Origin of the sequence: Actinoplanes sp. L3-i22 (assembly GCF_019704555.1) — a bacterium.
Lineage (GTDB): Bacteria > Actinomycetota > Actinomycetes > Mycobacteriales > Micromonosporaceae > Actinoplanes.
The window spans coordinates 5206510-5261773 of sequence record NZ_AP024745.1; the positions used below are offsets into that span (position 1 = coordinate 5206510).

Below are 55264 nucleotides of genomic sequence, written 5' to 3' on the forward strand. Positions count from 1 at the left end.
CGGGTGCGCCAGCAGGTCATTCAGCTGGTTGCCGGTTACACCGAGAAGGAGCCGCAGTCGGCCACCCCCGGTGCCGCGACGCCGACCAGCTCGACCGTGCTGGACCAGTTCGGGGTCAACCTGACGCAGTCCGCCCGCGAGGGCAAGCTCGACCCGGTCATCGGCCGGGAGAAGGAAATCGAGCGGGTCATGCAGGTGCTGTCCCGCCGCACCAAGAACAACCCGATCCTGATCGGTGAGCCCGGCGTCGGCAAGACCGCGGTCGTCGAGGGCCTGGCGCAGTCCATCGTCAAGGGCGAGGTGCCCGAGATGCTCAAGGACAAGCAGCTCTACACGCTGGACCTGGGCGCCCTGGTGGCCGGTTCGCGCTACCGCGGTGACTTCGAGGAGCGCCTGAAGAAGGTGCTCAAGGAGATCAACACCCGCGGCGACGTGATCCTGTTCATCGACGAGATCCACACCCTGGTCGGCGCCGGCGCCGCCGAGGGCGCGATCGACGCGGCGTCGCTGCTCAAGCCGATGCTGGCCCGCGGTGAGCTGCGGACCATCGGCGCGACCACGATCGACGAGTTCAAGAAGTTCTTCGAGAAGGACAAGGCTCTGGAGCGCCGCTTCCAGCCGGTGCAGGTGGGCGAGCCGTCGCTGTCGCACACCATCGAGATCCTCAAGGGCCTGCGCGACGCCTACGAGGCGCACCACCGGGTCTCCTACACCGACGCCGCCCTGGTCGCCGCGGCCACCCTGTCGGACCGCTACATCTCCGACCGGTTCCTGCCGGACAAGGCGATCGACCTGATCGACGAGGCCGGGGCCCGGATGCGCATCCGCCGGATGAGCGCGCCGCCGGACCTGCGCGAGCTGGACGAGCGCATCGCCCAGGTGCGCCGGGACAAGGAATCGGTCATCGATTCGCAGGACTTCGAGCGTGCCGCCCAGCTGCGCGACTCGGAGAAGACCCTGCTGGGTCAGAAGGCGCAGCGGGAGAAGGAGTGGAAGGCCGGCGACCTGGACGTGGTGTCCGAGGTCGACGACGAGCAGATCGCCGAGGTGCTGGGCAACTGGACCGGGATCCCGGTCTACAAGCTCACCGAGGAGGAGACCACGCGGCTCCTGCGCATGGAGGACGAGCTGCACCGGCGCGTCATCGGCCAGGAGGACGCGGTCGCCGCGGTGTCCAAGGCGATCCGGCGTACTCGTGCCGGTCTGAAGGACCCGAAGCGCCCCTCGGGCTCGTTCATCTTCGCCGGCCCGTCCGGTGTCGGTAAGACCGAGCTGTCCAAGGCCCTCGCCGAGTTCCTGTTCGGCTCCGAGGACGCGCTGATCCAGCTGGACATGTCGGAGTTCCACGACCGGTACACGGTGTCCCGGCTCGTCGGTGCCCCTCCCGGCTACGTCGGTTACGACGAGGGCGGGCAGCTGACCGAGAAGGTCCGTCGCAAGCCGTTCAGCGTGGTGCTGTTCGACGAGATCGAGAAGGCCCACCCGGACGTGTTCAACACGCTCCTGCAGATCCTGGAGGACGGTCGGCTGACCGACGGCCAGGGCCGGATCGTGGACTTCAAGAACACGGTGATCATCCTGACCACCAACCTCGGCACCCGGGACGTGGCCAAGGCGGTGTCGCTGGGCTTCCAGGCCTCCGAGGACACCGACAGCACCTATGACCGGATGAAGATCAAGGTCAACGACGAGCTCAAGCAGCACTTCCGGCCCGAGTTCCTGAACCGTATCGATGACACGATCGTCTTCCACCAGCTGCGTGAGCAGGAGATCCTGCAGATCGTGGACATCTTCGTGGCGCGGATCGAGGGCCAGCTCAAGAACAAGGACATGGGTCTGGAGCTGACCGACAACGCCAAGAAGTACCTGGCGAAGAAGGGCTTCGACCCGGTCCTGGGCGCCCGGCCGCTGCGCCGCACGATCCAGCGCGAGCTGGAGGACACGCTCTCCGAGCAGATCCTGTTCAACGAGCTGCGCCCCGGCCAGATCGTGGTCGTGGACTGCGAGGGCGACCCGGCCAACATCGAGAAGTCCAAGATCGTGTTCCGTGCCGCCGACCGCGGAGCCGAGGTGCCGGACACCGTTCCGGCCGGTCTCGAGTAGTAAAGTCTGGAGGTGTACGACCGCATCCGCAGTGTGCGGTCGTACACCTGACCGGCCCGCCGCCGCCCGCGAGCGGGCCGCGTTCACTGGTCCCTCCCGAGTCCACCGCCGGCCGTCGAGGGCAGCGGTGCCGGCCGGACGACGGGTTCGGGTGCCTCAGGCCCCGCCCAGGCAGCCAGCAGGTCCAAGCCGTGCCGGGCCGGCGACCCCGGCTTGGCCAGGTAGACCATCAGCGCCTGATCCGGATCCCCGGGCAGGGTGAGCGCCTCGGTTTCCAGGACCAGCTCGCCGACCAGCGGATGGTGCAGCGTCTTGGTGCCGTGGGTGAACTCGACCACCCTCTGCTCGGCCCACCAGCGCCGGAAGTCCTGACTCCGCATCGACAGTTCGCCGACCAGCGCGATCGTCTTCGGATCGTCGGGATGCCGGGCCGCGTCCATCCGCAGCGTCCCGACCATGTCGGCGGCGACCCGCTCCCAGTCCGCGGCGAACAGCGACCGTGCGCCCTCGTCGAGGATCAGCCAGCGGGTCGCGTTGCGCTCCCGGGCCGGCATCGCCCGGAAGTCGGCGAACAGCAGCCGCGCCATCCGGTTGGTGGCGAGCATGTCGGTGCGCCGGCCCAGCACGAACGCCGGGGTGTCGCCGAGCTGCTCGATCAGCGCGAGCAGACCGGGCCGCACGGACTGCGCCCGCGAGGTGTGCCGCCGGGGCGGCGCCGACTGCCGGGCAACGGTGTGCAGATAGTCCCGCTCGGCCGGGCTCAGCCGCAGGGCCGAGGCGATCGCGTCCAGCACCGCCTCGGACGGGGTGATCGGCCGGCCCTGCTCGAGCCGGGTGTAATAGTCGACGCTGACGCCCGCGAGGGACGCGAGCTCCTCACGGCGCAGCCCGGGCACCCGCCGGGCTGCCGGAGGCGACAGGCCGGCCGCTTCCGGGCTGAGCGCGGCCCGCCGCATACGCAGGAATTTCGCCAGTTCGCCGTTGTTCGTCATGCCCCCATGGTGCCGCCCGGAGGCGGCCTTGCCATCGGCCCGGGTGGCCCTGTCGTTCCTAGGTAGGAGAGGGCCATTTTCGCCCTTACCACCCGGCTCCGGCGCGTGGCCTGATTGACGCATCCCATCCGGGAGCACGATCTCGCACCAAGGAGCCATCCATGTCCGACACCTGGTTGATCACCGGCGCCACCTCCGGATTCGGGCGTCTCGTCGCCGCCCGGGCACTCACCCGCGGCGCCCACGTGATCGCCGTCGGCCGCCGCGGCGACCTGCTGGCCGACCTCGCCGAACAGGCACCGGACCGGGTCACGCCGATCGTCCTGGACATCACCACCCCGGCGGCGCAGGCCACGATCAGCGCCGCGATCGAAGCCGCCGGCGGCCTCGACGTGCTGGTCAACAATGCCGGCTACGGGCTGTTCGGCGCGATCGAGCAGATCAGCGACGCCGAGGCCCGCACCCTGTTCGACACGAACGTGCTGGGCAACCTGGCCGTGCTGCGCGCCGCGCTGCCCGCCCTGCGCGCGTCGAGAGGCCGCATCGTGCAGCTCTCGTCGATGAACGGGCAGCTCGCCTGGGCCTCCTCAGGCGTCTACTCGGCGTCCAAGGGCGCGGTCGAGCTGCTCAGCGAGGCCCTCGCCGAGGAGCTCGCACCGACCGGGGTGCGGGTCACGCTGGTCGAGCCGGGCATCTTCGCCACCGAGTTCGGCACCACCGCCCACGCCGTCCTGCCCGACGAGGTCTACGCGCCGACCGTCGGCAAGTTCCTGAGCGACTTCGCCCAGCTGCCGCCGTCCGCGTTCGGCGACGCCGGCCAGGTCGCCGACGCGATCCTGGCCCTGGTCGACCTGCCCGAGCCGCCGCTACGCCTCGCGATCGGCGCCGACGCGATCACCGCCATCCGCGCCTCGCTGCAGGCCCGGCTCGCCGAGCTCGACAAATGGGAGATCAAGATCTAAAACCCGATTTCGGCGTACGCCGTGAGCCCCGCCCCGAATCCGTGCGAGAAAAGTTCTGGCGTCGTGTCGAAACCCGCGTCCGCCGTTCGAGAGAGAGGGTGAAGGGCCGGACGGCGGCCCGTGAACCATGAGGAGATGTCATGAGGCGGCTGTCGAGCACTCTGCTGACCGCGGGCGTGGCGGCCGGTCCGCTCTACGTCGTGGTCTCGCTGACCGAGGTGGCGGTCCGGGACGGTTTCGACCCCACCCGGCACGCGTGGAGCATGCTGGCGAACGGGACCTACGGCTGGATCCACAGCCTGAATCTGTTCGTCAGCGGTGTCCTGGTCATCGCCGGGGCGATCGCGATCCACCAGGCGATCCGCCAGCGGCCCGCGCCGACGCTGCTCGCGTTGTACGGCCTGGGCATGGTCGGCGCCGCGTTCTTCACCGCCGACCCGGGTCGCGGTTTCCCGGTCGGCACGCCCGAGGTGGTGCCGGTCAGCGGGCACGGCATCGCCCACTTCGCGGTCGGCGGGGTGGGGTTCCTGGGCCTGGTCGCGGGGTGCCTGCTGCTTGCCCGTCGGCTCGGCGCGGACGGTCAGCGGGGCCTCGCGATGTTCTCCCGGGTCACCGGCGTCTTCTTCCTGGTGGCGTTCCTGGCACTGGCCGGCACCGGAGGCCCGGCCTGGGCGCTGCTGGCCTTCACCGCGGCCGTGATCCTGGCGTCCGCCTGGCTGTCCACGATCTTCACCCACTACCGTCGCGTCGCCGCCCGCCCGGGCCGGCGCTCGGACCGACACGATCCCGTCGCCGCCTGACCGGGCCGGCGTTCGTTCCGACATGATCCCGTCGCTGCCTCACCGGGGCGGCGTTCGTTCCGACCTGATCGCGTCGCCGCCTGACGGGTCGGCGCTCGCACCGATACCTCGCGTCGCCGCTCGACCGGGCCGGCGCTCGCACCGATACCGTCGCGTCGCTGCCTGACCGGGCCGGCGCTCGTACCGAATGAAGGAGCACGACATGCGTTACCTGACGTTGCTGCGCGGCCGGCACTCGACCACGCCGCCCCCGCCCGAGCTGATGGCGGCGATCATGGCGCTGGGCGAGGAGGCCACGAAATCCGGCGCGCTGCTGGACACCGCCGGCCTGGCGCCGAGCGCGAGCGGCGCCCGGGTGAGTCTGGCGGGCGGCGAGCTGGCCGCGGTCGACGGGCCGTTCGCCGAGTCGAAGGAGGTCATCAGCTACGCGATCTACGACGTGCGCTCGAAGGAGGAGGCGGTCGAATGGGCGTCCCGGTTCCTCCGGGTGCACCGTGACCTGTGGCCCGAGTGGGAAGGCGAGGTCGACGTGCTGAAGCTGTTCGGCCCGGAGGACTTCCCGGCCCCGGCCTGACCAGCGACCTGCGCTGCTGACAGCAGGTCCGGTGGCGACCGTGCGCGTCCGCGATGCGGGCGGATGATGCTGATGGCAGCGGGTCCGGCGGCGGCCGGGCGTGTCCCCGAGACGAGCGGATGATGCTGATGGCGGCGGGTGCCGTGGCGGGCCGGTGCGTTGTCGGGATCGGCGGTCCGCGCTGGTGGCGGCCGGTGCGGTGAGGGCGGGCGCGTTCACGCGGCCGGAGGGCGGTACCGGAGGGCGGTACCGGAGGGCGGTACCGGAGGGCGGTACCGGAGGGCAGTACCGGAGGGCGGTACCGGACGGCGGTGCTGATGGGCGGTGCTGATGGGCGGTACCTGAGGGCGGTGCTGATGGGCGGTGCTGATGGGCGGTACCTGAGGGCGGTGCTGGAGGGCGGTGCTGGAGGGCGGTGCTGGTGGGGGCGGATCGTGCGGCGGTCGAGCGGGTGCTCGACGCGGTGTGGCGGATCGAGTCGGCGCGGCTGGTCGCGGGGCTGGCCCGGCTCGTGCGCGACGTCGGCCTGGCCGAGGAACTGGCCCAGGACACCCTGGTCATCGCCCTCGAACAGTGGCCGCGCGACGGCGTGCCGGCCGAGCCCGGCCAGTGGCTGCGGGCGACCGCGAAGCACCGGGCGATCGACGTGTTGCGGCGGCGGCAGCGGTACACCGAGAAGCTGGCGTTGCTCGGCCGGGACGCGGAGAGGCGGGAGAGCGACGGTGAGGCGGAGCTCGTCGACGCGCTCGACGACCACTTCGGTGACGACCTGCTGCGGCTGATCTTCACCGCCGCGCATCCGGCCCTCGCCGTGGAGGGCCGGGTCGCGCTGACGCTGAAGCTGCTGGGTGGGCTGAGCACGGCGGAGATCGGGCGGGCGTTCCTGATCCCCGAGGCGACCGCCGCCCAGCGCATCGTCCGGGCCAAGCGGGCGCTCGCGGCGGCCGGCGCGGAGTTCTCGCTGCCGACCCCGGCGGAGACCGCGGAGCGCGTCGGCACGGTGCTCGGCGTCCTCTACCTGATCTTCAACGAGGGGTATGCCGCGAGCAGCGGCACGGACTGGACCCAGCCGCGGCTCTGCCACGAGGCGATGCGGCTGGGCCGGATCCTGGCCGGTCTCCTGCCGGACGAGCCCGAGGTGCACGGCCTGCTCGCGCTGATGGAGTTGCAGGCGTCCCGGCTGCCGGCCCGGGCCGATGCCGAGGGCCGCCCGGTGCTGCTCGGCGATCAGGACCGGCGCCGGTGGGACCGGCTGCTGATCCGGCGGGGCCTGGCCGCCCTGGAGCGGGCCGAGTCGCTGGGCGGCGGCAGCTACACGCTGCAGGCGGCCATCGCGGCATGTCACGCCCGGGCGTTCGCTTACGTCGACACGGACTGGACCCGGATCGCGGCGCTCTACGAGATCCTCGCCTACCTGCAGCCGTCCCCGGTCGTCCGGCTCAATCAGGCCGTCGCCGCCGGGTTGGCCGGCGACCCGGGCCGCGGCCTCGGCATCCTGGACGCGCTGGGCGCCGAGCGGGCGCTCCGCGACTATCCGCAGCTGCCGGCCGCGGAAGGCGAGCTCCTCGCCCTGCTCGGCCGGCCCGCGGACGCCGCCGGCCAGTTCCGCCGAGCCGCGGAGCTGACCCGCAACGACAGCGAGCGCACGCTCTACCTCGCCCGCGCGGACACGCTCGGCCGTCGGAGTGACACCGACCCACCTGGATGACGTCGGGCGTCGGAGTGACGTCGGCCCGGCTGGAGGGCGCTGGGCTGCCGGAGTGGCGCGAACCCGGCTGGAGGGTGCTGGGCTGCCGGAGTGGTGCCGGCTCGCTTGGAGGGCGCTGGGCTGCCGGAGTGGCGCGGGCCCGGCTGGATGAGGCGGGGCTGCCGGAGTGGTGCCGGGTCACCGGAGTGAGGTCAGGCCGCTGGAATGATGCCGATCGACACGTGCGCGACTCGGCGGCCGCTCAGCCGCTCGATTGACGATGGCCGATAGCGAAGCCCGCGCCCCATCCGGCCCGTAACGTCGCAAGTATGCGTGCCGCCGAGGGGCCAGGCTACGTACCGGGATGGCGGTCGGGTTTGATCGTTGCCCTGGTCGTCGTGCTGGGTGTGCTCGGCACCGCCCTGTCGGCGGTCGCCCTGCACGAGTCGGCGCACCGCTGGAGCAAGGTCGCGTTCGAGCAGAAACAGGACCTGATCACCAAGATGGTGATGGCCGAACTGGGCCAGTACGGGGTCACCCTCGCCGACCTGTCCGCCTCGATGGGCGCGCAGCCGGAGCTGGACGAGAGCGCGTTCGCGGCGATCACCGGCCCGATCAACAGCATCCGGCTGCCGGGGGCGGTCGCGGTCAGTTACGTCGTGGAGGCCCGGACCGGAGCGATCGGCGGTGTGCAGGCCGACTGGCGCCGCCGGGGGAGCACCGGCCTGACCCTGACGCCGGGCGCGGCCGGCACCGGTGAGCACTACTTCCCGGTGTTCGTCCGCACCCTGGACGGCAGCACCCCGCAGCCCGGCCGGGATCTGGCCTCGATCACCCCGGTGGGGCAGGTGTTGCGGAAGGTGCGTTCGGACAGCACGGTCGACGCGAGCTCCAGCTATCGCCCGGCCGACGGCGGCGACGTCGCGTTCACCGTGGCAGCGCCGGTGCGGGACCGCGGCGGCCGGTTCACCGGCTGGGTGACCATGACGTTCCGTGGCCGGGACTTCCTCGGCGAGGCGGTCGACATCCTCGGCGCGGACGAGGTGGCGGTGAAGTTCGTCGACGTCTCCGCCGATCCGCCGGTCACCCTGGTGTCCTGGCCGTCGCCGGCCCGGACCGAGTCCCGTCTGCGGGTCGCCCGGATCGGCGTCCCCACCCCGGGGGCCCCGCACTGGATGCTGGTCTTCCGCCCGACCGAGCGCCTGATCCCGGCCTCCCAGGAGTGGATGGCCCGCGGCGCGGTGGTCATCGGGGGCGTGCTGACGCTGCTGCTGGCGTGTCTCACGGTGATCGTGGTGACGTCCCGGGACCGGGCGCTGCGCCGGGTCGAGAGGGCGACCGCCGCCCTGCGTCATGACATCGAGCGCCGGGAGATGGTCGAGCAGCAGCTGCGGATCCGCGAGGAGGAGCTGGTCGGTTTCGCCGGGGTGATCGCCCACGACCTGCGCAATCCGCTGTCGAACGTGATCGGCTACTCGGAGCTGCTGTCCGTCGCGGATCAGGGCGGGATGACCGAGAAACAACAGAGCTACCTGACTAGGGTACGGGGTAGCGCCGCGCTCATGCAGCGGCTGATCGACGACCTGCTCGGCTACGCGACCGCCGACAACGCCACCCTGCGGATCACCGAGATCGACCTGGAGCAGCTGGTCGGCGACATCGTCACCGAGCGGCTCGACGAGAGCGGCGCCAACGCGACGGTCGAGCACATCGTGCTGCCCACCGTGTTCGGCGATCCGACGCTGATCCGCCAGGTGCTGGACAACCTGATCGGCAACGCGATCAAGTACACGCCGCCCGGCCGGCGGGCGCAGGTGACCGTCGAGGCGATCCGCCCGGAGCCGGGCGTGTGCCGGGTCGAGGTGGCCGACCGCGGCATCGGCATCCCGCCCGGGCAGCACGCCGAGGTGTTCAACGCGTTCACCCGCGCCGAGGGCAGCGAGCGCTATCCGGGTACCGGGCTGGGCCTGGCGATCGTGCAGCGCATCGTGCAGCGTCACGGCGGCACGGTCGGCGTGGAGGCCAACCCGGGCGGCGGCAGCCGCTTCTGGTTCACCCTGCCGGTGTCCCCGGCGCTCCCGGTGGAGCCGGCCATGCCCGCGGCATCGGAGGAGCCGGAGACCTCACCGCGCCGCGCGGCGTAGCGGCACGCCGAGACCGGGTCCGGGCCGGCCGGCGGCCGCGCCGCGTTCGTCACCACGCGCGCCGTGATCGCCGGGCGGCCCTGCCGGGTCGGGGCGGCGACTGATCAGGATCGGCCGAGCAGCGCCTCGTGCAGAGACGCCGGGTCGAGCGCACTGAGTGGCCGCGCCGCCAGCCACGCCGCGCCGGCCGCCGGATCGCGGCTGGTCGCCGGATGCTGCCCGCGCGAGCGCAGCGTCGCCAGCACCCCGTCGCGGACTGGGGTATCACCGGCCAGCAGCCCCCCGCCGAGCACCACCGGACCCTCCGCCCGCACCTCATCGAGGGTGCGGACCAGGTGGGTGACCGCCTCGGCCACGATCGCGGCGGCGTGCTCGTCCCCGGCCCGGGCCGCCGCGCAGACCAGCGGGGCGAGCGCCCCGATCTCCTCCCAGGGCAGCGCCTGCGCCCAGTAGACCATTTCGTCGGCGCTGCCCGCCCCGGTCCGCGCGGCGAGCTGCGTGGCCAGCGGCGCCGACCAGTTCCGGACCGCGACGCGCACCGCCTGCAGGCCCAGCCACCGGCCGGAGCCCTCGTCGCCGAGCAGCCAGCCCAGGCCGTCGATGGTGCGCACCACCGCGTCGGCGTGCACGGCCGCGGCGATCGCGCCGGTCCCGGCGATCAGCACCGCGCCCGAGGGGGCGGGGCTGCCGGCCGCGAACGCGGTCACCACGTCGCCGACCACGGCGACCGGCCCGCGCACCCCGGCCGCGGCCAGCGCCGGCGCGAACTGCGCCGCGGTCGCCGGCCCGGCGATGCCCAGGGTCGCGGCGCGGACCAGCGCGGGGGAGTGCCCACCGAGCGCGGCGCGGACCGCCGTGACGACTGCCGCCGCCGCGTTGCCGGCGCCCGCGGTCAGCGGGTTGCCGGGGCCGGCTCGCCCCCGCCCGAGGACCGTGCCGCCGGTCGTCGCGACCACGGCGGTCGACGCGGTGCCACCCGCGTCCACGCCCACCACCAGTTCCATGAACGAGATCGAAACATAGGAAAGACTTATTGACTAGACCGCCCGGCGGTCGTAATTTTCATCAACAACGGCGTGCGATGAAAAGGATGACCACAGTGACGGGTGAGAGCGGTGGGCTGCTCGGACGGCTCCGGATCGAGGGTCCGGCGATGCCGGAGGCCCTGGCGAGAATCGCCGAGACGATCCTGAACGATCCGGAGACGGCGGCCAACGCCAGCATCGTCGACCTGGCCGAGCGCTCCGGGACGTCGACCGCGACGGTCACCCGGTTCAGCCGCACGCTGGGCTTCAAGGGCTATGCGAACCTGCGCGTCGCGATCGCCACTGAGACCGGCCGGGCCGAGCAGGCCCGGTGGGAGACCGACATCAGCGGCGACATCGCCCCCGGCGACCCGCTCACCGACGTGCTCGGCGTGGTCACCGCCGCCGACACCCGGGCCATCCAGGACACCGCGGCCGGCCTGGACATGGCGTCCATCGAGCGGGTGTCGGCCGCGATCGCCGGCGCCGGCCGGGTGGAGATCTTCGGGCTGGGCAGCAGCGGCACGTCGGCGCGGGAGATGGCGTTCCGGCTCGAACGGATCCGGGTCCCGGTCTGGCACCGCGTCGACTCGCACACCGCGCTGACCAACGCCGCCCTGCTGCTGCCGGGGGACGTGGCCATCGGGTTGTCGCACTCCGGTCGTACCCGGGAAGTGATTGAAACGCTTGCCGAGGCAGCCGATCACGGGGCCCTGACCGTGGCGTTGACCAGCTACAGCCGTTCTCCGCTGGCGGAGGTGGCCGACGTCGTGTTCACCACCGCCGTGCAGGAGACCACGTTCCGCCTGGCCGCGCTCTCCGCATTGCACTCCCAGCTGCTGGTCCTCGACATGATCTACGTCGCGGTCGCCCAGCGCACCTACGAGCGGACCGCCGAGGCACTCGAGCTCACCGTGCGCGCGGTCGACGCCCATCGCCTTCCCGAGAAGAACCCGACCCGTAATCGGGGCCGGAACAAATAATGAAGGAGCACCATATGCGCCAACGCCGTTATATCGCCGCCGCCGCCCTGTGTACCGCGACCCTGTTGACCCTGACCGCCTGCGGGGGTGGCGGAACCTCGGCCGCCGGGGACGACGGCTCGCCGAAGACCGTGCCGAACACCCGCGGCGAGGGCAAGACGCTCACCGTCTGGGTGATGGACGGCGACTACACCGACGCCACCATCAAGGCGATCAACGACCAGTTCACCCAGGCCACCGGTGCGCAGGTGGACGTGCAGATCCAGCAGTGGGAGAGCATCACCACCAAGATCAGCACGGCGTTGTCGACCAGCGGCACGCCGGACGTGCTGGACCTGGGCAACACGCAGGTGCCCGGCTTCGCGGCCAACGGCGGGCTGCTCGACCTGACGCCGTACGCGGATGATCTGCGGCAGGGCCGCAAGTGGCTCGCGGGTCTGGAGGAACCGGCGACGGTCGACAAGGCGCTCTACGCGGTGCCCGGTTTCGCCGGCGCCCGCGCGGTCATCTACAACAAGAAGACCTGGGCCGCCGCCGGGGTCACCGCCGCGCCGACGACCTACGCCGAGCTCACCGCCGCGCTGGACAAGGTGAAGGCGGCCAACCCGGCCGCCGACTTCTCGCCGTTCTACCTGCCCGGGCAGTACTGGTACGCCGGCATGCAGTTCGTCTGGGACGCCGGCGGCGACATCGCCGCCAGCGACGGCGGTGCCTGGAAGGGCGGCTTCGCCAGCCCGGAGGCGCAGAAGGGACTGGCCGACTTCAAGACGTTCCAGAACACCTACTCCACCAAGGCGTCGCAGGCCATCGACACCATCACCCCGGACCAGAACCAGGTCTTCGCCGACGGCAAGACCGCGGCCATCCTGTCGACGGCCGGCTCCCTCGGTCTGATCCAGAAGGCCAACCCCAAGATCAAAAAAGACGATTTGGGTACGTTCCCGCTGCCCGGCGTGTCCGGAAAGGCGCAGCCCGTGATGCTCGGCGGCTCCGACTGGGGCATCGCCACCAAGAGCGACACCCCGGAGCTGGCCCTGCAGTGGACCAAGATCGCCGCCAGCCCGACCGTGCAGGACAAGAACGTGTTCGGCAACGACGGCTGGATCCCGAACAGCACGCAGGGCATCGAGGCCGCCCAGCCCAGCCTGAACGAGCAGCAGAAGGGCTTCTTCACCGCGGCGCTGACCTCGAAGGCGACCCCGGCCGCCGCGCAGTGGCCGACGCTCGAGGGCGACAAGAGCATCAACCAGGTGTTCTCCAACGTCGCCTCCGGCGCGAAGTCGCCCGCGGACGCCGCCAAGGAGTTCGACTCGCACCTCGACAGCACGCTCGCCGGCGGTAAGTGACCGTCGTGCCCGCGACCACCGTTCTCAAGGATGCGGCCGGCACCACGCCGGCCGCACCACCCCCGCCCGCGCGGCGGCCCGGCCGGCGCCGGCGTGACCTGGCGCCGTTGTGGCTGCTCAGCCCGGCCGGCCTGGTGCTGGCCGTGGTCACGCTCGCGCCGATCGGCTTCCTGCTGTTCACCGCGTTCACCGACTACAACCAGCGGACGCTGTTCACCGGCAGGTACTCCTACGTCGGCTTCGACCAGTTCGGCGAACTGCTCGCGGACCCCGCGTTCTGGGCGTCGCTGCTGCGCACGGTGCTGTTCACCGCGGCGATGGTGGCCGGCAGCGTGCTGATCGGGATGGGCGTCTCGCACCTGCTCACCCGGCTCGGGCTGTGGATGCGCTACACCGTCACGGTCGTGCTGATCGTGGCCTGGGCGATGCCGAACGTGGCGTCGTCGCTGGTCTGGAACTGGCTGTTCCAGCCCGGCTACGGGATCGTCAACTGGGCACTGGACCAGCTCGGGATCTTCGGGGACACCACGGATCTGAACTGGGCACAGGACCCGACCCGGGCGTACATCGCGATCTGGTTCCTGATCGTCTGGCAGGCGGTGCCGTTCATCGCACTGACGCTCAACGCCGCCGAGACGCAGGTGCCCGTCGAGTACAAGGAGGCGGCCCGGCTGGACGGCGCGACCGAGCGCGCGGTCTATCGGATCGTCGTGCTCAACCACCTGCGGCCCACCCTGCTGCTGGTCACCATCCTGTCGGTGATCTGGGACTACAACGTCTTCAACCAGATCTGGCTGATCTCGCGCGGCGGGCCCGGCGACTCGACGTCGACGCTGGGCGTGTTCACCTACAAGACCGCGTTCGTCGGCTTCCACATCGGCCAGGGCGCGGCCATCTCGGTGGTCACCACGCTGCTGCTGCTCGGGCTGACCGCGTTCTACATCCGGCGCCTGCTGAAATCGGGGGAGGACCTGTGAGGCCACGCGGCCGCTGGGCGGTCAACAGCATCGCGGCGATCTTCTGCCTGGTGTGGATCTTCCCGGTCTACTGGATGGTCAACACCGCGTTCAAGCCGCGGCCGGAGGTGATGACCGCCACCCCGCACTTCGTGCCCTACCACCCGACGGTCAGCAACTTCGTCAACGCGGTCACGCAGGAAAATTTCCTCGTCAACCTGCGCAACAGCGTGATCGTGGTGGTGTTGACCGTGGCGGCGTCGATCGTGTTGGGAATTTTCGCCGCCGCCGCGCTGTCCCGGTTCCGGTTCCGCGGCCGGCGCACCATCATGGTCGTCATCCTGGCCGTGCAGATGCTGCCCGGCACCGCCCTGCTGATCCCGATGTTCGTCATGTTCAACAGCCTCGACCTGCTCGGGACGTACGCGGCGCTGGTGCTGGCCTACGTCGCCACGGTCCTGCCGTTCTCGATCTGGGTGATGCGCGGCTTCTTCGTCGCCATCCCGGCCGAGGTCGAGGAGGCCGCCTACATGGACGGCGCCAGCACCTGGGGCGTGCTCACCAAGGTGCTGTTCCCGCTGGTCGCACCGGGAGTCATCTCGACCAGCATCTTCGCGTTCATCGCGGCGTGGAACGACTACCTGTTCGCCTACACGTTCATGCAGGACCAGAGCCGGTACACGCTGCCGGTGTGGCTGGCCTCGTTCACCAACCCGCACACCGGCACCGACTTCGGCGGGCAGATGGCCGCCTCGGTCCTGTTCTCCGTCCCGGTCGTCGTGTTCTTCCTGATCATTCAGCGCAACCTCGTCGCCGGAATGTCCGCCGGCGCTGTGAAGGGCTAGGTTCCACCTTGTTCGACTCCCGCCGGTCCACCCCTGCGGTCGACTCCAGCCGGCCCGCCTCTGTGGTCGAGTCCAGCCGGTCCACCCCTGCCGTCGACTCCAGCCGGACCACCCCTCGGCTGACCCCGCGCCCGCTCGCCCTCACCACCGATGAGGGCGAGCTCGTCCTGAGCTCCCGCAGCACCCTGTCGGCGCCCGACGAGCTCAGCGGCGTGCTCGCCTGGCTCCAGCAGGCGCTGCGGCCGGCCACCGGTCTGCCGTTCCGCGAGGCGGACGATGCCACGATCACTCTCGGTCTCGCCGACGATCTCGGCCCCGAGGCGTACCGGCTCACGGTCACCGCCGAGCGGGTGACGATCATCGGCGGCGGCGCGGCCGGAGTCTTCTACGGCTGCCAGGCGCTGCGGCAACTTTTGCCGGCGGAAATTTTCCGCCGGTCGCAGGTGGCGGGGTGGCGCTGGGCGATTCCGGCGGTGGAAATTTTCGACGAGCCGCGGTTCGTCTGGCGCGGGGCGATGCTCGACGTGGCCCGGCACTTCCTGCCCAAGCACGACGTGCTGCGCTTCATCGACCTGATGGCGCTGCACAAACTCAACACGCTGCACTGGCACCTGACCGACGACCAGGGCTGGCGGGTCGAGATCAAGAAGTACCCGCGGCTCACCGAGGTCGGCGCGTGGCGCCGGGAGAGCCAGGTCGGCGCGGTCCGCGAGTCACCGGCGGACGGTCGCCCGCACGGCGGTTTCTACACCCAGGACGACGTCCGGGAGATCGTCGCCTACGCCGCCGAGCGCTTCGTCACGATCGTCCCGGAGATCGAGTCCCCCGGTCACGTGCAGGCCGCGCTGGCCGCGTATCCGCAGCTCGGCGTCGCCGGGGTGCCGCTGGAGGTCTACACCCGCTGGGGGATCAACCGGAACATCCTCAACGTGGAGGAAAGCACCGTCGACTTCTTCCGCGACGTGCTCGACGAGGTCCTCGAGCTGTTCCCGTCCCGCTGGATCGGCGTCGGCGGCGACGAGTGCCCGCGCGACCAGTGGCGCGACGACCCGCGGACCCGGCAGCGGATGATCGAACTCGGTCTGACCCGGGAGGAGGAGCTGCAGGCCTGGTTCATCCGGCGCCTCGACGACCACCTGACCGCGGCCGGCCGGCGACTGTTCGGCTGGGACGAGATCCTCGAGGGCGACCTCGCGCCCGGCACCACCATCGCCAGCTGGCGCGGTATGACCGGCGCGGTCGCCGCCGCGCGCCGCGGCTACGACGTGGTGGCCTGCCCCGACGATCAGGTCTATCTCGACTACCGGCAGTCCGACTCGCCGGACGAGCCGATCCCGGTCTCCATCCCGCTGACCGTCGCCGACGTCTACGCCTTCGACCCGGTGCCGGCCGAGCTCACCCCGGACGAGGCGCGGCACGTCCTCGGTGGCCAGGCCAACCTCTGGACCGAGCACGCCGACTCCCCGCGCACCGTCGACTACCTGGCCTTTCCCCGCCTGTGCGCGGTCGCCGAAGCCCTCTGGAGCCCGGCCGGTGGCGACTACGCCGACTTCGCCGGCCGGCTCACCCACCATCTTCGCCGCCTCGACGCGCTCGGCGTCGAGTACCGCCGGCCCGACGGCCCGCTGCCCTGGCAGCGCCGCCCCGGCGTGCCCGGCCGCCCGGACACCCGCCAGCAGCGCGCCGCGCACATCGCGCGCCTGGTCGAGAACATCGCCCGCTGAGGGGACCACGCATGACGTTTCTGACCAGCCGCCGGGGCCTGCTGATCGTCGCTTCCAGCGCCTTCACCGGCCTGCTGACCGGCGCTTATCTTCCGACTCCGGCCAACGCGGCGCCGCGCTGGACCGCCGGGTGCAGCCCGGCCTCGGTACGCTCCGGCTTCGACTTCCTGAAGAACAAATTCGACGAGTACGGCAGTGGCGACGCCCTGCGCGTGCCCCGCAGCTACACCGGTGGTTTCTTCGAGACGCCGACCTGGACGTTCGTCAGTTCGTTCACCTACGACGACGCGCTGGTCATCCTGGCGTGGCTGGCGCGCGGGGACGTCGAGCGGGCCGTCCTGCTCGGTGACACGCTGCTCTACGCGCAGCAGCACGATCCGATCGGGGACGGGCGGACCCGGGCGTCCTATCAGCCGGACTCGTTCACGGTGCTGACCGGGACGCTCGACATCGGCTCACCGGCCGCCTACACCGGCAACCAGGCGTGGACCGGCATGGCGTTCGCGCACCTCTACGCGCGGACCGGGCAGCGGCGCTTCCTGGACGGGGCGCTGCGGCTGGGTGGTTGGATATTTTCCAACACGCTCGACGTGGCCCGGGCTCCCTACGGCTACACCGGCGGGCGCAGTGCCGACGACCAGCCGATCACGTACAAGGCGACCGAGCACAACATCGACGTCGGCGCGTTCTTCACGATGCTGGGGTCGCTGACCGGGAACCGGGTCTGGCGGGACCGGGCGAAGACGGCATTTTCCTTCGTGGCCGCGATGCAGGAATCCTCCACCGGGCACCTGTGGACCGGCACCGACCCGGACGGGGTCACCGTCAACCGTGCGCCGATCCCGGAGGACGTGCAGGTGTGGGCGTTCCTGGCGACGCTCGACGAGCGGTACCGGCGGTCGGTCACCTGGGTGCTGGACCACCTGTCCGCGTCCGACGCGGGGGTGCACGGGGTCAGCTTCAGCAACGCCGACACCAGCAAGGTGTGGCTGGAGGGGACCGGGCAGACGGCACTCGCGCTGGCGGTCCGCCGGGGCAAGGGCGACGCGTTGCTGAGCAAGCGGCTGCTGTGGAACATCTCGCAGGCCCAGGGGTCGAACGGTGGCATTCCGGCGGCGTCGAGCGACGGGTTGGACACCGGGTTCGGCGACCTCTACTACCGGAGTTTCCACACCGGGGCGACCGCGTGGTACCTGCTGGCGGCGCTGGGCAGCAACCCGTTCCGGCTCTAGTTCCGCGTTGGGGGTACGGCGCTCACGCCGTACCCCCAATTAGGTGTTGATTTTTTCTTTCAGCAGGAGAGGTTGGCGCCGGGGGTGACGCCGAGGATGCCGGTGAAGCGGTTGTAGGCGTCGACGCGGCTCTGGACCTGGGCGGGGTTGCCGCCGTTGCACTCCAGCGAGCCGTTGATGCTGCGGATGGTCTCGCCGAAGCCGCGGCTGTTGACCATGGCGTCGTGCGGGGTCATCGTGCCCGGGCCGCGCTGCGTCATCCAGTACCAGACGGCGGTCTGGTAGGCGACCGACGCCTCGTTCTTGACCCGGTCCGGGTTGTTCAGCAGGTCGATGCCGAGCGCGTCGCCGGCCGCCTTGTAGTTGAAGTTCCAGCTCAGCTGGATCGGGCCGCGGCCGTGGTAGGCGTTCTGCCCGGCCGGGCAACCGTAGGACTGGCTCCGGTCACAGTAGAGCGGCCAGTTCGCCTGGTTGATCTCCTCGACGTAGACCAGGCCGCCGGACTCGTGGTTGACGTTGGCCAGGAACGCCGCCGCCTCCTGCTTCTTCACCGTGTCACTGCCGGTGGTGGTGAACGCAGGAAACTTTTTCACAGCGTCGATCAGGCCGGCGTAGGAGTAGAAGCCGATCCGGTTCGGGAACATCTGGTTGAACTGCGCCTCGGTGACCGGGAAGCTCCCGGAGCCGGTGGGCGGCGGGGTGGTGGTGCCGCCGCCGGAGCAGCTGTAGGGCGACCAGTACCAGGTGCTGATGACCGGGTCGTAGCCCGGGTTCTCGTGCGAGGCCTGGTAGTAGAGGCCGTTGGTGTAGCGGACGATCGCGCCGGCCGCGTAGTACTGGCCCGCCACCCAGTTCGGGTAGCTGCAGGTCGCCGGGGGTGTGGTCGTGCCGCCGCCGCCACCGCAGGTGCCGTTGTCGGCCCAGACGCCGGAGCCGCCGGTGCTCGGGGTCTCGCCCTGGGTCCACCACTTGGCGGTCCAGTTGTGGCTGCTGTACGAGGCGGTCATGCCACCGGTGTACACCTGCGAGCTGCTGTACGCGGTGACACAGGCCGCGGCGGCGTTCGAGGCGGTCATCGGCAGCAGGGCAGCGGCGGCGCCGGCGATGGCGACACTCACCGCGGCCAGGATCGACACAAGCCGTCTTCTGGGCATAGTTCACCTTCCGTACGTCGGGGACGTACTGGCTGGAGAGGGGATGAGAGGTACATCGACTCAACTAGATGCCGGGGGATGCCGTCAAGCTATCTGTTAAGAAACTTCAAGAATTGTTGCGGGGCGTAGGGATCGGGAGTGCCTGCGAGCCTGACCGAGCACGCGCGGTGCCGCTGCGGTGACGAATATCGGCCGGGGGTGCCGCGGTGCGGCCGGGGTCCCCCGCGGCGCGCCGAAGAAGTTGGTTTCTTTCCTCCGTCCACCGGCTTGGGCAGCGCGTCGGTGAATCGAGCGGCGCTGCCGGTCCGGCAGGGTGGCGGTCAGCCGGCCTGGTCCGGCTGGTCCGGTGGCGGGGAGGGGAGGGCGGCGGTGAAGCGGGCGGCGACGGTGGCGACTGCGGCGTGTAGTTCTGGGCCGGCTTCGACGGTGAAGTCGACCGGGATGGTGGCCAGCCACTCCTGTGCGTACATCGCCGGATTGCGGGTGCTGCCGACCAGGACGCATCGGTCGCCGGCCGGCTCCAGCATGCCCATCGGTGCCCGGATCCAGGGTGCGACCTGCTCGAACGCCGCGTGGAACACGATTCGCACCGGGTACTGCCAGCCCTTGCCGAGATTTTCCTCCAGGACCGCTACCGGATCGAGCCCGTCCGGTGGCACGAACGGGTGCGGCGTCTGCCGGACTCCGCGAATCCGGTCGATCCGGTAGGTGCGGATCGCGTCGGCGCGGTGCGAGTGGCACAGCAGGTACCAGCGGCCGAACCGGACCACTACCGCCCACGGGTCCACCTCGGTCTCGAACTCCCCGCCACTCCCGGCGCGGTAGGCGACGATCACCCGCCGCCGTTCGGCGACGGCGGCCACCAGCGTGCTCGCGGTGGCCGGATCGGTCCGGGCCGCGGTCGGATCAGGAGCAATCGCGGCGTACGACCGGAGCGCCGCGGCCTGTCGGGCCACGCCCTCCGGCAGTGCCCGGATCACCTTCCCGAGCGCGGCACCCACCAGCTCGTCCGAGTTGCTCGCGTCCAGCACCGCCATGACCAGTGCCAACGCCTGCTCGGCGGTGAAAGTTACCGGCGGCAGCCGCATGCCGCGCCCGACCCGGTACCCGCCGTACGGCCCGCGTACCGACTCGACCGGGATCCCGGCCTCCCGAAGGATTTCGACATAGCGGCGCGCGGCCCGTTCGGTCATGCCGAGCGCGGTCGCCAGCTGGGCGGCGGTCGTGCCGGGCCGCGCCTGCAGGATCTCCAGGGTCTGCAGCGCCCGGGCGGTCGGACTCGATCCGTTCGGCATCCCGCGAACGGTACCGGAAGCCGATCGTCCGGAATGCGCTCTAGATTCGCTCCCCATGAGCGAAGAAAACATCCTTCTCGTCGGTGGCCTGTGGCTTCCGGCCCGTGCGTGGTCGGACGTCGTCACCGAGTTGGCCGGGCGCGGCCGCGTCGCGGTGCCGGTGACCCTGCCGGTCGGCCGGGACGACACCCTCGACGATCAGGTGAACGCGGTGCTGGCCGCCGTCGACGCCGCACCGGGCCGGACCGTCGTCGTCGGCCACTCGGCCGCCGGCACGCTTGCCTGGGCCGCGGCCGACGCGCGCCCGGACCGGGTCGCCAAGGTGGCGATGATCGGTGGCTTCCCGAGCGAGGACGGCAAGAAGTACGCGGACTTCTTCGAGATCACCGACGGTGTCATGGCGTTCCCGGGATGGGTCCCGTTCGAGGGTGCCGACGCCGCCGACCTGGACGCGACCGCCCGCGCGGCGTTCGCCGCGGCCGCCGAGCCGGTGCCGCAGGGGGTCGCGCAGGGCGTCGTCCGGCTGACCGACGATCGGCGCTACGACGTGCCGGTGACCCTGATCTGCCCGGAGTTCACCCCGGCCGAGGCCCGCGACTGGCTGGCCGCCGGCGAACTGCCCGAGCTGGCCCGCGCCAAGCATCTTGACCTGGTCGACATCGACTCGGGCCACTGGCCGATGCTGACCCGCCCCGCCGAGCTGGCCACCCTGATCGCGGCCCTTTAGGGGCTGTCCCAGGAGCGGTCCTAGGAGCGGGTGGCCTAGGAGCGGGTGGCCTAGGAGCGGGTGGCCTAGGAGCGGGCGGCCCAGGACCGGGCGGCCCAGGACCGGGCGGCGGGGGCGAGCCTCAGGAGGAGGAGGGGGCTACGAGCCGGCGCTGGTGTCGCGCAGGGAGTGGATCATGCTCTGCAGGACTTGGAAGGCGGCTGTCTGCTCCGGCCCGGTCAGGCCGGCCAGCATTCTGACCTCGACGGACCGGACCGCCGCGGACGCCTTCTCCAGGAGCTGCCGCCCCTGCGGAGTGAGCCGCGTGGGAAGAACCTTTCCCACCGGCGCCTCCGCCGGCCTGGTCACGTAGCCCTCCCGCTCCAGGGCCTGGAGCAGCACGTTCATCGACTGCCGGGTCACGAACGCGCCCCGGGCCAGCTCGGAGTTCGACAGGCCCGGCCGTTGCGCCAGCAGTTCGAGGCAGGAGTAGCGGGTCACGTTCATCCCGAGCGGCCGCAGCACCTCCTCCATCGCCGCGCGCAGGGCGCTCGACGCCTCTTTCAGCAGGTAGCCCAGGGAAGTTTCGAGATCTACGCCGGCCCCGTCTTGACTCATGTCAGGATTCTGACATAGCCTCGTCCATGTCAGCAAACTGACACGACAAGAAGGAGCAGCATCATGCCCGTCACCGGCCCCGACTTCATCTCCCTGCAGGCCCGCGACCTGGACGCGTCGCAGGCGTTCTACGAGCGGTACCTCGGGCTGGTCCGCTCGCCGGCCGGCCCGCCGCACGCCGTCGTCTTCGAGACCAAGCCGATCGCCTTCGCCCTGCGCGGCATCGTTCCCGGCACCGACCTCGACTCGGCCGCTCACCCCGGCATCGGCGCCGCGATCTGGCTGCACGCCACCGACGTCCAGGCCATCCACGACGCGCTCACCGCCGACGGCCACACCATCGTCGCCGCGCCGATCGACGGCCCCTTCGGCCGCACCTTCACCTTCGCCGACCCGGACGGCTACCGGATCACCCTGCACGACCGCGCCTGACCGGCCGGACCGCCGTCCGCTCGGACCCGGTTGGCAGCGGAAGCGTGGTCGGGTGCGACCGATCCGAGGAAGGTTCGCGGCCCAGCAGTCGATCGACCCGCCCGGGCTGCTGGGTAGTGGAGGGGTCGGGCTGCCGGGTGGTGGGCGAGGCGGCCTGCCGGGTGGTGGGCGAGGCGGCCTGCCGGGTGGTGGGCGAGGCGGGCTGCCGGGTGGTGGGCGAGGCGGGCTGCCGGGTGGTGGGCGAGGCGGCCTACTGGGTGGTGGACGGGCCGGGCTACTGGGTGGACGGGGCGGCGCGGCTCAGGACCAGGTCGTGGGCGGCGGTGAGGCCGGACGCGATCGCGCCGAGCAGCACCCCGTCGGTGCCCAGCGTGGAGACCTCGATCCGCGGCGGCCGCAGCGCGACCAGGCTGACCAGCCGGTCCCGCAGCGGCCCGGTCAGCAGGTCACCGGCGTGCCCGCCGAGGCCGCCGCCGAGGACGACCAGTTCCGGGTCGAGGACCGCGGTCACCCCGGCCAGCGCCCGGCCCAGGTAGTCGATCTCCCGGTCGACGGTCTCCAGCGCGGCCGGGTCGCCGGCCCGGGCGGCGTCCAGCACCTCCTTGGCGGTGGTGGCGGAGAGCAGGCCGAGCCGCCGGGCGGTGGCGACGACCGCGCCGGCCGAGGCGACCGACTCGAAACCGCCGCGGCGGCGGGACTCCGGCTGGTCGAGCAGCGGGTCGCCGTCGCCGACCGGCAGGTAGCCGACCTCGCCGGCGGCGCCGCGGGCACCCCGGTACAGCTTGCCGTCGATCATGACGCCCATGCCGGTGCCGGTGCCGATCGAGACGAACACGAAGTGCCGGACGTCGCGGCCCAGGCCGTACCGGGCCTCGCCGATCGCCGCGAGGTTGGCGTCGTTCTCCACCACGTACGTCGCCTTGGTGATGTCGCCGAGCTGGGTGAGGCTGTCGGGTCGTTCCCAGCCGGGCAGGTTCGGCGCGAGGTGCAGCGAGCCGTCGGACTTGTCGTGGATGCCGGGGGTGCCGTAGACCGCCAGGGTGATGTCGGTGCGGGTGATGCCGGCGGCCGCGGCCAGCTCGTCGGCGAGCCTGGTGAGCTGGGCGACCAGGTCCTGGTCGGAGGAGCCGCGGGAGGGCTCCTCCTTGCGGGCGACGATGGTGCCGACCAGGTCGGCCAGGGCGGTGCGGACGAACGCCCGCCCGATGTCGACGGCCAGGACATAGCCGGCCTCGGGGCACACCTCGTACAAAAGTGCTGATCTTCCTGCCGGGCCGGCCCGGCGGCCGACCTGCCGCAGTAGCCCGGCGTCCTCGAGGTTGTTGAGGGTGATGCCCACGGTCGGTTTGGACAGCCCGGTGATCCCGGCGAGTTCCGGGCGGGACGCCTTGCCCAGGCGGAAGACCTCGGCGAACACGGCTCGCTCGTTCATCACCCGGAGGACGGCCGTGGTACTGGCGGTCGCACTGCTCTGCACGGGACCAGGCTGCCACACGCCTTCGTAAACTTCACTAACGAATTTCGTAAGGGTCATTGCCAAACGCACCGAGAGCGCGCCACGATGCTCCTCAATCCCCTTGGAAAGAGGTGCCCGTGAGAGCAATCAGCTTCGCCGTCGCCACGCTGCTCCTCCTCGGCGCGTGTAGCGCCGGGGACAAAAACGACAAATCGGGCAGCGACTCAAAAACTATCGCCATGTTTTTGCCTGAATCCAAGACCACCCGCTACGAGGCGTTCGACCGGCCGCTGTTCGAGGCCAAGGTCAAGACCCTGTGCGCGGACTGCAAGGTGCTCTACTTCAACGCCGACCAGGACGCCGCCAAGCAACAGCAGCAGGTCGAGGCGGCCCTGACCCAGGGCGCGAACGCCCTGGTCCTGGACGCGGTCGACGCCAGCGCGGTGGCCTCCCTGGTCAACCAGGCCAAGCGCGCCAAGGTCCCGGTGATCGCCTACGACCGGCTGATCTCCGGCATCACCTACGACTACTACGTCAGCTTCAACAACGTCCGGGTCGGCGAGATGCAGGGCCAGGCGCTGCTCGACGCGCTCGGCAAGAACGGGACCACCGACAAGGGCCAGATCGTCATGATCAACGGCTCGCCGACCGACCCCAGCTCGGCCGACTACAAGACCGGCGCGCACAACGTGCTCGACGGCAAGGTCAAGATCGGCCGCGAGTTCGACACCCCGGACTGGAGCCCGGACAAGGCCCAGCAGGAGATGGAACAGGCGATCACCGCGCTGGGCCGGGACACCGTCACCGGCGTGCTGTCGGCCAACGACGGCATGGCCGGCGGCGCGATCGCGGCGATCAAGCGGGCCGGCTACGCCAAGCTGCCGCCGATCACCGGGCAGGACGCCGAGCTCGCGGCGGTGCAGCGGATCCTCACCGGCGAGCAGTACATGACCATCTACCTCGACATCCGCAGCGAGGCCGAGAAGGCCGCCGAACTGGCCGTCGCGGTCGTGCAGAAGCAGACCCCGCAGGCGCCGACGCAGGTCGACAACAAGACCGGGCAGATCCCGTCGTTCCTGCTCGACCCGATCGCGGTCACCGCCGACAAGGTCAAGGACACCATCGTCAAGGACGGTTTCTACCAGGCGGCCGACATCTGCACGGCGCCGGTCAAGGCCGCGTGCGACCGAGAGGGCATCAAGTAGTGCTCTCCGCCAGCCACGTCTCCAAGCGCTACGGCGCGGTCCAGGCTCTCGACGACGTGAGCCTGGACCTGGCCCCCGGCGAGGTCGTCGCCCTGGTCGGCGACAACGGCGCCGGCAAGTCCACCCTGGTCAAAGTGCTCTCCGGGGTGGTCATTCCGGATCAAGGTCAACTTCAGAAAGACGATTCGCCGGTACGGATGAGCACACCGCACGACGCGCAACAGCTGGGCATCGCCACCGTCCACCAGGACCTGGCCCTGTGCGAGAACCTCGACGTGGTCGCCAACCTGTTCCTCGGCGCGGAACGTTCCCGCTGGTCGGTGCTGCGCCCGATCCGGATGGAACGCGCCTCGCGGGACCTGCTGACCTCGCTCGACGTGCGGATCCGGGACATCCGGGTGCCGGTGGCGATGCTCTCCGGCGGGCAGCGCCAGTCGGTGGCCATCGCCCGGGCCCTGGTCGCCGACCCGAGCGTGGTCATCCTGGACGAGCCGACGGCCGCGCTCGGCGTCGAGCAGACCGCCCAGGTCCTCGACCTGATCCGGCGCCTGCGCGACCACGGCCTGGCCGTGCTGGTCATTTCCCACAACCTTGCCGACGTACGGGCGGTCAGCGACCGCATCGTCGTCCTGCGACTGGGCCGCAACGCCGGGGAGTTCCGGACCGCCGAGTCCACCCCGGAGGCAGTCGTCGCCGCCATCACCGGATCCAGCACGGGAGACATCGCATGACGGCGCTGGCGCGCTTACGCCGTACCGAAATCGGATCTTGGCCCGTGGTCCTGGGTTTGGTCTTGATCGCGATCGTGTTCGGCTCGCTGAACGACCGGTTCCTGTCCGCCGAGAACCTCACCAACCTGGCCCTGCAGATGGCCGCGACCGGCACGATCTCGCTCGGCATCATCATGGTCGTGCTGCTCGGCGAGATCGACCTGTCGGCCGGCTCGGTCAGCGGCCTGGCCGCGGTGATCATGACGATCCTGTCGGTCAACCACGGCTGGAACCCGCTCGCCGCGATCGTGGTGGCGCTGGCCGGCGCGGCGCTGATCGGGCTGCTGCACGGGTGGATGTTCACCCGGCTCGGCATGCCGTCGTTCGTCGTCACGCTCGCCGGGCTGATCGGCTGGCAGGGGCTGATGCTGTACCTGCTGGGCAGCGGCGGGACGATCAACCTGCCGTTCGACGGGTTCGTCGCCACCCTCAGCGACACCTGGCTGGCCACGCCGGTCGCCTGGCTGATCGTGGTCCTGATCGTCGGCGTCCGCACCGCGAGTGCGCTGATCACCCGCCGCCTGCGGATCGCCGCGGACCTGCCGGTCACGTCCACGATCCGGACCGCGCTGGGCCTCGGCGGGCTCGCGATCGCGCTGGCCGCCGTCGTGCTGATCCTGTCCGCCGACCGCGGCGTCCCGCTCCTGCTGATCATCTTCGCGACCCTGGTGGTCGGGCTGGACCTGGTCCTGCAGCACACGCTGTTCGGCCGGCACATGTACGCGGTCGGCGGCAACGCCGAGGCGGCCCGGCGCGCGGGCATCAACGTCACCCGGATCCGGCTGATCGCGTTCGCCGCCAGCTCCACCCTGGCCGCCGCCGGTGGCATCCTGGCCGCCAGCCGGCTGGCCGCGGTCAACCAGAGCTCCGGCAGCAGCGACACCCTGCTGATGGCGATCGCCGCGGCGGTGATCGGCGGCACCTCGCTGTTCGGCGGGCGCGGCCGGGCCTACGCCGCGCTGCTCGGCATCGTCGTCATCCAGGCGATCACCAACGGCATGCTGCTGCTCAACGTGGACTCGTCGGTGCGTTACATGGTGACCGCCGCGGTGCTGGCCGTCGCCGTCGCGCTGGACTCCCTGGCCCGCCGGGGCCAGCCCCGATGACCGGCGGAAAGGTCCTGGCGATCGACTTCGGCGGCACCAAGATCGCGATCGCCACCGCGGCCGTGGGCTTCACCGGCGGCCGCCCGGACACCGTGGTGCGCCTGCCGACGCTCGGCGCGGCCGGCGCCGAGCAGGCCGTCCGCCGCGCGTTCGACGCCGCCCGGACCCTGCTGGCTGGTCCGGCGGCGGCCGGTGTGTCGACCTTCGGCGTGCTCCGCGACGGGCGGGTCCACCTGGCCCCGAACGTGCCCGGCTGGGACGGGATGGCCCTGCCCGCCCTGCTCCGGGCCGAGTTCGGCGACGCGCCGGTCGCGATCGACAACGACGTCAACGCGGCCGCCTCGGCCGAGCTGCGCTGGGGCGCGCTGCGCGGGGTCGACACCGGCCTCTACGTCAACCTGGGCACCGGGCTGGCCGCCGCGCTGGTGGCCGGCGGCCGGGTGCTGCCCGGGGCGCACGGGGCGGCGGGGGAGATCGCCTACCTGCGGGACCGGGACACCGACGGGTACGCCGCGGACGGCGCCGCCCCGATGGAGGACGTGGTGTCCGGCGCGGCCCTGGCCCGGCGCGGCTCGGCGCTGCTCGGCCGGCCGGTGACCGCGGCCGAGCTGTTCCCCCTCGGGGCCGACCCACGGGTCGCGGCGCTGCTGGACGAGACGGTGGCGACGCTGTCCCGGACCATCGCCAACCTGTGCGTGATGCTCGACCCGGAACGGGTGGTGCTGGGCGGCGGGATGATGGGCGCGGCCGGGCACCTCATGCCCCGGGTGGAGGCGGTGCTGCGCAGGTCGGTGCCGTTCGCGCCGGCGCTGGTCGAGGCCCGGTTCGTCGACGACGCGCCGCTGGTGGGGGCGTTGGCGCTGGCTCTGGAGTGCGCTTCCGGCGAGTTGTGAAGATCTCATGTAGACAGATCGGAACGGGGTTGCCCGGGTTTTCGGGGCCATGCAAGATCATGGATGTGATGACAACGGGGATCCGAACTCATTCCGGTGTACGGGTGGCCGCGCTGGCCTTCCTCCTGGCCTTGCCGCTGGCCGGCACGCCCGCGCTCGCCGCCACCACGGCGCCGGCCGTCGACGCCGACCTCAACGGCGACAATCTGCCCGACCTGGTCGCCGCCGGCGGTGCGCACGGGCTCGCCTCGGGCCTCTGGCTCGCGGCGGGCGCCGGGGACGGCACGCTGGCGTCCGCGGTCGACGTGGGCTCGCACGGCAACGGGGTGTTCAGCCCCGGTCAGACGGGGAGCCCGGCCGACTTCGACGGGGCCCAGGTCGTGACCGGGCGCTTCACCGGGCGGTCCGTGCAGGACGTGCTGGTCTACTACCCGCAGGGGCGGAACGCCGGTGGGGCGGTCATCCTGCACGGCAACGGGGACGGCTCGCCGTTCCTGACCGAGACCGACGGCAGCTACTCCAACATCAACGCGGGGACGTTCAGCGGCACCGACTACAGCGACTGGCAGCAGATCCACAGTCCGAGTCAGCTGGTCAACGCCGGTCACCACGCGTCGGCGTACTACCCGGATCTGGTCGGGGTCGCGGGTAAGGACGACGGCAGCAGCTTCCTGACCTACTACCCGAACTACAGCGGCGGGTACGCGGACCTGGTGCCGCTGACGGTTCCGACGCCGACCGGGGGCAGCGACTGGAGCAGCTGGACGCTGGCCTCGGCGCAGACCGCCGGCGGGACCGCGCTGTTCCTGCGGCAGGCCGGGAGCGGGGCGCTCTACCTGTGGAACGACTTCGTGCCCGCCGGGGACGGGACCGCGACGTTCACGTCGTACCTGCTCTCCGGCAGTTTCCACACCGGCGAGGACGTCACCCTGTACGCCGGGGACATCGACAGCGACGGCACCGGCGACCTCTGGACCGTGAGCGACGGCGCCGAGGCCACCGCGTGGCTGGTCACCGACCTGGACAGTGCCGCGTCCACCGGGGTCGTCACCGCCCGGCCGGCCCAGCAGCTGCCCACCGCCTGACGCCGCGGTCCGCTGGTCGGACGATCGAAGACGGCGGCGCCGCCGGAGCGTTGAGCCCCGGCGGCGCCGCCGTCTTCGGCGTTGGGGAACGGATCCGCGGTGCTGTCCCGGGCGCCGGCTTCAGCGTTCTTTCAGGCTGCGCTGCGGATCATGAGGCTCTGCCGCGATGCGCGGCAAACGGCCGTCCGGACTCCACGGCGCCGGTACGGTGACGGAGATGGGACAGACGTCGTGACCTGGATGTTCAGCCGGCGAACGCGCCGGGACGTGGGCCGGGACCATGGACCGCTCCGTCGATAGCCCGGTCGCCGGACCGCGGGTCCCGGTCCGTCGCCTGCTCCTGCTGCTGGCCGGCGTGCTGGTGGCGTACTGGGCGGCCCGGCACGCGTCCGCGGTGGGGTTGTCCTGGTCCGCGGCGTGGCAGCTGATCAGGGAGCTGCCCTGGCGGTGGTCGGTGGGGCTGGGCGTGGTGTGGCTGGTGGGTCTGTGGGCGCACACGCTGGTGCTGACCGCATCGATGCCGGGGCTGTCGCACGGGCGGGCGTTGTCGCTGAACCTGTCGGGAAGCGCGGTGTCGAACGTGCTGCCGCTGGGCGGGGTCGCGGGGACCGTGCTGAACCTCGGCATGGTGCGCGGCTGGGGACACACCGGTGCGGACTTCGCCAGGTTCGTCGTCGTGTCGAAGGCGTGGGACCTGGTGGCGAAGTTGACGATGCCGCTGGTCGCGGTCCTCGCGTTGCTGTCGTGCGGCGCCGTCGAAACCGGCCGGCACCGGGCATTGCTGCTGGTGGGCGCCGCGGCCGGGGCGGCCGCCGGGATCCTGGTGGTGGCCGCGCTCGCGGGCCGCGCCGGGGTGCTGCTGAAGGCCGTGACGCTGTCCGAGCGACTGTCGATCTGGTGCGGGCGCCGACTCGGGCGGGTCCGGGCGCCGGCGTGGACCGCGCAGGTGACCGGGCTGCTGGACGGGGCTGATCAGCTGGTGCGCCGCCGGTGGGGCCGGCTCAGCGTGGGAATGGCCGGCTACTGGCTGCTGCAAGGTGCGCTGCTGTGGCTGTGCATGGTGGCGGTGGGGGTGCACGCGGCGGTCGCCGTGGTCTTCGCCGGGCTGGTCGTCGAACGGTTGCTGACCCTGCTCGCGATCACTCCGGGCGGCGCCGGGCCGGTCGAGGCCGGGACGGTCGCGGCGCTGATCGCCCTGGGTGTCGACCCGACCGGTGCGCTGGCCGGAGTGCTGCTCTACCGGGGTTTCATCTTTCTGGCCGAGATTCCGGTCGGGGGGCTCGCCACGCTGGTGTGGCTGATCACCCGCCGCCTCGACGCACGTCGGACCGCGCGAGTCGCCTGAACCGAAAGACACCGTCCATGCGTATCGCTCACGTCACCGACGTCTACCTGCCGCGACTCGGCGGCATCGAATTGCAGGTACGGGACCTGGCGCTACGCCAGCGGGCCCGGGGCCACGAGACAACGGTGATCACCACCACGGCCGCCGGCCCGGGCTCGCCGGTCGGCACGGCACACCCCGGCGGTCTGCCGGTGGTGCGGCTGGGCGCGGACCGGTTCGATCTCGGTCCGGGCCTGGGTCCGTATCGCACCAGACCCGGCCGGGCCGTCCGCGAGGTGCTGGCCGCACTGCGGGTCGACCTGCTGCACGTGCACGTCTCGGCGTTCTCACCGCTCGGGTGGGCGGCGGCCCGGGCGGCGGCGGCCGCCGGGCTGCCCACGGTGGTGTCGGTGCATTCGATGTGGCACGACGTCGCCCCGCTCATGCGCCGCTACGCCCGGTGGCACGCGGCCGCCTCGTGGCCCGTCGTGTGGGCGGCGGTCAGCAGCGCGGCGGCCTCGGCGGTGCGGGAGGTCCTCGACGGCGTACCCGTGGCGGTGCTGCCCAACGGTATCGACCCGGCCGAGTGGCTGATCCCGGCCCACCGGCCCGTCGCCGCCGTTCCCACGCTGGTCAGCGTCATGCGGATGGTGCGCCGGAAACGGCCGAGGGAGCTGCTGCGCGCGCTGCTGGCGCTGCACGCCGCCGGCCCCGGGCGATTCCGGGCGGTGCTGGTCGGTGACGGCCCGCTGCTGCTGAGCCTGCGCCGGGAACTCGCCGCGGCCGGAGCCGGCACCGGGATCGAGTTGACCGGCGCGCTGGACCGCGGCGCCATCCGGACGCTGCTCGCCGCCTCCGACGTCTACCTGGCGCCCGCGCCCCGCGAGTCGTTCGGGATCGCGGCGCTGGAGGCGCGAAGCGCCGGCCTGCCGGTCGTGGCCCGGGCGGGCGGTGGGGTCGCCGACTTCGTCCAGCACGGGGTCGAGGGCTGGCTGGTGCGTTCCGACGGCGAGCTGCGGGCAACTGTCGCATCGCTGCTCGACGATCCGGGGCGGATCGCGAGCGTCGCCCGCCACAACCGGGCCGTCGCGCCCCGGGTGCACTGGAACGGCGTTCTCGATCGGGCCGGAGCCCTGTACGAGACCGCCGCGCAACGACAGGGCGCCTGGTCAGGTGGGGCCCGCCTGCTCGGCAGCGCCACGTGAGCGGGGACCGGACCGCCGGTGGCCGGCGCTTCACGGTGGTCGCCTTCCACGCCCACCCGGACGATGAGACCCTCCTCACCGGAGGCACGCTCGCCCGGATCGCCGCCGAGGGGCATCGCGTCGTGCTCGTGGTGGCGACCCTGGGTCAGGCCGGCCTGGCCGACCAGCCGCACGGTGACGCGCTGGCCGATCGGCGCCGGGCGGAGCTCGTGGCGGCCGCGTCCGTGCTGGGCTGCGCCCGGGTGGCGACCCTGGGTCATCTCGACTCCGGGTTGCACGGCGACTACCGGCCGGCCCCGGACAGCGGGCCCGGCGGGGCACAACGGTTCGCCGACGTGCCGGTGGAGGTGGCCGCGGCCGGGCTGGCCGAGATCCTGCGGCAGGAACGCGCCGACGTGCTGACCGGCTACGACCGGCACGGCGGTTACGGCCATCCGGATCATGTTCAGGTACATCACGTCGCCGCGCTGGCCGCGCGCCTGGCCGGGACGCCGCTGTTGCTGGAGGCGACCATCGACCGCAGGTCGCTACGGCCGGTCCTGGCACTGCTGCGGGTGGCCGGCCGGCTGTTGCCGGGACTGCCGCTGGGCGCCGCCGGCAGCGTGTTCACCGCGCACGCGGAGCTGACCCACGTGGTGGACGTACGACCGTATCTGGGGCAGAAGCGGGCCGCGATGCGCGCCCACGCGAGCCAGGCGGAGGGTGGCCGGGGCCCGCGCACCCTCGCCGTCCTCAGCCGGCTCCCCGGGCCGCTGTTCGCGGCGCTCGCCGGCCGTGAGTGGTACCGGGAACCCGGCCGGACCCCGGGGCACCCGCTCGCCACCGACATTTTCGCGACGTTGCGCTAACCGGCCGGCTCGCTGTTCAGCTCTCCTTCAGCCGCCGGGCCATAGCGTCGGCGCGCTTGCCGGTGACTGCCTGTCACCCGAGCTGTCCACTGTGCCGACCCACTCGCTCTGCCGCGGCCACCACGTGCGCGTCGGGCGACCGACACCTCGGAGCGCCGTGATGCTCGTTCTGCGCGCCTTTGCGCCGACCTCTGCCCAGGTCCGCCCATGACCCTGCTCACCGTCATCGTTCCGGTCCATCGAGTCGAGGACTTCCTGCGGCCCTGCCTGGACTCGATCCTGGACCAGGCCTGCGCCGACGTCGAGGTGATCGCGGTCGACGACTGCTCGCCCGACGGCAGTGGCGCGATCCTCGCCGGGTACGCCGCTCGCGACCCGCGGCTGCGGGTGGTGTCCCTGCCGGTGAACGTCGGTCTCGGCCCGGCCCGCAACGCCGGCCTCGAGCTCGCCTCCGGCGAGTACGTGTGGTTCGTCGACAGCGACGACTGGCTGGCGCCCGGCGCGCTGGCCGAGGTCGCCCAGCGGCTGCGCGAGACGGACGCCGACGTGCTGGTGACGGGGTACGACCGGGTGCACTGGACCGGCCGGGTCGACCCCGGCACGGCCGGCGCCCTGCTCGCCGCGGCCCCGGTGACGTTCACGGTCGAGCAGTGGCCCCGGATCCTCGACGTGCTGCACGTGGCGTGGAACAAGGTGGTCCGCCGTGAACTGCTGGTCGAGCTGGGCCTCACCTTCGGCCCCGGATGGTACGAGGACGTCTCCTTCACCTACCCGATCCTGCTGGCCGCGCGGCGGATCACCGCCCTGCCCCGGGCCTGTGTGCACTATCGGCAGCGCGAGACCGGTGGGATCACCCGGACGGTGAGCGACCGGCACTTCGAGATCTTCGACCACTGGGAACGTACCTGGCGGCTGGTCGACGAGGTGGCGCCGCCCGGCGACGCGATCCGCGGGCTGCTCTTCCGCCGGATGATCTGGCACTACCTGCGGGTGCTGATGAACGCGTCGCGGGTGCCGGCCGGCTCGCGTGCCCGTTTCTTCGACCGGATGGCCGGGCACTATCGGTCGTATCTGCCGCCCGGCGGCTATCCACCGCCGGCCGGCGGGGACCGCCTGCGTCATCGCCTGGTGGCCGCCGGGTCCTACCGGTCGTTGCGGGTGCTGAACGTGGCGCTGCGCTGGGTCCGGGCGGCGCGCCGGCGGTTCCGGCGGCCGGCGCCGGCACCTCGACTTGCGGCTAGTAGACCAGTCGTCTAACGTTCGGGGCGTGGCCAAGGCGGCCACCCGGGCACCGCAAGGCGCGCGGCGAACGAAGGGTTCTGTGATGAACGTTCTGATCGTTCTGACCTCCCACGACGAGCTGGGCAGCACCGGCCGCAAGACCGGCTTCTGGCTGGAGGAGCTCGCGGCGCCGTACTACCGGCTCGAACAGGCCGGCGCCACGATCACCCTCGCGTCGCCGAAGGGCGGCCGCCCGCCGCTGGACCCGAAGAGCAACGAGCCCGACTCGCAGACCGACGACACCCGCCGCTTCGAGGCCGACCCGAAGGCGTCCGCCGCGCTGGACTCGACGCTGGTGCTGGGCACGGTCGACCCGGCCGACTACGACGCGGTCTTCTACCCCGGCGGCCACGGCCCGCTGTGGGACCTGGCCGAGGACCCCGACTCGATCAAGCTGATCGAGGACACCCTGCGGGCCGGCAAGCCGGTCGCGCTGGTCTGTCACGCCCCCGGCGTGCTGCGGCACGTCACCGACCCGGACGGCACGCCGCTGGTGCAGGGCCGCCCGGTCACCGGCTTCACCAACAGCGAGGAGGCCGCGGTCGGCCTGACCGACGTGGTGCCGTTCCTGGTCGAGGACGAGCTGACGGCCAAGGGTGGCGTCTACTCCAAGGGCGCCGACTGGGGCTCCTACGTGGTGCGCGACGGCCTGCTGATCACCGGCCAGAACCCGGCTTCCTCGGCCGGGGCCGCCGACGTCCTGGTCACCGTGCTCGGCGAGCTCGCCAAGGCCTGACCCCGGTCATTCCGGGTTCGAGCGGTTCAGGACATGGACGCCGGCGGCGTACCGGAGCAGGTCGGCGTCGCTGATGGTGAGGCCGCCGCCGACGGTGATCTGCAGCGTCGCGTCCCAGTCGGGGACGTCGACCGCCAGCGTCACCTCACCGGTCCGGCGGGTCAGCACGGCGTCGCGCCCGCCGACCTTCCGGTTGACGCCGCTGAGCTGCTGCCGTTTGCGCAGCACGGTGGCGAACCCGCCGGCGCCGGGCGCCGCCGCCGGCGACCGGAAGACCATCCGGGACGCGCTGACCTCGTCGGTCACCGTCGCGGCCGGGCTCAGATCAAGATCAAAAGGCGGCGGTACGGCGACCGCCCCGCCCGTCATCGCGTCGGCCAGCGCGACCACCTGGTCCGGCGTGTAGGTGTCGTCGGTGGCCAGCTGGATCCACCGGCTCGACGACTCCTTCCAGTAGAGGGTGAGCTGCTTGGCGGGCGTCGCGTCCACCGTCCGCAGCGTGCCGGCGTGCCCGCGCACCTGCCGCGCCGTCTCACCGGCGGCGGTGCCGAACGTCGGTTTGCGCGCCGAGACGGTGATCGTGACGTCCGCGTGGTGCTGCAGCTCGGTCGCCTCGAAGAACGCGACCGGGTTGCCGCCGCTCATCGAGCCGACCGGCGCGCTCATCCCGTCGGTGGCCGGCAGGGTGTAGGGGAACGTCGGCGCCTTCCAGCCCGCGGTCAGCGTCACCGTGCCGGTCCCGGCCGCGGACTTCGCCGATGACGACGTGACCTGGCTCGACGGCCGGCTGCGCGCCGAGGCGGCGGGCGACGGGGCCGCGCTGGTCGGGGTCAGCGGCACGACCGGGGCCGACGCGGCCGGCGGCGTGGTGTGCTGCGGCCGGCCGGTGAGCACGGTCAGGATCGGGACGGCGGCGGCCACCACGGCCACGGCGGCGGCCACCGCGGTCAGCGTGGCGACCCGCCGCCGGCGGTAGCGACGGGAGCGCCCGTGCACGTCGGCGAGCAGTCCCACACCTGCGGGGGCCTGGCCGGCGGCGTCGTGCATGGTCTCCGCGAGTATCCGGTTCAGGTCATCCATCGCCGTGGGCTCCTCTCTCGCTCATGATCGTGCGCATCCGGTCCAGCGCGCGGGTCGCCTGCGAGCGCACCGTGGACCGGCCGACGCCCAGCAGCGCGGCGATCTCCTCGTCCGGCAGGTCGCAGTAGAAGCGCAGGACCAGCACGGCCCGCTGCGCGCGGGGCAGCCCGCGCAGCAACTGCCACATCTGATCGCGGGCCAGCAGCCGCTGCTCGGGCGCGTCGGAGCCGGCCGGTTCGGGCACCTCGGCCAGGACCGCCTCGCGGTACGCGCGGCGCCGCCGCCAGGACAGGAACTGCCGCACGATCGCGGTCCGCACGTACGCCTCGGCGTTGTCCATCGCGGTGATCCGGTCCCAGCGCCGGTGCAGCCGGGCCAGCACCTCCTGGACCAGGTCCTCGGCCAGGTGCGCGTCGCCGGAGAGCACGTACGCGAATTTCAGCAGTGCCCGGCCACGGCCGTGCACGAAGTCGTCGAAGTCAGTGGTCATCGTGATCTGTTCGCCTGGACGCCGGAAACCCCCGGACGCCTGGTGGGCGCCGGAGGTCTCGGTGGCGTTGCGGAATCGGGACAGCGGCTCAGCACGCCTGGTAGACGTACGACTTCGATCCCGGGGTGGTGACGTCGACGTCGCGCAGCACGACCGACAAGCGGCTGCCGTAGCCGCTGCACGCCTTGGTGAAGCCGCTCTTCGAGTACTCGATCACGATCACATTGTTTCCGTACGAGGCGGTGTAGGCGCCGCACTCGTCGAAGTCGGCGCACTCCTCGGCGACCGCGAAGTCGAACCCGATCTTCTTGGCGTTCGCGCTGCTCAGCTCGGCGGTGTTCTTCTGCCCGATGGCCAGCCCCTTGGCGTGCGCCCGAGTGGCAAGCGAGGTGGCGTACGCGATCGCCTGCGCCTGGGTCAGCAGGCCCTTCGACCGGGTGTAGGAGTCCAGGTTGTCCGGCTCGACGGCCTGGAACCCCTTGGTGGCGCACTGGTCGATCCAGCCGCCCACGATCGTGGTCAGCGCGGTGCGCTTGGCCTCGGTGGAGAAGTCCAGCATGATCTCGTTCCAGTCCTCGTCGATGACGAGGTTGCCCTTCGCGTCGTGCAGCAGCAGGTCGTTGTGGTTGGTCTTCCACCACGACTCGTCGCCGGGCTGGGCCTGGAACGCGTTGACGTAGCAGACGTTGTAGAGCCCGGCGGCCGGCGCCGCCCCGCTGTCGCGGCTGACCACGGTGACACCGGACGGCGGGGTGTAGGCGCCGCCGATCTGGTAGTCGAACGTCGCGTTCGCCGGCGGCGGGGTCCACGCGGCCGGCTTGACGCCGGTGGTGGCCGAGGCGGACGTGGACGCGACGGTCGTCGCGGAGGCGGACGTTGCCGGCTTCGGCGTGGTCGCGCTCGGCGCGGGGGAGGTGACGGCCGGCGAGGCCTTCGTGGGGGAGGTCGTGGCGGGCGCGCTCTTGTGCGGCTTGTCGCTGTGCCAGGGGCCGCGGGTGCCGGCGTTCGCGGTGCCGATGCCGACGCCCAGCGCGACGATCGCGACGGCCGACATGGCGATCCCCAGCTTGAGCTTCCTGCGGTTGACTGCCATCGGGGGTGACTCCTCGGTTGCCGGGGGAAGGTTCCTCCCTCTGAACGCGATGGGCGGGCGCGTCTGCTGCTGCCGTACCGAATAATTTTTGTGTTTCTTTGCCTGTCTTGATCTTGCGGGTCTTAGACGACTGGTCTACTTAGTGTTAGGGTGGCGGCCATGCCGGCCGCCAGGGAAGACACCCGTCGTCGCATCCTCGACACCGCGCGGCGCATCGTCGCGAGCAAGGGCTACGCCGCGGTCGGCCTCAACGAGGTGCTCGGCGAGGCCAGGGTGCCGAAGGGCTCGTTCTACCACTTCTTCGCGTCGAAGGACGCCTTCGGCCAGGCCCTGCTCGACGAGTACTTCGTCGAGTACCTGGCGGAGATGGACGACTTCCTGCGCGAGCCCGGCCTGACCACCGCCCAGCGGCTGATGAACTACTGGGCGAGCTGGTCCGACAACCAGAGCTACAACGACTGCCAGGGCAAATGCCTCGCGGTCAAGCTGGGCGCCGAGGTCGCCGACCTGTCCGAGCCGATGCGCCTCTCGCTCGCGGCCGGGACCGGCGGGATCATCGATCGGCTGGAGACCGCGATCGCGACCGGTGTCGAGGACGGCTCGGTCACGGTGGTCAACACGCCCCGGGAGACCGCCCGGATCCTCTACGACCTGTGGATGGGCGCCAGCGTGATGGCGAAGATCCGGCGCGACGGTGTCCACTTCGGCACGGCGCTGACCGCCACCCGGCAGATGCTGCACCTGGCCTGAGGAATCGTTCCCGCCGTTGTCCGGGAACACATTTGTGCGCGATGGACGTCACCGCTTCGCGCATTGTCCGGCGCTCTTCACCGCACTACGTTTCGGCACAGCACAATTGTCGGCGCGGTCCCCAAAGGTGAATGATGACTACTTCGCAGTATTCCGCAAAGCGCACGTTCGTTCTGGTGCCCGGCGCCTGGATGGGCGCCTGGTCCTGGCATCCGGTGGCCGGGCTGCTGCGGGCGGCCGGGCACGACGTGGTGGCGCTGACCATGCCCGGGCTGTCCTACGGAAGCTCCCCGGTGGGGCTGGGGCTGGCCGACGCCGTGGACTTCGTGGTCCGCGAGATCGAGGCGCGCGACCTGCGTGACGTCGTTCTGGTCGCGCACAGCTGGGGTGGTTACCCGGCCACCGGCGCCGCGCATCGCCTGACCGGCCGCATCGCCAAGGTGGTGTACTACAACGCGGTCGTCCCCGCGCGGGGCGCGAGCATGGGCGACGAGAACGAGGTGTACGGCAAGGCGATCCTCGACTCGATCGCCGCGACGCCCGACCGGACCGTGTCGATCCCGCTCGACGCGGTCCGCGCCGGGCTGATGCAGGACGAGTCCGCCGAGCTGCAGGAACTGGTCTTCGGGCTGACCCTGCCGCAGCCGGGCGGCTACATGGTCGACGCCCTGGACGTGCCGACCGTGGTCGAGGCCGGGCTGCCGGCGGCCTACCTGCTGGGCGTGGCCGACCAGTCCCTGGCCCGGCCGGGCGACGAGTTCGCGGCCCGGCTCGGGGTGCGGCCGGTGCCGGTGCCGGGCAGCCACATGGCGATGCTGTCGAAGCCGGCCGAGATCGCCGAAGCCCTGCTGGCGACCGTCTAGACCGCGGCGGCGAACCGGTCGCGACTGTCGACGATGTGCTCGTGGTGCTGGTCCGACCAGGAGATCAGGGACCCGATGATCGAGCACAGCGACCGGCCCGCGTCGGTCAGCGCGTAGGCCACCCGGGCCCGCGCGCCGGCCGCCGGAACGCGCGTGATCAGGCCGTCGCGCTCCAGCTCGCGGAGGTTGAGCGTGAGCATCCGCGGGGTGATGGCGCACGACTTGAGAATGACCGAGTACGGCCGGGGGGCGTCGGCCAGCAGGGTGAGGACCAGGGAGCTCCAGCGGTTGCCGACGTGGGCCAGCACGTCGCGCCGGACGGCGCAGAGCTGCGCGGTCGTCGCCATCCGGTGCTGAACCTCGTTGCTCGTAGTCGTCATCGCTCTCCCGCCGGTTCTCATTCGATCGCTGCCCAGAATGGCCGGGGCCGGCCGGATCGTCAAGGTCATGTGATCGGCGTCCAAGGCTCTCGCCGGTATTTTCGGTGCCCTCTTTTAATGGTCCGGAAGCGACGGTGACGAGTTGTTGCCGGAATCGATTCCGTGACCGAGGACGGCCGGCTCGCGGGTGGCCGCGGCGTGATCGTGGATATGGTCGATCACGGTGTCCAGGGCGGCTTCGAGCGCGTCGGTGCTCCGCTGCGCCTGGGCGAGCAGCAACCCTCCTTGCAGGGCGGTCAGCAGTGCCAGGGCCAGCCTGCCGGGGTCGGTCCGAGCGCGCAGGACGCCGTTGTCCCGCATGGTGGCGAGGCCGCCGCGGATCGCCTCGTGCCAGGCGTTGAAGCCAGCGGCCAGGGCCTCGCGGGCCCACGGGTGGTCGTCGGCCAGCTCGCTGGACAGGCTGCCCAGCGGGCAGCCGCCGGCGCCGTTCGCCCGCCGGGCCGCGTCCACCACCACGTCGCGCCAGGATCGGAGCGCGTCGAAGCTGTCGAGCCGCGCCAGCAGGGGTGCCTGGTGGGACAGGACCGCCTCGGACTGATGGGCGATCACCGCCCGGGTGAGCGCGTCCTTGTCGGCGAAGTAGTGGTAGATCTGGGAGGAGCTGACACCGGCCGCGTCGCGGACCGCCGGAGTGCTCGTCCCGGCCACGCCGTGCCGGTACATCAGGTCGGCCGCGGCCGCGATGATCCGGTCCCGGGTCGCCCGGCCCTTCTGGGTCGCCGCCTCGTGCCGCGCCGTGGGTGGCATCACTTCACGCTCCCAAGATTGGACTTGACTATCCAATCCTATGGTGTCAAGACTGGATAGGTCAATCCAATCTGAAGGGGGACCGATGACTGTTCAGCAGCCAAACGTGCTGGTCACCGGCGCGACAGGCCGGGTCGGCTCGGAAGCCGTCCGGCTGCTCACCGCCGCGCGGAATCCGGCCCGTGCTCTGGTCCGCGACGCCTCGCGTGCACCGCACGGCGCCGAGATCGCCGTCGGGGATTTCGACCGCCCGGACACGCTCGACGCCGCCATGCGCGGCATCGACACGGTGCTGCTGGTCAGCCCGGCCGTGCCCGCACAGGAGATCGCGGTCATCGACAGCGCGGTGCGTCACGGCGTCACCCACATCGTCAAGGTCACCAGCAAGGCATCGGCCGACTCCCCGGTCGACCGGCGCCGCGGCCAGGCCCGGATCGAGGCGCACCTGCTGGCCAGCGGGGTGGCGTACACGCTGCTGCGCTCGAACGCCTACCCGCAGAACCTGTTCGCCCTCGCCCCCATGGTCAAGCAGACCCGGGGCTTCCTGATGTCCGCCGGTGACGGCCGGGTCGGCCTGACCGACGCGCGCGACGTGGCGGCCGCGGCGGCGGCGATCCTGACCGCGCCCGCGCCGCACGCCGCGAAGACCTACCTGCTGACCGGGCCCGAGCTGGTCACCTACGCCGACGTGGCCAGGGAACTCACCGACGCGCTCGGGTACCCGGTCGAGTACCGCCGGACCTCACCCGAGGACCATCGGAGCGTGATGATCCTCGCCGGCCTGCCCGAGCCCGTCGCGACCTCGAACGCCCAGGCCTTCGGCCTGATCGCGCAGGGTGACGCCGCCTGGTTGTCGGACGACGTCGAGTCGCTCACCGGCGATCGTCCGCGCGGCCTGCACGCCTTCATCGCCGAGAACCTCGGGGACTTCGCCTGAGGTGTGGCGGGACCGGGGCGCGGCCCGAGACGGAGCGGGTGCCCGTCGGCCCAGGCGTCGCCATGGCGGGAAGTATCGCCCGGCTCGGGCGGTGGCGGTGATGAACATGGCGCCGATCCTCGGCAACCGAGGTCAGCAACCGGTCGGGGCTACCGGGGGTAGGTCGCGGTGCGGACCGCCTCGACCTCGTCCAGTGGCACCTCGCTGCCGCTGTCGTCGACGAAGGCGACCCGGACCGGCGCGTCGCTCTCGTGCCGCCGGCGCACCACGGTGGGGCTCTCCGGCCGGGGCAGGTGGTCGTCGCCCCACTGCTGGAGCCCGGCGATGATCACGTGCAGCTCCCGGCCGACCGGGGTCAGGTGGTACTCGTACCGGGTGCGGCTGCCCGCGTCCTGGTACGGGTCCCGGGTCAGGATGCCGTTCTCGATCAGCGTGTTCAGCCGGTCGGCGAGCACGTCGGCGGCGACCCCGAGGTTGCCGCGGAACGACTCGAACCGGGTCTCGCCCTCGAAGGCGAGCCGCAGGATGAGCAGGGTCCAGCGCTCGCCGAGCACGGACAGGCTGCGCGACACGGAACAGCTGCTGTCCCGCAGTTTTGCGATGGGCATGGATCTCGCCTCCGGTGGAGCTGCTGAAGCTCGCCCACTTTAGCAATTTTTCCAACTCAGCCGTCACGGACGTCACATCTGACTTGTTTTTCCCAACTCAGACGGTCACGGTGGATCCATGCTTCACCCCGGAAAGCAGCCCATGAGCACCCAGGTGCCCCCGATCCCACCGGCCGCCGCCGATCGCGCGAAGCGCGGGTTCTGGCCCTTCGCCGCGCTGCTCGGGTTGTGCTACGTCGCGGCGAGCGCCCCGAGCCCGCTCTACGCCGACTACGCGCTGCGCTGGCACTTCACCGACAGCACGCTGACCGTGGTCTTCGCCGTCTACGCCGTACCGTTGCTGGTTTCCCTGCTGGTCTTCGGGGGCATTTCCGACGAGATCGGCCGCAAGCCGGTGGCGCTGACCGCGAGCGCCCTGCTCGCGGTCAGCCTGGTGCTGTTCGCCGCCGCCGATGGACTGGCGTTCCTGATCGCCGCCCGTGCCCTGCAGGGGTTCGCCACCGGTCTGCTCACGGCCGTCGCCTCGGCCGCTCTGCTCGACCTGCAGCCGCGCCGGCGTCCGGGCCTGGCCGCGCTGCTGGGTGCCGGGCTGTCCACCGGCGGTCTCGCGGCCGGGGCGCTGCTGAGTGGACTGCTCGTGCAGTACGCGTGGAGCCCGTCCCGGCTCGTCTATCTGGTGATCCTCGCCCTGCTGGGGTCGCTCGCGGCGGCCGTGGCCGCCCGGGCCGACGAATCGGTGACCGACCGGGTCCGGCCGGTGTTGCGGGTGCGGGTCGTGGTCCCCGCCGAAGCCCGGCCGGCCTTTGCCGCCGCCGTACCGGCGTTGTTGTCGACCTGGGCTTTGAACAGCTTCTATCTCTCCCTCGGCCCGAGCCTGGCCAGGGCGCTCAGCCACACCGTCAGCCATCTGCCCGGCGCGATCTCGGTGGCGCTGCTGACCGGCTGCGCCTGCCTCGCGACCCTGGCCACGAAGGACTGGGCCGCCGGCACCTGCGTGGCCGTCGGCTGCGCGGTGCTCGCCGCCGGATCCGGCCTGACCGTCGTCGCGACGGCGTTGGCCAGTGTGAGCGTCTTCTACCTCAGCACCGTCGTCGCCGGAGCCGGCTTCGGCCTCGCCTTCTCCGGGACCTTCCGCGGCCTCGTCGCCCTGGCCCGGCCCGCCGAACGGGGCGCGCTGATCGCCGCCACCTACGTCCTCGGGTACGCGGCGTTCGCCGTGCCGGCCGTCATCGCCGGCATCGTCAGCACCCGGTACGGCCTGATCCACACCGCGCTCGGCTACAGCGCGGCGGTCGGCGGGCTCGCGCTCATCGCCCTGATCGCCACGGTCTCCAGGGCCGGGCGGAGGTGATCGTCGCTCAGTGCGGCCCGGCGTCCAGGGCCACCCCGAGCATGGCCCGCAGCGCCCGCGCGTGGGCCGCGAGCGCCGCCCGCCCCGGCTCGGTGAGGCGGACCGTGGCGCGCCGGCCGGTGCGCTTGAGCTCCACGTAGCCCGCGTCCTGCAGCGCGCCGATCTGCTTGCTCAGCGCCGAGTCGGTCATCCCGGTCGCCTCGCGCAGGAACCCGAACTCGACGTGCACCGCGGGCGCCAGCAGCGACACGATGCTGAGCCGGACCGGCGCGTGCAGCAGCTCGTTGAAACCGGCCGGCTGCCCGGCGCTCATCGCCGCCCCGGCCGGACCGCGGCGGCCTGCACCCGGCCCGCGGCGGCGACCCAGACGATGCCCGCGGCCACGCCGGCGACGGTGCCGGCGACCGGCACGTCGTAGAACCGCAGGACCGAGCCGACCAGGATCCCGACGGCGACGACCGCCAGGCCGTACGCGATCGGCGGCCCGAGGCGCAGGCTGCGCATCCGCATCCGCAACCGCACCCCGGTGACCCGCTCCAGGGTGACGGTCAGGGCGACCACGGCCAGGCCGGAGGCGAGGATCAGCGCGGTCGACGGCCACCCGTTGAGGTCGGCGGAGGCCCAGGGCAGGACCAGGGCGGCGGCGGTGCCGTAGACGAACCAGGGCGGCAGCCGGCGCGGCCCGCCCCGGTCGACGGTCTGCTGAGCGCGGCGTTCCATCTCGGCGAGGGCGTTGGCGGCATCGGAGCTGTCCATCGAGGTGCCTTCCGGAGCGGACGAATGTTTCCTTCGAGGAAAGTATCAGACTCTTTCCTCGAAGGAAACATTTACCGGCGTCCGATCAGGACCGTGGCGAGCGCGCGGAACGCGTCCGCCGGGAACGACCTGGCGTCGCCGCCGTTGAGGACCTGGATCGCGACCTCGTCCGCGCCGGCCCGGTAGTGCTTCTCCAGCCCGGCGGCGACCTGCTCGGCCGTACCCCAGGGAATGATCGCGTCGACCAGGCGGTCGCTGCCGCCGGCGGCGAAGTCCTCGTCGGCCCAGCCGAACCGTCGCAGGTTGTTGGTGTAGTTCGGCAGCGTCAGGTAGCCGGCGGTGTACTTGCGGGCGGTGGCCCGCGCGGTCACCGGATCCGGGTCGAGGACCACCGCGACCTCCGGGGCGAGCAGCCGGTCGGCGCCGAGCGCGGCCCGGGCCTCGGCGGTGTGCTCGGCCGGGATGAAGTACGGATGCGCGCCGGCCGACCGGTCCCGGGACAGCTCCAGCATCCGCGGGCCGAGCGCGGCCAGGATCCGCCGCTCGCGCGGGAAGCCGGCCTGGTCGAGACCGTCCAGGTAGGAAACCATCTTCGAGTACGGCCGGCGGTAGTCGGTGCCGTCCTTCTCCACCAGTACGGCGTGGCTGGCGCCGAGCCCGAGCAGGAACCGGCCGGGATGGGCCCGCTCCGCGTCTCGGGCGAACGCGGCCACCTCGGGCGGCGACGAGTGCCAGATGCTCACGATGCCCGGGGCGACCCCGATCCGCCCGGTCCCGTCCAGGATCTCCCGGAAGCGGGCCGGGACGTCGTCGCCGAAGCCGGCCGAGAACCAGATCCGGGAGTAGCCCAGCTCCTCGAGCTCGCGCGCGGCCTCGACCGCGGCGTCCCGGCTCGCGCTGCCGAGGAAGAACGGTTGCCAGACGCTGACCAGTCGTTGTGCCATGCCCGAACCCTACGACCGGCCCGGCTGGGGTGCCCTGCTGGTACCTGTTTCGCCAGGCACTCCCGGCCGCCGGCCCGGTCCGCTTTGATAGGAGATCAAAACCTTTTCCGCCGTACGACGTAAGGACGGAACCATGCGTACCGCAACGCTCGGTGATCTCGAAGTTGGCCGGATCGGCCTCGGCGCGATGGGCATGTCGCACGGGTACAGCGGCGCCGGCACCGATGACGCGGAGTCGATCCGCACCATCCACCGGGCCCTCGACCTGGGCGTCACCCTCGTCGACACCGCCGAGATCTACGGCCCGTACGTCAACGAGGAACTGGTCGGCCGGGCCCTCGCCGGGCGCCGCGACCGGGTCGTGCTGGCCACCAAGTTCGGCCTGATCTCGCACGACGGCCGGGTCCCCGGCGGCCTGGACAGCAGCCCGGCCAACATCCGTACCGCGGTCGAGGGCTCGCTCAAGCGGCTCGGCACCGACCACATCGACCTCTACTACCAGCACCGCGTCGACCCGGGCACACCGATCGAGGACACCATCGGCGCGCTCGCCGACCTGGTGCGACAGGGCAAGATCCGGTACCTCGGGCTGTCCGAGGCGTGGATCGGCACGCTCCGCCGCGCGCACGCCGTGCACCCGATCACCGCGCTGCAGTCGGAGTACTCGCTGTGGACGCGCGACCAGGAGCAGATCCTGCCGGTGCTGCGTGAGCTGGGCATCGGTCTGGTCGCCTACTCGCCGCTGAGCCGCGGCTTCCTCACCGGCGCGCTGCGCACCCCGGCCGACGTCGAGAAGCTCGACGACAGCGACTTCCGTAGGTCCAACCCGCGCTTCACCGGCGAGAACTTCGCGCGCAACGTGCGCCTCGCCGACCAGGTGCGGGCGGTCGCCGAGCAGGCCGGCGCGACTTCGGCGCAGGTCGCCCTGGCCTGGCTGCTGGCCCAGGGCGACGACGTCGTCCCGATCCCCGGCACCAAGCGGGTCACCCGGGTCGAGGAGAACACCGCGGCGGACGCCGTCACGCTCACGCCCGAGCAGCTCGCCACCCTGACCGCGCTGCCCGTCGCCGAGGGTGGCCACCACACCGACGACCAGATGAAGGTCATCGAACGCTGATCCGGACCGGCCCCGGTAGCCTGATCGCTCGTGACCGATCGGATCCGCGCTCTCGCGCATCGCATGTACACGGCCTTCAACGACCACGATCACGCCGCGGCGCTGGACATCTTCACGCCGGACTTCTACAGCCACGCGATCCGGAAAGCCGGTCCGCAGAGCATCGTCGACGCCTGGAGCGGCCTGCACCAGGCCTTTCCGGACGCCCGGGTCACCGTGGAGGACGTGATCGTCGAGGGGGAGACCGTGGCCGCCCGGCTGACCATGCACGGCATCGCCGGCGAGCCCGCGACGATGCTGGAGATGTATCGCGTCCGCGACGGCCGGATCGCCGAGCTGTGGGCGCTCACCTCGCTGCGCCGCGACACCTGACGCCGCCGGCCCGGAACGGCCGCGGACGGCTCAGCGGGGGAGGGCGCCGCCGGCGAACACGATCAGGATGCCGGCCGCGGCGGCGGTGAGCAGGGTCAGGACCGGGCCGCGGCGCAGGCCGAGGGTGAGGACGGCCGCGCCCGCGAGCACGGCGTACTGCCAGGGCTCGGTCAGGGCGCGGACCAGCGGGACCGCGGAGCCGAGGATCGCGCCGATCGCGGCCGGGCCGGCGCCGTCGAGGAACGCGCGGACCCGCCGGTTGTCGCGGAGCCGGTCGAAGCGGTCCGCGCCGAGCAGGACGAACGTGAACGAGGGCGCGAACGCGACGACGGCGGCGAGCAGGCCGCCGCCGAGCCCGGCGGCGGCGTAGCCGACCACGGCGACGGTGTGCACGACCGGGCCGGGGGTGATCTGCCCGAGCGCGACGGCGTCGAGGAACTGGGTGGGGGTCATCCAGTGGTGCCGGCCGACCGCGTCGGCCTGCATGAGCGGGATGATCACGAAGCCGCCGCCGTAGGAGAGCGCGCCGACCTTCAGCGCGGTCCAGGCCAGCGGGAGCAGCACCCCCCCGCCGAGCCCGGCCGCGGCCAGCAGTGGAACGGCGGTGACCGGCCGGCGTCCGTCGCCCGGCGGCCGCTGGACGACGACCTCGGCGACACCGGCGGCGATCAGCAGCAGCACCAGCCACGGCCCGACGGTCGCCGCGGCGACCGCGCCGAGCAGCAGGTATCCCGCCCACCGCGCCCGGGTGCCCGGCCGGGCGGCCCGCTGCCAGCCGGCCGGGATCAGGCCGGCGCCGGCCTGCAGGGCGATCGCGGCGACCGCCGCGCCGGCGCCGGCTCCGGCGGCCTCGACCCAGGTGGGCGGGTCGCCGAGGAACAGCGCGGCCAGCGCGAGGATCGCGACCAGCCCGGGCAGTACGAACGCGGCGCCGCCGAGCAGCGCGCCGGCCCGGCCCCGGACCCGCCAGGCGCAGAAGATCGCCAGCTGGGTCGAGGCCGGGCCGGGCAGCAGGTTGCAGGCGGCGATGGCGTCCTCGAACTCCCGCGCGTCGAGCCACTTACGGTCCTCGACGCAGAGCTTGCGCAGCAGCGCGATGTGCGCGGGCGGCCCGCCGAAGCCGACACAGCCGATCCGGCCCCACTCCCGCAGCACGGTCGCCAGCTCGGCGCGGTGCCGCGTGCCGGGCAGCTCAGGCACGGGCCGGCTGGAAGAGCTCGACGGGGTTGCCGGCCGGGTCGTCCAGGACGATCTGCCGGCCGCCGGGGCCGGTGACGACGTCGCTGCGGAACACCACGCCCGCGGCCCGCAGCCGGGCCACCTCGGAGTCGAGGTCGGCGACGATCAGATGGATGCGGTTCCAGCCCCCGGGGTGCGGACGGCGCCCGTCGGGCATGGCCCGGCCGGCGGAACTGTCCGGGCCGGACAGCAACAGCCGCAGCTTGCCGCGCCGGACGTCGGCGAACGCGGGCGGGAACGTGCTGATCGGGGTGAACCCGAGAGGGCCGGTGTAGAAGTCGAGTGCGGCGGCGACATCGTCGACGAGGTAACGCACGCTGACGGTGCCGTCATCGGCAGGGCTGGTCATAGTGCCTTCTCCGAGTGGTGGACGAGGGTGTGCAGCAGGAAGCCGATGCGCCGGTCGAGCTCGTCGGCGACGCGCTCGAACGCCGATGGCTCGCCGGGGGCGGCGGCCGGGTCCGCGATGCTCCAGTGCGCCGGTCGCCGGTGGCCGGGGAACTCGGGACAGACCTCCTTGACCCGGTCGCACAGGGTGATCACGTGCTCGAATCGCTGCCCGGCGAACGTGTCGAGGTGTTTGGGACGGGCGGCGGACAGGTCGATGCCGCGGGCGGCCAGGGTGCTCACCGCGTACGGATGAATCGGTTTGGGTTTGCTCCCGGCGCTGACCGCCCGCACGGACCCGGCGGTGCGGGCGGTCAGCAGCGCCTCGGCCATCTGCGAGCGCGAACTGTTGCCCGTGCAGAGGAACAGCACCCGCCCAGTGACCGGCCCGGCGGGTGCCGGCCGGGTGAGTCGCAGCCCGGGGTGCAGCGTGGCGCCGGCGCCGGACAGCAGGTCGCCGCACCGGGTCAGGTCGAGGGAGTAGTAGCTGTCCCGGCCGTCCGCGCTGCTGCGCCGGGCGGTCACCAGCTCGGCCTTGCGCAGCTTGCCCAGGTGATAGGAGACGAGGTTCTGCGGCTGGCCGAGCAGCGCGGTCAGCTCGTGCACGGCGAGGTCGCCGCGGGCCAGCTCGGTGAGCAGCCGCCACCGGACCGGATGCCCGGCGGCGGTCACGAACCCGGGCGCCGCTGCCGTCATGCCCCGCAGATTACATCAAACTGATTTGATGCAATAGCGGGTGCGCCGGATTATCCGTGGGTCCAGCGCTGGGTGGCGTTGCCCAGGGCGGTCCAGAGCTGCACGGGTGAGCCGTTGGCCGTCGCCCAGCCGGTGACGTCGATCGCCAGGCCGCTGGACCGGTTGACCACCGAGCCGTCGAGCCGGGTCGACCACTGCTGGCCGGTCCGGCCGTTGCAGGTCCAGAGGATGAGCGCGGTGCCGGGCGTGACCCCGTCGCCCGAGGCGGCCAGGCACTTGCCGGCGACGCGCAGGTCACCGGCGGCGGTGGCGGTGATCAGCTGGTTGGCGTTGCCGGTGCAGTCGTAGATCTGCAGCGGCACCCCGGTGGCGCCGCCGGGCACGTCGAGGCAACGGCCGGAGTTGGCGCCCCGCAGCGTGAACGAGGTGGCCACGGTCTCCGGCACGAGCTGCCACTGCTGGGCCTGGTCGGCCGGGGCGGTGAGTGCCGTGCCCAGGGTGACCGCGCCGCCGGCGGTGGCCCCGGTCAGGTACAGGGCCGGGTTGCGCACCGAGCGGAGCTGGTAATAGCCGTTCGGGCCGGCGATCAGGGTCCACTGTTTGTCGGTGGCGCCGTCGTCGGCCCACTGGGCCAGGCGCTGCCCGGCCGTCGCCGAGCCGGTCCAGATCGCGGCGGCCCGGCCGCCGGCCTTGTCGAGCAGCGTGGTGGTGCCGCCGGTGCCGGTCAGGTGCCAGCGCTGGCCGTCGTTCGCGGCGTCGACGGGTTGCAGGAGCAGGTCCGGGGTGTCGCCGGTGAGGTTGGCGTCCTGGGTCTTGCCGGCCTCCGGGCTGAGCGCCTGCCCGGTGAGCCGGTTGACCAGGGTGTAGTAGGTGCCGTCGGAGCGGCCGAGGTCGGCGTCGGCGTAGCGGACCGGTCCGACGCTGCCGCCGGCCCACGCGGCCTGCAGGATCAGGACGCGGCCGGTGCCGGTGACGTACCGCAGGTCGCGGCTGTACCCGGCCGGGATCGAGGTCTGGTACTCCTTCCAGGCGCCGGTGCTCAGGCCGGACTCGTTGACCCAGACGCTGCCACTGCCACTGGCGTTGTAGACGATCCGGCCGTCCGGCATGGCCAGCAGCACCGGGCTGCCGCCGGTGGCGAGCGGGTGACCGCCGGCCGGCACGGGCAGCGCGGTGACCGCGGCGTCGGTGCCGCTGTAGAACGTGAGCGGGTCGCCGGCGAGCCGGTAGCGGGTGTCCGTCCCGCCACCCCAGTACTCGTAGGTGAGCAGCCATTTTCCGTCGGTGGTGGGCGCGATCGTGGTCATGCCGGGCCGGCCGCCGCCGATCTGGGTCTTGCCGTTGCCGCGGTCCACGGTGGCGCCGGGCACGTCGACGACCGGCCGGGCGCTCCAGGTGGCGGTGCCGCGGCCGGTCCAGGTCTTGTGGACCAGAAGCTGGCCGCGGGAGTCCGCCGCGGTGGCGTTGGCCGGGTCGATGACCGGCACGCCGGTGCCGCTGTCGTAGCCGAGGTAGTCGTTCTCGTCGGAGTAGTAGACGACCAACTGGCCGTTGCGCGCGGTCAGGTACGGCTCCCAGACCGGATCCTGCTGGGCGTAGGTGTTGGCGGTCGAGACGCTGATCCCCTGCCACCCGCCGGTGGCGATGAGGTTGACCACGGTCCAGGTGGCGCCCTGGTCGGTGCTGGCGTAGAGGGCCAGGGCGATGTCCCTGCGGTCGCCGTCCCGGGTCGGGGTCCAGGCCGGGTTCGCCGCCTTCTGCTCGCGGTAGTAGGCGTCGTCGCCGGAGACGACGCTGGCCAGCAGCAGGGTGCCGGCGGCCAGGTCGCCGACGGTCTGCGGCAGCACGTACAGGTTCGGGTTGGTCCAGTTGCTGGTGTACTTCGCGTAGGCGGGATCGGCGGACAGGTAGGCGGGCGCCTTGACGTCGGCGAGTTTGCGCCAGGTGGTGCCGTTGTCGTCGCTGGCGTGGATCGGGATGGTCTGCCCGACCGGGTCGGCCTGGCTGTTCTCGTACGCGGCCACCAGCCGGCCGCCGGGCAGCTGGGCGGACTTCGGGTAGAGCACGCACGGGCGCTTGTTGCAGGCGGCGGCATTGTCCGCCACGTACAGGTTCGCCGGGCTCGGCTGGTAGGCGGTCGCGCTCGTCGCGGGTGCGACGGCGGCGAGGGCGCCCAGGCCGATCGCCGCGAGCGTGGCGAGCACCCTGGTTGTCGCCGACGTGGACATGGCTGTCTCCTCGTTCGTCTCATCACGGGAGGCGTCCGCCGCGCGAGATCCGGACACGGATCGCCTGTGCCGGAAGTCTCGGCCATGGATGAACAGCCCCTCAAGACTTACGAAATGTTTTCGTAACCCGTTCGTTTCGAGTTCTTGTCCGGCAGCCTTCGTGCGTGCCAATCTCCCATGCCAAGGGAGTTGTCCCGGAGCATCTCAGGCCTCGAAAACTTTTCGTAAATAGGAGTTCACCATGACCAGGAGATTCACCGTGAGCCGGCGCGGGTTCACCGCGCTCGTCGCCCTCTCCGCGATCGCCACGACCGCGGCCTGCGGCTCGGCCGGCCCGCAGCCGACCGGCACCGCCGGTGGCGGCCTGACCATGTGGGCGCTGTCCGACCAGACCACCCTCAAGGACTCGGTCGACGCCTACAACGCCGACCACCCGACCGCGAAGATCACCCTGCAGCTGTTCGCCAACGACGACTACAAGCAGAAGCTGCGGGTCGCGTTCGGCGCCGGCCAGGGCCCGGACATCTTCTTCAGCTGGGGCGGCGGCGCCCTCAACGACTACGTCAAGACCGGCAAGGTCGCCGAGATCACCGGCGCCGACCTGGACACCGGGCGGTTCACCCCGAGCGTGCTCAAGACCGCCACCTTCGGCGGCAAGGTCTACGGCATCCCGGCCAACGGCCTGGCCCCGGTCGTCCTCTACTACAACAAGAAGGTCCTCGACGCGGCCGGCCTGCGGCCGCCGACGACGCTCGACGAGCTCACGAGCGCGGTCACCACGCTCAAGGGCAAGGGCGTCACCCCGATCTCGCTGGCCGCGAACTCCAAGTGGCCGACCCTGATGTGGCACGAGTACCTGCTCGACCGCGCCGGCGGCTCGCAGGTCTTCGACCGCATCGGCGCCGGCGACGGCAGCGGCTGGCTCGACCCGTCGGTCACCCGGGCCAACCAGCAGCTGCAGGACCTGGTCGGGCTCGGCGCGTTCGGCGCCAACGCGTCCTCGCTCTCCTACGACCAGGGCGCGGCCACCGCGCTGCTCTACACCGGCAAGGCCGCGTTCGAGCTGATGGGCACCTGGGAGTACGCGAACATCGTCAAGGCCGCCCCGGAGTTCGTCACCTCCGGCGACCTGGGCTACACCGCCTTCCCGGCCACCGGCGGCGCGGGCGACCCGGCCGCGATCGTCGGCAACCCGTCGAACTACCTGTCGGTCAACGCCGCCACCAAGCAGAAGGCCGCCGCGCTCACCTACCTCAAGGACTACGTCCTCGACGACTCGCAGGTCGACAAGTACCTCGCCGCCGGCAGCGTCGCCCCGGTCAACGGCCTCGACGCCAAGCTCGCCGCGGTCCCCGGCGCCGACCAGGCCTGGCTGCGGTTCGTCTACGACCTGGTGCGCAAGGCCCCGAACTTCCAGCTGTCCTGGGACCAGGCGCTGCCGTCCGAGCAGGCCGACCCGCTGCTGACCAACGTGGACCAGTCGTTCCTGAAGAAGATCACGCCCGAGCAGTTCGGGCAGAACCTGAGCAAGGTGTCCTGACGTGACAGTCGTGCGGACCCGTACTCCCGGCGCGGTCGCCATGGCCGCGCCGGCCCTGCTCCTGTTCGGCCTGTTCGGCATCGTCCCGCTGCTCGGCGTGCTGGTGCTGAGCCTGGCCGACTGGGACGGTCTCGGCACGCCGGGCTGGGCCGGCCTGGCCAACTGGAGCACCGTGCTGAGCGACGCCGGCACCTGGGACGCCCTCTGGCTGACGCTGCGGGTGATGGTCGTCAGCTGGCTGGTGCAGACCCCGATCGCGCTGGCCCTCGGGCTGTTCCAGGCCGCCCCGGGCCGGATCCGGTCGCTGCTGGCGGTGCTCTGGTTCCTGCCGCTGCTGCTGTCCGCGGTCGCGATCGGCCTGGCCTGGCAGGCGCTGCTCGACCCGACGTTCGGCATCGGCGCCACGCCCGGCCTGCACTGGCTGGCCCGCCCGCTGCTCGGCGACCCGGACCTGGCGCTGTACACCGTCATCTTCGTCATCGCCTGGCAGTTCATCCCGTTCCACGCACTGCTCTACCAGGCCGGCCTGCGGCAGATCCCGGTCACGCTGTACGAGGCGGCGGCGATCGACGGCGCCGGCCCACGCGACCGGTTCTGGCGGATCACCCTGCCGCAACTGCGCTACACGATCGTCACCTCGACCACGCTGATGCTGGTCGGCTCGCTCACCTACTTCGACCTGATCTTCGTGCTCTCCGGCGGCACCGGCGGGCCCGGCACCGCCACCCGCGTCCTGCCGCTGGCCATGTACATCACCGGCTTCCAGGCCCACGACATGGGCCGGGCGAGCGCGATCGCGACCATCCTCGTGCTCGCCGGGCTCGCCCTGTCGCTGGCCACCACGAAATGGTCCGGCTTCACCCGGATGTCCAGTCAGCAAGAGGGAGCATGACGATCAACACCGCAACCGCATTGAGGGTACGGACGAGCACCGGCACGCCCCGGGCCCTCGCCCCGGTCGGCACCGTCCTGCGCCGGGCCGGCACCGCCGGTGCGACGCTGCTGTGGAGCGCGCTTGTCGCCGTACCCCTGTATTGGGTGGTGATCACCAGCCTGAAGGAGCGCGCCGGATTCCTGACCACCAGCCCGCTCGCGCCGCCGGCGTCCGCCACGGTCGCCAACTACCGCACGGTGCTGGCCGGCGGGTTCGGCACCTACCTGCTCAACAGCGCGATCGTGACCGTCGCCGCGGTCGCCGGGACCGTCGCCGTGTCGCTGATGGCGGCGTTCGTGATCGCCCGCGGCACCAGCCGGTGGTCGCGCTGGTACTTCCGGCTGTTCCTGCTCGGCCTGGCCATCCCGCTGCAGGCGGTGATCATCCCGGTCTACCTGCTGATCATCCGGCTGCACCTGTACGACAGCCTGCTCGCGATCGTCCTGCCGGCCGCGGCGTTCGCCGTCCCGATCACCGTGATGATCCTGGTCAGCTTCCTGCGCGACGTGCCGGACGCGCTGTTCGAGGCGATGCGGATGGACGGCGCCGGCGACTGGCGGCAACTGTGGTCGCTCGCGCTGCCGCTGGTCCGCCCGGCTCTGGTCACCGTGGTGGTCTACAACGGGCTGCAGGTGTGGAACGGCTTCCTGTTCCCGCTGATCCTCACCCAGAGCAACGAGCGGGCCGTGCTGCCGCTGGCGCTGACCCTCTACCGCGGGCAGTTCGGCATCGACGTGCCGGCCACGATGGCCGCGGTCGTGCTCTCCACCGCGCCGATCCTGGTGCTGTTCATCGTCGCCCGCCGGCAGCTGATCGCCGGCCTGACCGCGGGCTTCTCGAAGTGAGTCAGCGCGGCGCGGCGGTCGACTCGCGGATCACCAGCCGGGTGGTCAGCTCGACCCGGGGCGCGGGCACCGCCCGGCCCTCGGCCAGCTGGATCAGGGTCTGCACCGCCACCCGGCCCATGTCCTCGAACGGCTGGCAGACCGCGGTCAGCGGCGGCGAGGCCATCGCCGCCACCGCGGTGTCGTCGAAGGACACCACGCTCAACTCGTCCGGGACCCGGCACCCGGCGCGGCGGGCCGCCTCCAACGCGCCCAGCGCCTGGGCGTCGCTGGCCGCGAAGATCGCCGTCGGGGGCCGCGGCAGCGCCAGCAGCTGCGTGGTCGCGGCCACCGCCTCCTCGAAGTCGAAGTCGCTCGCCTTCACCAGGGCCGGGTCGACGTCGATCCCGGCCTCGGCGAGCGCGGCCCGGTACCCGTGCAACCGGGCGGCGCCGGCCACCGAGTGCGGCCGCCCGGCCAGCATGCCGATCCGCCGATGGCCCAGGCCCAGCAGGTGCTCGACCGCGGTCCGGCCACCCTTCCAGTTGGTCACCCCGATGCTCGGGATCTCGATCACCGGCTCGCTGAGCGGGTCGACCAGGACCACCGGGATGTGCTGCTCGACGATGCGCTGCTGATCCTGCTCGGCCAGCATGCTGATCACCAGGATCATGCCGGCCGCGCCCATCGCCTCGCACTCGTCGAGCCAGCGCGAGATCGGCTGCCGGTTCGTCATGCCGATCACCGCGTGCGCGCCGGCCTCGGCGGCGCCGGTCACGATCCCGCGCACCACCTCCAGGGTGTACGGACCGGCCAGGTCCCGGAACACGGTCAGGATCTGCCGCGGCCGGCCGTCCCCGGCACCGTCCCGCGGGTAGCCGTGCTCGGCCAGCAACGCCTCGACCCGCGCTCGGGTCGCCGCACCGACGTCCCGGCGGCCGTGCACCACCTTCGACACCGTCGAGACCGACACCTGCGCGGCCCGGGCCACCTCGCTGATCAGCCCGTGCCGCCCGGCCGGCCCCCGCGCACCCCGCTCGACCACAGCCCACCCTCTCGTACCGCCTTCGCCGCGTCACCGTACATCCCGAGGAGCCACCCGATGACCACCACGATCGCCAACCCCACCGACCGGCCGTGGCACGACCCGGCCCGGCCGGTGCGCGAGCGGGCCGAGCTGCTGCTCGCCCGGCTCACCGTGGCCGAGAAGGTCGCGCAGCTCGGCAGCGCCTGGGAGGACGTCGAGCCGGCCGGCCCCGAGGTCGCGCCCGGCACCAGCCTGCTCGGCCGGGTCGGTGACCTCGAGCAGACCGCCCGGCACGGGCTCGGCCAGCTCACCCGCCCCTACGGCACGGTGGTGCGCATGCCGATCGAGCACGCCCGGGCGCTCGCCGACCGGCAGCGCCAGGTGATCGCCCAGAGCCGGCTGGGCATCCCGGCGATGACCCACGACGAATGCCTCACCGGGTTCACCGCGTTCGGCGCCACCATCTATCCCACCTCGCTGGCGATGGCCGCCACGTTCGACCCGGAGCTGATCGGCCGGGTCGGGCGGGCGATCGGGGCGGACCTGGCCGAGGCCGGCGTGCACCAGGGGCTCGCGCCGGTGGTCGACGTGATCCGCGACTACCGGTGGGGGCGCTGCGAGGAGACGTACGGGGAGGATCCGTACCTGGTCGGGGAGATCGCCGAGGCGTACGTCCGCGGTCTGCAGGCCGAAGGCGTGCTGGCCACCCTCAAACACTTCGCCGGGTACGCCGCCTCGACGGGCGGCCGCAACCACGCCCCGGTCAGCATCGGCCCGCGCGAACTGCACGACGTCGTGCTGCCCCCGTTCGAACGGCTGGTCGCCGCCGGCGTCGCCTCGATCATGAACTCGTACGCCGACCTGGACGGCGACGCCCCGGCGGCCAGCCACCGGCTGCTGACCACGCTGCTGCGCGACACCTGGGGCTTCGACGGCACCGTCGTCTCCGACTACTGGTCCATCCCGTTCCTGGTCACCGCCCACCGCGTCGCCGCGGACCTGCCCGCCGCCGGTCGCGCCGCCCTGCGCGCCGGAATGGACGTGGAGCTGCCCGACCAGCGCGGCTTCGGGCCGGCCCTGGTCGACGCCGTGCTCCAGGGCCGGGTCGCCGAGGAGGACCTCGACCGGGCGGTACGCCGCGTCCTGCACCAGAAGCTGCGCCTCGGACTCCTCGACGCGGACTGGGACCCGCGGCCGGCCGCCCTCCGCGCCGGCGACCTCGACCTGGACAAACCGGCCAACCGGCGGCTCGCCCACACCGCGGCGCGGGACAGCGCCGTGCTGCTCAGCAACGACGGCGCCCTGCCGCTGCCGCGGACCGGGCGGATCGCGGTCATCGGCCCGTGCGCGGACG

General features: G+C 72.0%; 54 protein-coding genes (2 of these 54 running past the window's edge). 34 read left to right on the forward strand and 20 right to left on the reverse strand.

The features are described 5' to 3' along the window. Positions 1–2103 carry the 3' portion of an ATP-dependent Clp protease ATP-binding subunit gene (locus tag L3i22_RS23165; RefSeq protein ID WP_221330112.1) on the forward strand. Its footprint begins 396 nt before the window's first position, so the window shows 2103 of its 2499 coding nt (coding positions 397–2499); its start codon lies beyond the left edge, outside the window; its stop codon occupies positions 2101–2103. A gap of 83 nt (positions 2104–2186) precedes the next feature. Here the strand turns inward: L3i22_RS23165 and L3i22_RS23170 are convergent, their stop codons facing one another. Continuing rightward, positions 2187–3095, reverse strand: coding sequence for a helix-turn-helix transcriptional regulator (locus L3i22_RS23170; protein ID WP_221329040.1), 909 nt, complete (start codon positions 3093–3095; stop codon positions 2187–2189). A 161-nt stretch (positions 3096–3256) separates the two neighbouring features. Between L3i22_RS23170 and L3i22_RS23175 the strand changes: the two genes are divergently transcribed. The 5 genes from L3i22_RS23175 (at position 3257) to L3i22_RS23195 (ending at position 9262) form a co-directional block, all read left to right on the forward strand. After that, entirely contained in the window at positions 3257–4057 is an 801-nt protein-coding gene (locus tag L3i22_RS23175; protein ID WP_221329041.1) for an SDR family NAD(P)-dependent oxidoreductase, read from the forward strand. A gap of 140 nt (positions 4058–4197) precedes the next feature. Further along, positions 4198–4857 carry a DUF998 domain-containing protein gene (locus L3i22_RS23180; protein WP_221329042.1) on the forward strand — a complete coding sequence of 220 codons (660 nt, stop codon included), beginning with the start codon at positions 4198–4200 and terminating at the stop codon, positions 4855–4857. Positions 4858–5059: 202 nt separating this feature from the next. Continuing rightward, entirely contained in the window at positions 5060–5431 is a 372-nt protein-coding gene (locus L3i22_RS23185) for a YciI family protein (RefSeq protein WP_221329043.1), read from the forward strand. Positions 5432–5852: 421 nt separating this feature from the next. Then, positions 5853–7139, forward strand: a complete 1287-nt coding sequence (locus L3i22_RS23190) for an RNA polymerase sigma factor (RefSeq protein WP_255658519.1) — start codon at positions 5853–5855, stop codon at positions 7137–7139. 308 nt (positions 7140–7447) lie between these two features. After that, complete coding sequence (locus L3i22_RS23195) at positions 7448–9262, forward strand: ATP-binding protein (protein WP_221329044.1); 1815 nt, start codon at positions 7448–7450, stop codon at positions 9260–9262. Between the two features lie 104 nt (positions 9263–9366). On the opposite strand, the gene L3i22_RS23200 is transcribed toward L3i22_RS23195, so the two are convergent. After that, positions 9367–10266 carry an N-acetylglucosamine kinase gene (locus tag L3i22_RS23200; RefSeq protein WP_221329045.1) on the reverse strand — a complete coding sequence of 300 codons (900 nt, stop codon included), beginning with the start codon at positions 10264–10266 and terminating at the stop codon, positions 9367–9369. Positions 10267–10352: 86 nt separating this feature from the next. Between L3i22_RS23200 and L3i22_RS23205 the strand changes: the two genes are divergently transcribed. Genes L3i22_RS23205 through L3i22_RS23230 form a run of 6 tightly spaced genes read left to right on the forward strand, consistent with a single transcriptional unit; the run spans position 10353 to position 17373 of the window. After that, positions 10353–11270 carry a MurR/RpiR family transcriptional regulator gene (locus L3i22_RS23205; RefSeq protein ID WP_255658520.1) on the forward strand — a complete coding sequence of 306 codons (918 nt, stop codon included), beginning with the start codon at positions 10353–10355 and terminating at the stop codon, positions 11268–11270. Between the two features lie 14 nt (positions 11271–11284). Then, positions 11285–12616, forward strand: coding sequence for an extracellular solute-binding protein (locus tag L3i22_RS23210; protein WP_221329046.1), 1332 nt, complete (start codon positions 11285–11287; stop codon positions 12614–12616). A 5-nt stretch (positions 12617–12621) separates the two neighbouring features. Then, entirely contained in the window at positions 12622–13593 is a 972-nt protein-coding gene (locus L3i22_RS23215; protein ID WP_255658521.1) for a carbohydrate ABC transporter permease, read from the forward strand. Continuing rightward, positions 13590–14417: a carbohydrate ABC transporter permease gene (locus L3i22_RS23220; protein WP_221329048.1), complete on the forward strand. Its 828-nt coding sequence runs from the start codon at positions 13590–13592 to the stop codon at positions 14415–14417. Before L3i22_RS23215 ends, L3i22_RS23220 begins: the two co-directional genes overlap by 4 nt. An 8-nt stretch (positions 14418–14425) precedes the next feature. Beyond that, on the forward strand, positions 14426–16141 hold the full coding sequence (locus L3i22_RS23225) for a beta-N-acetylhexosaminidase (protein ID WP_221329049.1): 1716 nt from the start codon (positions 14426–14428) through the stop codon (positions 16139–16141). Between the two features lie 11 nt (positions 16142–16152). Next, positions 16153–17373 carry a hypothetical protein gene (locus L3i22_RS23230; protein ID WP_221329050.1) on the forward strand — a complete coding sequence of 407 codons (1221 nt, stop codon included), beginning with the start codon at positions 16153–16155 and terminating at the stop codon, positions 17371–17373. Positions 17374–17432: 59 nt separating this feature from the next. Here L3i22_RS23230 and L3i22_RS23235 read toward each other — a convergent pair whose 3' ends face one another. Both L3i22_RS23235 and L3i22_RS23240 read right to left on the reverse strand, forming a co-directional pair. Next, on the reverse strand, positions 17433–18527 hold the full coding sequence (locus L3i22_RS23235) for a glycoside hydrolase family 19 protein (RefSeq protein WP_221329051.1): 1095 nt from the start codon (positions 18525–18527) through the stop codon (positions 17433–17435). Positions 18528–18847: 320 nt separating this feature from the next. Further along, entirely contained in the window at positions 18848–19822 is a 975-nt protein-coding gene (locus L3i22_RS23240) for a YafY family protein (protein ID WP_221329052.1), read from the reverse strand. A 55-nt stretch (positions 19823–19877) separates the two neighbouring features. Here L3i22_RS23240 and L3i22_RS23245 point away from each other — a divergent pair, with 55 nt between their 5' ends. Next, positions 19878–20549, forward strand: coding sequence for an alpha/beta fold hydrolase (locus L3i22_RS23245; RefSeq protein ID WP_221329053.1), 672 nt, complete (start codon positions 19878–19880; stop codon positions 20547–20549). A gap of 138 nt (positions 20550–20687) precedes the next feature. Here L3i22_RS23245 and L3i22_RS23250 read toward each other — a convergent pair whose 3' ends face one another. Then, the gene (locus L3i22_RS23250) at positions 20688–21146 is read right to left on the reverse strand and encodes a MarR family winged helix-turn-helix transcriptional regulator (RefSeq protein ID WP_221329054.1); all 459 of its coding nucleotides are present in this window, start codon (positions 21144–21146) and stop codon (positions 20688–20690) included. Positions 21147–21209: 63 nt separating this feature from the next. Here L3i22_RS23250 and L3i22_RS23255 point away from each other — a divergent pair, with 63 nt between their 5' ends. Then, positions 21210–21578 (forward strand): VOC family protein, encoded by a 369-nt coding sequence (locus tag L3i22_RS23255; protein WP_221329055.1) that lies wholly within the window; start codon positions 21210–21212, stop codon positions 21576–21578. A 274-nt stretch (positions 21579–21852) separates the two neighbouring features. Here the strand turns inward: L3i22_RS23255 and L3i22_RS23260 are convergent, their stop codons facing one another. Continuing rightward, positions 21853–23055 carry an ROK family transcriptional regulator gene (locus tag L3i22_RS23260; RefSeq protein ID WP_221329056.1) on the reverse strand — a complete coding sequence of 401 codons (1203 nt, stop codon included), beginning with the start codon at positions 23053–23055 and terminating at the stop codon, positions 21853–21855. A 218-nt stretch (positions 23056–23273) separates the two neighbouring features. Between L3i22_RS23260 and L3i22_RS23265 the strand changes: the two genes are divergently transcribed. From L3i22_RS23265 to L3i22_RS23310, 10 genes are all read left to right on the forward strand, one after another. Continuing rightward, the gene (locus L3i22_RS23265) at positions 23274–24239 is read left to right on the forward strand and encodes a sugar ABC transporter substrate-binding protein (RefSeq protein WP_221329057.1); all 966 of its coding nucleotides are present in this window, start codon (positions 23274–23276) and stop codon (positions 24237–24239) included. After that, the gene (locus L3i22_RS23270; protein ID WP_255658523.1) at positions 24239–24970 is read left to right on the forward strand and encodes an ATP-binding cassette domain-containing protein; all 732 of its coding nucleotides are present in this window, start codon (positions 24239–24241) and stop codon (positions 24968–24970) included. The genes L3i22_RS23265 and L3i22_RS23270 overlap by 1 nt, the downstream gene beginning before the upstream one ends. A gap of 62 nt (positions 24971–25032) precedes the next feature. After that, on the forward strand, positions 25033–26115 hold the full coding sequence (locus tag L3i22_RS23275) for a sugar ABC transporter permease (protein WP_255658524.1): 1083 nt from the start codon (positions 25033–25035) through the stop codon (positions 26113–26115). Further along, positions 26112–27008 (forward strand): ROK family protein, encoded by an 897-nt coding sequence (locus tag L3i22_RS23280; RefSeq protein WP_221329060.1) that lies wholly within the window; start codon positions 26112–26114, stop codon positions 27006–27008. The genes L3i22_RS23275 and L3i22_RS23280 overlap by 4 nt, the downstream gene beginning before the upstream one ends. Positions 27009–27076: 68 nt before the next feature. Further along, complete coding sequence (locus L3i22_RS23285) at positions 27077–28093, forward strand: hypothetical protein (protein ID WP_221329061.1); 1017 nt, start codon at positions 27077–27079, stop codon at positions 28091–28093. 280 nt (positions 28094–28373) lie between these two features. Further along, the gene (locus L3i22_RS23290) at positions 28374–29438 is read left to right on the forward strand and encodes a lysylphosphatidylglycerol synthase transmembrane domain-containing protein (RefSeq protein WP_221329062.1); all 1065 of its coding nucleotides are present in this window, start codon (positions 28374–28376) and stop codon (positions 29436–29438) included. 17 nt (positions 29439–29455) lie between these two features. Next, positions 29456–30622 (forward strand): glycosyltransferase family 4 protein, encoded by a 1167-nt coding sequence (locus tag L3i22_RS23295; RefSeq protein ID WP_221329063.1) that lies wholly within the window; start codon positions 29456–29458, stop codon positions 30620–30622. Continuing rightward, positions 30619–31470, forward strand: a complete 852-nt coding sequence (locus L3i22_RS23300; RefSeq protein WP_221329064.1) for a PIG-L deacetylase family protein — start codon at positions 30619–30621, stop codon at positions 31468–31470. Before L3i22_RS23295 ends, L3i22_RS23300 begins: the two co-directional genes overlap by 4 nt. 207 nt (positions 31471–31677) lie before the next feature. Next, positions 31678–32727: a glycosyltransferase family 2 protein gene (locus L3i22_RS23305; RefSeq protein WP_221329065.1), complete on the forward strand. Its 1050-nt coding sequence runs from the start codon at positions 31678–31680 to the stop codon at positions 32725–32727. A 67-nt stretch (positions 32728–32794) separates the two neighbouring features. Then, complete coding sequence (locus tag L3i22_RS23310; protein ID WP_221329066.1) at positions 32795–33487, forward strand: type 1 glutamine amidotransferase domain-containing protein; 693 nt, start codon at positions 32795–32797, stop codon at positions 33485–33487. A 6-nt stretch (positions 33488–33493) separates the two neighbouring features. Here L3i22_RS23310 and L3i22_RS23315 read toward each other — a convergent pair whose 3' ends face one another. The 3 genes from L3i22_RS23315 to L3i22_RS23325 all read right to left on the reverse strand — a co-directional run bounded on the left by L3i22_RS23315 (position 33494) and on the right by L3i22_RS23325 (position 36150). Beyond that, a complete protein-coding gene (locus L3i22_RS23315; RefSeq protein WP_221329067.1) occupies positions 33494–34567 on the reverse strand; it encodes a hypothetical protein in 1074 nt (357 codons plus the stop codon). Then, positions 34560–35057 (reverse strand): SigE family RNA polymerase sigma factor, encoded by a 498-nt coding sequence (locus L3i22_RS23320; RefSeq protein WP_221329068.1) that lies wholly within the window; start codon positions 35055–35057, stop codon positions 34560–34562. Before L3i22_RS23320 ends, L3i22_RS23315 begins: the two co-directional genes overlap by 8 nt. 88 nt (positions 35058–35145) lie before the next feature. Continuing rightward, positions 35146–36150, reverse strand: a complete 1005-nt coding sequence (locus L3i22_RS23325) for an endo alpha-1,4 polygalactosaminidase (protein WP_221329069.1) — start codon at positions 36148–36150, stop codon at positions 35146–35148. A gap of 159 nt (positions 36151–36309) precedes the next feature. On the opposite strand from L3i22_RS23325, the gene L3i22_RS23330 reads away from it, so the two are divergent. Together L3i22_RS23330 and L3i22_RS23335 are read left to right on the forward strand one after the other, a co-directional pair. Further along, the gene (locus L3i22_RS23330) at positions 36310–36900 is read left to right on the forward strand and encodes a TetR/AcrR family transcriptional regulator (protein WP_221329070.1); all 591 of its coding nucleotides are present in this window, start codon (positions 36310–36312) and stop codon (positions 36898–36900) included. A 134-nt stretch (positions 36901–37034) separates the two neighbouring features. Continuing rightward, entirely contained in the window at positions 37035–37763 is a 729-nt protein-coding gene (locus L3i22_RS23335) for an alpha/beta fold hydrolase (RefSeq protein WP_221329071.1), read from the forward strand. On the opposite strand, the gene L3i22_RS23340 is transcribed toward L3i22_RS23335, so the two are convergent. Together L3i22_RS23340 and L3i22_RS23345 are read right to left on the reverse strand one after the other, a co-directional pair. Beyond that, positions 37760–38143 (reverse strand): helix-turn-helix domain-containing protein, encoded by a 384-nt coding sequence (locus L3i22_RS23340; protein WP_221329072.1) that lies wholly within the window; start codon positions 38141–38143, stop codon positions 37760–37762. The two genes, L3i22_RS23335 and L3i22_RS23340, sit on opposite strands and share 4 nt — an antisense overlap. Positions 38144–38257: 114 nt before the next feature. Next, complete coding sequence (locus L3i22_RS23345) at positions 38258–38950, reverse strand: TetR/AcrR family transcriptional regulator (protein ID WP_221329073.1); 693 nt, start codon at positions 38948–38950, stop codon at positions 38258–38260. 85 nt (positions 38951–39035) lie between these two features. Here L3i22_RS23345 and L3i22_RS23350 point away from each other — a divergent pair, with 85 nt between their 5' ends. Then, positions 39036–39887, forward strand: a complete 852-nt coding sequence (locus L3i22_RS23350) for an NmrA family NAD(P)-binding protein (protein ID WP_221329074.1) — start codon at positions 39036–39038, stop codon at positions 39885–39887. A gap of 149 nt (positions 39888–40036) precedes the next feature. Here L3i22_RS23350 and L3i22_RS23355 read toward each other — a convergent pair whose 3' ends face one another. Then, a complete protein-coding gene (locus L3i22_RS23355; protein WP_221329075.1) occupies positions 40037–40495 on the reverse strand; it encodes a helix-turn-helix domain-containing protein in 459 nt (152 codons plus the stop codon). Between the two features lie 142 nt (positions 40496–40637). Between L3i22_RS23355 and L3i22_RS23360 the strand changes: the two genes are divergently transcribed. Next, positions 40638–41846 (forward strand): MFS transporter, encoded by a 1209-nt coding sequence (locus L3i22_RS23360; protein ID WP_221329076.1) that lies wholly within the window; start codon positions 40638–40640, stop codon positions 41844–41846. A gap of 7 nt (positions 41847–41853) precedes the next feature. Here the strand turns inward: L3i22_RS23360 and L3i22_RS23365 are convergent, their stop codons facing one another. The 3 genes from L3i22_RS23365 to L3i22_RS23375 all read right to left on the reverse strand — a co-directional run bounded on the left by L3i22_RS23365 (position 41854) and on the right by L3i22_RS23375 (position 43546). After that, positions 41854–42159: a transcriptional regulator gene (locus L3i22_RS23365; RefSeq protein WP_221329077.1), complete on the reverse strand. Its 306-nt coding sequence runs from the start codon at positions 42157–42159 to the stop codon at positions 41854–41856. Next, positions 42156–42602 carry a hypothetical protein gene (locus L3i22_RS23370; protein WP_221329078.1) on the reverse strand — a complete coding sequence of 149 codons (447 nt, stop codon included), beginning with the start codon at positions 42600–42602 and terminating at the stop codon, positions 42156–42158. Before L3i22_RS23370 ends, L3i22_RS23365 begins: the two co-directional genes overlap by 4 nt. 71 nt (positions 42603–42673) lie before the next feature. Continuing rightward, entirely contained in the window at positions 42674–43546 is an 873-nt protein-coding gene (locus L3i22_RS23375) for an LLM class F420-dependent oxidoreductase (protein ID WP_221329079.1), read from the reverse strand. Positions 43547–43679: 133 nt separating this feature from the next. Here L3i22_RS23375 and L3i22_RS23380 point away from each other — a divergent pair, with 133 nt between their 5' ends. Beyond that, positions 43680–44663 (forward strand): aldo/keto reductase, encoded by a 984-nt coding sequence (locus tag L3i22_RS23380; RefSeq protein WP_221329080.1) that lies wholly within the window; start codon positions 43680–43682, stop codon positions 44661–44663. Positions 44664–44693: 30 nt separating this feature from the next. Next, on the forward strand, positions 44694–45035 hold the full coding sequence (locus tag L3i22_RS23385; protein ID WP_221329081.1) for an ester cyclase: 342 nt from the start codon (positions 44694–44696) through the stop codon (positions 45033–45035). 30 nt (positions 45036–45065) lie between these two features. On the opposite strand, the gene chrA is transcribed toward L3i22_RS23385, so the two are convergent. Genes chrA through L3i22_RS23405 form a run of 4 tightly spaced genes read right to left on the reverse strand, consistent with a single transcriptional unit; the run spans position 45066 to position 49585 of the window. Beyond that, on the reverse strand, positions 45066–46235 hold the full coding sequence (gene chrA / locus L3i22_RS23390) for a chromate efflux transporter (RefSeq protein WP_255658525.1): 1170 nt from the start codon (positions 46233–46235) through the stop codon (positions 45066–45068). After that, positions 46228–46623: a VOC family protein gene (locus L3i22_RS23395; protein ID WP_221329082.1), complete on the reverse strand. Its 396-nt coding sequence runs from the start codon at positions 46621–46623 to the stop codon at positions 46228–46230. The genes chrA and L3i22_RS23395 overlap by 8 nt, the downstream gene beginning before the upstream one ends. Continuing rightward, the gene (locus L3i22_RS23400; protein WP_221329083.1) at positions 46620–47357 is read right to left on the reverse strand and encodes a metalloregulator ArsR/SmtB family transcription factor; all 738 of its coding nucleotides are present in this window, start codon (positions 47355–47357) and stop codon (positions 46620–46622) included. The genes L3i22_RS23395 and L3i22_RS23400 overlap by 4 nt, the downstream gene beginning before the upstream one ends. A 50-nt stretch (positions 47358–47407) precedes the next feature. Further along, a complete protein-coding gene (locus L3i22_RS23405; protein WP_221329084.1) occupies positions 47408–49585 on the reverse strand; it encodes an RICIN domain-containing protein in 2178 nt (725 codons plus the stop codon). A gap of 241 nt (positions 49586–49826) precedes the next feature. On the opposite strand from L3i22_RS23405, the gene L3i22_RS23410 reads away from it, so the two are divergent. The 3 genes from L3i22_RS23410 to L3i22_RS23420 are packed head-to-tail and all read left to right on the forward strand — an operon-like array spanning position 49827 to position 52904. Continuing rightward, positions 49827–51125 carry an extracellular solute-binding protein gene (locus L3i22_RS23410; RefSeq protein ID WP_221329085.1) on the forward strand — a complete coding sequence of 433 codons (1299 nt, stop codon included), beginning with the start codon at positions 49827–49829 and terminating at the stop codon, positions 51123–51125. A 1-nt stretch (position 51126) separates the two neighbouring features. Then, positions 51127–52017, forward strand: coding sequence for a carbohydrate ABC transporter permease (locus L3i22_RS23415; protein WP_255658526.1), 891 nt, complete (start codon positions 51127–51129; stop codon positions 52015–52017). After that, complete coding sequence (locus tag L3i22_RS23420; protein WP_221329086.1) at positions 52014–52904, forward strand: carbohydrate ABC transporter permease; 891 nt, start codon at positions 52014–52016, stop codon at positions 52902–52904. Before L3i22_RS23415 ends, L3i22_RS23420 begins: the two co-directional genes overlap by 4 nt. A gap of 1 nt (position 52905) precedes the next feature. On the opposite strand, the gene L3i22_RS23425 is transcribed toward L3i22_RS23420, so the two are convergent. Further along, positions 52906–53928 carry a substrate-binding domain-containing protein gene (locus L3i22_RS23425; RefSeq protein ID WP_221329087.1) on the reverse strand — a complete coding sequence of 341 codons (1023 nt, stop codon included), beginning with the start codon at positions 53926–53928 and terminating at the stop codon, positions 52906–52908. Positions 53929–53985: 57 nt separating this feature from the next. Here L3i22_RS23425 and L3i22_RS23430 point away from each other — a divergent pair, with 57 nt between their 5' ends. Continuing rightward, positions 53986–55264 carry the 5' portion of a glycoside hydrolase family 3 N-terminal domain-containing protein gene (locus tag L3i22_RS23430; RefSeq protein WP_221329088.1) on the forward strand. The gene runs 1058 nt beyond the window's last position, so only the first 1279 of its 2337 coding nucleotides appear in the window; its start codon is at positions 53986–53988; the stop codon falls past the right edge of the window.

What these genes read in the sequence shown, in the direction of transcription:
- L3i22_RS23410 (WP_221329085.1), top strand. Translation starts at nt 49,827, where the DNA reads ATGACCAGGAGATTCACCGTGAGCCGGCGCGGGTTCACCGCGCTCGTC.
- L3i22_RS23405 (WP_221329084.1), bottom strand. Translation starts at nt 49,585, where the DNA reads ATGTCCACGTCGGCGACAACCAGGGTGCTCGCCACGCTCGCGGCGATC.
- L3i22_RS23345 (WP_221329073.1), bottom strand. Translation starts at nt 38,950, where the DNA reads ATGCCACCCACGGCGCGGCACGAGGCGGCGACCCAGAAGGGCCGGGCG.
- L3i22_RS23315 (WP_221329067.1), bottom strand. Translation starts at nt 34,567, where the DNA reads ATGGATGACCTGAACCGGATACTCGCGGAGACCATGCACGACGCCGCC.
- L3i22_RS23205 (WP_255658520.1), top strand. Translation starts at nt 10,353, where the DNA reads ATGACCACAGTGACGGGTGAGAGCGGTGGGCTGCTCGGACGGCTCCGG.
- L3i22_RS23330 (WP_221329070.1), top strand. Translation starts at nt 36,310, where the DNA reads ATGCCGGCCGCCAGGGAAGACACCCGTCGTCGCATCCTCGACACCGCG.
- L3i22_RS23195 (WP_221329044.1), top strand. Translation starts at nt 7,448, where the DNA reads ATGCGTGCCGCCGAGGGGCCAGGCTACGTACCGGGATGGCGGTCGGGT.
- L3i22_RS23375 (WP_221329079.1), bottom strand. Translation starts at nt 43,546, where the DNA reads ATGGCACAACGACTGGTCAGCGTCTGGCAACCGTTCTTCCTCGGCAGC.
- L3i22_RS23255 (WP_221329055.1), top strand. Translation starts at nt 21,210, where the DNA reads ATGCCCGTCACCGGCCCCGACTTCATCTCCCTGCAGGCCCGCGACCTG.
- L3i22_RS23325 (WP_221329069.1), bottom strand. Translation starts at nt 36,150, where the DNA reads ATGGCAGTCAACCGCAGGAAGCTCAAGCTGGGGATCGCCATGTCGGCC.
- L3i22_RS23185 (WP_221329043.1), top strand. Translation starts at nt 5,060, where the DNA reads ATGCGTTACCTGACGTTGCTGCGCGGCCGGCACTCGACCACGCCGCCC.
- L3i22_RS23355 (WP_221329075.1), bottom strand. Translation starts at nt 40,495, where the DNA reads ATGCCCATCGCAAAACTGCGGGACAGCAGCTGTTCCGTGTCGCGCAGC.
- L3i22_RS23290 (WP_221329062.1), top strand. Translation starts at nt 28,374, where the DNA reads ATGGACCGCTCCGTCGATAGCCCGGTCGCCGGACCGCGGGTCCCGGTC.
- L3i22_RS23180 (WP_221329042.1), top strand. Translation starts at nt 4,198, where the DNA reads ATGAGGCGGCTGTCGAGCACTCTGCTGACCGCGGGCGTGGCGGCCGGT.
- L3i22_RS23340 (WP_221329072.1), bottom strand. Translation starts at nt 38,143, where the DNA reads ATGACGACTACGAGCAACGAGGTTCAGCACCGGATGGCGACGACCGCG.
- L3i22_RS23400 (WP_221329083.1), bottom strand. Translation starts at nt 47,357, where the DNA reads ATGACGGCAGCGGCGCCCGGGTTCGTGACCGCCGCCGGGCATCCGGTC.
- L3i22_RS23200 (WP_221329045.1), bottom strand. Translation starts at nt 10,266, where the DNA reads ATGGAACTGGTGGTGGGCGTGGACGCGGGTGGCACCGCGTCGACCGCC.
- L3i22_RS23210 (WP_221329046.1), top strand. Translation starts at nt 11,285, where the DNA reads ATGCGCCAACGCCGTTATATCGCCGCCGCCGCCCTGTGTACCGCGACC.
- L3i22_RS23245 (WP_221329053.1), top strand. Translation starts at nt 19,878, where the DNA reads ATGAGCGAAGAAAACATCCTTCTCGTCGGTGGCCTGTGGCTTCCGGCC.
- L3i22_RS23380 (WP_221329080.1), top strand. Translation starts at nt 43,680, where the DNA reads ATGCGTACCGCAACGCTCGGTGATCTCGAAGTTGGCCGGATCGGCCTC.
- L3i22_RS23305 (WP_221329065.1), top strand. Translation starts at nt 31,678, where the DNA reads ATGACCCTGCTCACCGTCATCGTTCCGGTCCATCGAGTCGAGGACTTC.
- L3i22_RS23235 (WP_221329051.1), bottom strand. Translation starts at nt 18,527, where the DNA reads ATGCCCAGAAGACGGCTTGTGTCGATCCTGGCCGCGGTGAGTGTCGCC.
- L3i22_RS23350 (WP_221329074.1), top strand. Translation starts at nt 39,036, where the DNA reads ATGACTGTTCAGCAGCCAAACGTGCTGGTCACCGGCGCGACAGGCCGG.
- L3i22_RS23250 (WP_221329054.1), bottom strand. Translation starts at nt 21,146, where the DNA reads ATGAGTCAAGACGGGGCCGGCGTAGATCTCGAAACTTCCCTGGGCTAC.
- L3i22_RS23170 (WP_221329040.1), bottom strand. Translation starts at nt 3,095, where the DNA reads ATGACGAACAACGGCGAACTGGCGAAATTCCTGCGTATGCGGCGGGCC.
- L3i22_RS23230 (WP_221329050.1), top strand. Translation starts at nt 16,153, where the DNA reads ATGACGTTTCTGACCAGCCGCCGGGGCCTGCTGATCGTCGCTTCCAGC.
- L3i22_RS23420 (WP_221329086.1), top strand. Translation starts at nt 52,014, where the DNA reads ATGACGATCAACACCGCAACCGCATTGAGGGTACGGACGAGCACCGGC.
- L3i22_RS23370 (WP_221329078.1), bottom strand. Translation starts at nt 42,602, where the DNA reads ATGGACAGCTCCGATGCCGCCAACGCCCTCGCCGAGATGGAACGCCGC.
- L3i22_RS23240 (WP_221329052.1), bottom strand. Translation starts at nt 19,822, where the DNA reads ATGCCGAACGGATCGAGTCCGACCGCCCGGGCGCTGCAGACCCTGGAG.
- L3i22_RS23175 (WP_221329041.1), top strand. Translation starts at nt 3,257, where the DNA reads ATGTCCGACACCTGGTTGATCACCGGCGCCACCTCCGGATTCGGGCGT.
- L3i22_RS23360 (WP_221329076.1), top strand. Translation starts at nt 40,638, where the DNA reads ATGAGCACCCAGGTGCCCCCGATCCCACCGGCCGCCGCCGATCGCGCG.
- L3i22_RS23310 (WP_221329066.1), top strand. Translation starts at nt 32,795, where the DNA reads ATGAACGTTCTGATCGTTCTGACCTCCCACGACGAGCTGGGCAGCACC.
- L3i22_RS23320 (WP_221329068.1), bottom strand. Translation starts at nt 35,057, where the DNA reads ATGACCACTGACTTCGACGACTTCGTGCACGGCCGTGGCCGGGCACTG.
- L3i22_RS23335 (WP_221329071.1), top strand. Translation starts at nt 37,035, where the DNA reads ATGACTACTTCGCAGTATTCCGCAAAGCGCACGTTCGTTCTGGTGCCC.
- L3i22_RS23280 (WP_221329060.1), top strand. Translation starts at nt 26,112, where the DNA reads ATGACCGGCGGAAAGGTCCTGGCGATCGACTTCGGCGGCACCAAGATC.
- L3i22_RS23265 (WP_221329057.1), top strand. Translation starts at nt 23,274, where the DNA reads ATGTTTTTGCCTGAATCCAAGACCACCCGCTACGAGGCGTTCGACCGG.
- L3i22_RS23285 (WP_221329061.1), top strand. Translation starts at nt 27,077, where the DNA reads ATGACAACGGGGATCCGAACTCATTCCGGTGTACGGGTGGCCGCGCTG.
- L3i22_RS23365 (WP_221329077.1), bottom strand. Translation starts at nt 42,159, where the DNA reads ATGAGCGCCGGGCAGCCGGCCGGTTTCAACGAGCTGCTGCACGCGCCG.
- L3i22_RS23295 (WP_221329063.1), top strand. Translation starts at nt 29,456, where the DNA reads ATGCGTATCGCTCACGTCACCGACGTCTACCTGCCGCGACTCGGCGGC.
- L3i22_RS23395 (WP_221329082.1), bottom strand. Translation starts at nt 46,623, where the DNA reads ATGACCAGCCCTGCCGATGACGGCACCGTCAGCGTGCGTTACCTCGTC.